We start from the raw sequence: 55,903 nt of genomic DNA on the forward strand, positions 1-55,903 counted from the left end.
AGTAATCTGATGGCTATCCTGGTAATCGCTGAGCACAACAACGGCGTCCTGGGCGCTGCCACCCTGAACACCGTCGCTGCCGCACAGAAGATCGGTGGCGATGTCGCCGTCCTGGTCGCCGGCGCGAACGTCGGCGCCGTGGCCGAAGCCGCCGCCAAGGTCGCGGGCGTTGCCAGGGTGCTGGTCGCCGACGACGACGCCTATGCCCACCAGCTGCCGGAGAACATCGCGCCGCTGGTGGTTTCCATCGCCCGGAACTTCACCCACGTGCTGGCCCCGGCCACCACCAGCGGCAAGAACTACCTGCCGCGCGTCGCCGCGCTGCTGGACGTCGACCAGGTCTCCGAGATCGTCGACGTGGTCAGCGCCGACACCTTCAAGCGCCCGATCTACGCCGGCAACGCCATCGCCACCGTGCAGTCCTCGGCGCCGATCAAGGTCATCACCGTGCGCACCACCGGCTTCGACGCCGTCGCCGCCGAAGGCGGCAATGCGGGCATCGAGGCGCTGGACGAGGTCTTCGATGCGCGCAGCTCGACCTTCGTCGGTGAAGCGCTGGCCAAGTCCGACCGTCCGGAACTGACCGCCGCCAGGATCGTGGTCTCCGGTGGCCGCGGCATGGGCAACGGCGACAACTTCAAGCTCCTCTACGCCCTGGCCGACAAGCTGGGCGCCGCCGTCGGCGCTTCCCGCGCCGCGGTCGACGCCGGCTTCGTGCCCAACGACATGCAGGTCGGCCAGACCGGCAAGATAGTCGCGCCCCAGCTCTACGTAGCGGTGGGCATCTCCGGTGCCATCCAGCACCTGGCGGGCATGAAGGACTCCAAGGTCATCGTCGCCATCAACAAGGACGAGGAGGCGCCGATCTTCCAGGTTGCCGACTACGGCCTGGTGGGCGACCTGTTCGAGCTCGTCCCGGCGCTGGAAAAGGCCGTCTGAGCCCCAGCCCACCCCTTGCCGGGCCGGACACCTCCGGCCCGGCGTTTCGCCAACACCCCTGCAGAAAGAAACAAGAACAATGACTATTCGTCGACTCCCTGTGCTGATCTCCGGACTGGCGCTGCTGCCCCCGTTCGCCCATGCCGACTTCCTGGCCGACAGCAAGGCCAGCCTCGAAATGCGCAATTTCTACTTCAACCGCGACTACCGCCAGTCCGGCGCGACGCAGTCCTACTCGGAGGAGTGGGCGCAGGGCTTCCTGCTGCGCTACGAATCCGGCTACACCGAGGGCACCGTCGGCGTGGGCGTCGACGCCCTGGGCCTGCTGGGCCTGAAGCTCGACTCCAGCCCCGACCGCTCCGGCTCCGGCCTGCTGCCGTACTCGGCCAGCGACCGCCGCGCCGCCGACGACTACAGCGACCTGGGCCTGACCGCCAAGCTGCGCCTGTCCCGCAGCACGCTGAAGGTCGGCACCCTGCTGCCCAAGCTGCCGGTGGTGCAGTACAACGACACCCGCCTGCTGCCGCAGACCTTCCAGGGCGCGCTGGTGGAGTCGAAGGAACTCGACGACCTCGACCTGCAGGCCGGCCAGCTGCGCCAGGTCAAGCAGCGCGACTCGTCCAACGCCGAGGACCTCAGTGTCACCCGCGGCAACAAGCGCAACATCAGCGCCGGCAGCCACCTCACCAGCGACCGCTTCAACCTGGCCGGCGGCACCTACCGCTGGAGCGAAAACCTCAGCACCAGCTACCACTACGCCAATCTCGAAGACCTCTACCGCCAGCACTACCTGGCTCTGCTGCACGTCCTGCCGATCGCCGCGGGCCAGTCGCTGAAGTCCGACATCCGCTGGGCGCGCTCCAGCGACGACGGCGGCAGCAACGTCGACAACCGCGCGCTCAACGCGATGTTCACCTACAGGCTGGACAACCACGCCTTCGGCCTGGGCTACCAGCGCATGTCCGGCGACACCGGCTTCGCCTACCTGGCCGGCACCGACCCGTACCTGGTCAACTACGTGCAGATCGGCGACTTCGCCAACAAGGACGAACGCTCCTGGCAACTGCGCTACGACTACAACTTCGCCGCCCTGGGCCTGCCCGGGCTGAGCCTGATGACGCGCTACCTGCGCGGCGACAACATCGACCTGCTCGATGGCCAGGGCGACGGCAAGGAGTGGGAGCGCGACACCGACGTCGGCTACGTGGTGCAAGGCGGGGCGCTGAAGAACCTCGGCTTCAAGGTGCGCAACAGCACCTTCCGCAGCAGCTTCGGCAACGACATGGACGAGACGCGGCTGATCGTCAGCTACAGCCTGCCGCTCTGGTAAGGCGAGGGCGGGCCGGAAGGGCGTCGCGTTCCGGCATCCGCCTGCGGCCCGCAGGGCTCAGGCCGCGGGATAGGCGACCGAGCCATCCGCCTGGACGACGGCGCCGGCCGTCAGCCGGGCGGGTTCCAGGCGGCTTTCGGCCATGATGTGGAAGACCGTCTCGCCCCGGGCGACGAGGTAGTCGCTGACGATGCGGCGGTGGCAGCGCCACCACAGGGCTTCCGCGCACATGATCGCGCAGCGCCGCTGGCGCCCGGCCTCCAGCAGCTGCTCCAGGCCCTGGCGGAACGGCGCCGAGAGCGCGTAGTCGGCGTAGTTGTGGAAGCTGCGGTTGGCCCAGAAGCCATTGACCTGCGCCGGCAGGCCCCGGGCCTTGCCGCGCAGCCCGCCGAGCGCGGCCAGGTGCTCGTAGCCGATGCCGCAGCCTGCCAGCGCCGCGGGAAGCGTATCGGCATTGAACTGCGGGTTGCTCGCGGAGCGCGGAACCTTGCGGATGTCCACGACCAGCCCGACGCCAGGCCCGCGCAACAGCTCGACGAACGCCTCCAGGCTGCGGTTGGAATGGCCGATGGTGAAGAACGGAAGCTTCACGCGATGCCCGCGTCACGCCAGGGTGAGGGCGCTGCCCTTGTGCGCCGCGACGTGGTCGGTCCTGTCGCTCTTGATCTCGTACTGCGGCTCGTCTTCCGAGGCGTGATGGCGGTGGCCCTTGTAGTCGAAGTCGCGGGTGTGGATGGCGATGATCGTCCCCGACACCCGGCCGGCCTCGGAATTCCAGCTCACATGGTCGCCAATCTCGAATCGCTTGGTCATCGCCCAGTCTCCTCTTCGATACGGGCGCCATCCGGGGCCGGGCAGGCCGCACCGGGAATCGACGCCGCGAAAGTGGAAGTGCTCAGCTTAGCCCAGTTGCCGATACGGGGCGGCAGGCCCTCATGGCCCTGCCGCGCAGGCTTTGCGGATTTACCTCAGGAATTCTTGATACAAATCATTCTCAATGACGTCGATTGGCGCCTAAATGCGGGCTCGTGATTCCCCATCCCCAGAGCCAAGGAGAAGACCATGCGAATCAACCGTGCCGTTCCCGTGATACTGGCGCTCGCCGCCCCGTTCGCGGTGGCCAAGGAATACCCCATCGGTGCCCCGCAGGCCTGCGGCGGGATGGAGATCGGCGCGGTGTACCTGCAGCCGATCGAGATGGACCCGCCGGGGATGATGCGCGCCGCCGCGCAGTCCGACGTGCACCTGGAGGCCGACATCGCCGCCACCGCCGACAACCCCAACGGCTTCCAGGAAGGCAGCTGGATTCCCCACCTGCGGGTGGCCTACGAACTGCGCAAGGACGGCAGCGACCAGGTCCTCAAGGGCGACTTCCACGGCATGGTGGCCAGCGACGGCCCGCACTACGGCGATAACCTCAAGCTGCTCGGGCCGGGCAAGTACCACCTGAGCTACACCATCCTGCCACCGTCGGAAGCCTCCATGTTCGGCCGCCACGTCGACAAGGAAACCGGCGTGGCGCCCTGGTTCAAGGAGTGCAAGGTGGAATACGACTTCACCTATGCCGGCATCGGCAAGAAAGGCGGCTACTGATGCGCGGGCCGCGCCCGCTGCGGGTGCGGCGTTCCCTTCCCGAGAGTCGCGAGGCCGTCATGTTGCGCTCGTTCTTCTGCCTGCTGGCATTGTCGTTCGCCGTTGCCGCGAAGGCGGCGCCGCTCCCCACCTATGAGCTGACCATCAGCGATGGCCACTTCACCCCCCGGACCCTGGAAGTGCCCGCCGGGCAGCGCTTCAAGGTCGTGGTGCGCAACGCCGGCAGCGGGCCGGCGGAGTTCGAGAGCACGCCGCTGCGGGTGGAGAAGGTGCTCTCGCCGGGCGTCACCTCCTTCGTGGTGATCCACCCCCTGCGGCCCGGCCGCTATCCCTTCTTCGACGAGTTCCACATGGACCTGCCGCAAGGCGAGATCGTGGCGCACTGACCGGGAGCCAAGCATGCTGCAATCCCTGTTCATCGTCTGGCGCGAAAGCGTCGAGGCGCTTCTGGTCGTCGGCATCCTGCATGCCTGGCTCTGCCATCGCCCGGAGCCGGCGCGCGGCCTGCGCATGCTCTGGAGCGGGGTGATGCTGGGCGTGGTGCTGGCCTGCTCGCTGGCCGCGCTCTTCATGCTGGCCGGGGAGTGGCTGGCGGGGCCGTCCGGCGAATGGTTCCAGGCCGCCATGGTGCTCTGCGCCAGCCTGCTGATCCTGCAGATGGTGGTGTGGATGCACCGCCACGGGCGCGGCATGAAGCGCCAACTGGAGCAGGATGCCGAGCGCAGCCTCGCCGAGGACGGCGGCTGGGGCGTGCTGCTGCTGGCGATGCTGGCGGTGGCCCGCGAAGGCAGCGAGACGGTGGTGTTCCTCTACGGCATCGGCGCGCAGCAGGGGGCGGACTGGACCTGGTTCGCGCTGGGCGGCGTGCTCGGCTTCCTGCTGGCGCTGGCCACCTACGCCGCGCTGCAGTGGTCCTCGCGGATACTGAGCTGGCGGCGTTTCTTCCGTGTCAGCGAAGTCCTCCTGCTACTGCTCGGCGGCGCCTTGCTGATGGCGGCGCTGGACCGGGTGGCGGGGCAGGTCATGGCGCTGGACCTGCCCGAGTGGTGCTACGGGCTGTTCGGCGACCCGCTGTGGGACACCTCCGCCTGGCTCGGCGACGGCCACGGCCTGGGGGCGGCCCTGGCCGGGTTCGCCGGTTACCGCGCCGCGCCCTCGCTGCTGGCGGTGCTGCTGCTGCCGGCCTACTGGGCGCTGGCAAGCTACCTGTGCCGGCGCGGCGAGCCTCGCGCCGAGGCCCGGCTGGCATGAGCGACGCACCTTCCCCGCTGGCCCGGCTGGGGGACGGCATGCGCCGGCATGCCGGGCTGATCCGTGCGCTGCAATGGGCCGTGGTGCTGTTCTACGCGGTGCTGCTGGTCGTCCCGGCCTGCCTGGACCTGCCCCCGCCGCAGGCGCGCATGCTGGACAACCTGGCGGTGTTCGCGCAGTTCGTGTTCTGGGGCATCTGGTGGCCCTTCGTGCTGCTGTCGATGCTGCTGTTCGGGCGGCTCTGGTGCGGGCTGTTCTGCCCCGAGGGCGCGCTCAGCGAATGGGCGAGCCGGCACGGCCGCGGGCGCGGCGTCCCGCGCTGGATGCGCTGGGGCGGCTGGCCGTTCGTGGCCTTCTGCCTGACCACCCTGTACGGGCAACTGGTCAGCGTCTACGACTACGCGCTGCCGGCGCTGCTGATCCTCGGCGGCTCGACCCTGGCGGCGATGCTGGTGGGGTTCCTGTACGGGCGTGGCAAGCGCGTCTGGTGCCGCTACCTGTGCCCGGTCAGCGGCGTGTTCAACCTGCTCGCGCGGTTGGCGCCGGTGCACTTCCGCGTCGACGAACAGCGCTGGCTGGCCAATGCCGGGCCGCACCTGCCGACGCCCAACTGCGCCCCGCTGATCGACATCCGCCGCATGACCGGCTGCGCCGACTGCCATTCCTGCGGCCGCTGCAGCGGCCAGCGCGGCGCCGTGGCCCTGAGCCCGCGCTGGCCGAATGAGGAAATCGTCGTCCACGGCCAGCGCACGGAAAGCCCGTGGCCCGTGCGCCTGCTGCTGTTCGGGGTGATCGGCCTGGCCATGGGCGCCTTCAACTGGACGCTCAGCCCCTGGTTCATCGCGCTCAAGCAGGCGGGCGCGGAATGGCTGGTGGCGCGGGGCATCGTCTGGCCGCTGGAGGCCAACGCGCCCTGGTGGGTGCTGACGCACTACCCGCAGAACAACGACGCCTTCACCTGGCTCGATGGCGGCGCGCTGGTGGTCTACGTGCTGGCCTGGGCGCTGCTCATGGGCGGCTGGCTGACAGCGGCGCTGCGCCTGGCCGGCCGGGTGGCGGGGCAGGGCCGGGCAGTGCATGCGCACCTGGCCCAGGCGCTGATCCCGCTGGGCGCCTGCGGGCTGTTCCTGGGGCTTTCGGCCACCACCGTGAAACTGCTGCGCTACGAAGGGCTGGCCCTCGGCTGGGTGCAGCCGGCGCGGGCCCTGCTGCTGGCGGGCGCCTGTATCTGGACGCTGTGGCTGGGCTGGCGGATCCTCCGCCGCCGCGGCGTCGCGCCCTTGCGTCAAACCGGTGCCCTGGCCTGCCTGGCGCTGGCCTGCGTGCCGGTGCTGGGCGGCTGGTGGTTGATGTTCTGGGGTTGGAGCTGAGGCGGCGAGGCCAATCTATTCAGTGACTCGGAAGAACTTCCATTCGACCGAAAATAGAAGGGTTCTTCACTTTTAAAATGCTAGGTATTTCCCGCTCGCCAATATAGCCGCTGCGCGTAAAAACACCCTCGCCAAATAGTATATGAATTCGCGATTCATAAGGGCTGCAAGGGCTCTTTATGTTCTGCTTGTTCATGTCCCGCCTTTGCCTGAAACCATTCTGAAATATTCAAAAAACAAGAATCTTCCCCGGTTTGGGGACAAGGACTTCGCCTGTGGCGGAGAACTTTGTGGGAAACGAATTAATTGGGTGGCAGTTGCCGCCTTTATCGGATTTCAGGAGATTCTTGATGCGTAGTATTTCTGCACTGGGCGGGATGGGGATTTGTGCCGGGGCATTGCTCGTTCTGAGTGTTCCGGCGCAGGCGGGGGTCGATGCCAGGCTGTTGGAAATGCTCAAGGCCAATGGCTCGATCAGCGCCGCCCAGTACACCGAACTCACGGCCGAGCTGGACAAGGAGAACCAGGTCGCCGCGGAGCAGGCCAAGGCGAAGAAGGAGCAGATGAGCGCCTTCGAGCAGAGCATCGCCTGGGCCGCCAGGACCCGGGTGAAGGGCGACGTCCGAGTGCGCCAGGAAACCGTGCATGCGCAGAACAGCGGCACCAAGGGGGACCAGAACCGCCAGCGCATCCGCGCCCGGGTCGGCTTCTACAGCCAGATCAACCCGCAGGTGGACACCGGCATCCGAATTGCCACCGGCAGTGGCGACGATGCCCGCTCCACCAACCAGAGCATGGACAACTACTTCGACAAGAAGCAGCTGTGGCTGGACCAGGCCTATATCGACTTCCACCCCGCCGCGGTGAAGAACCTGCACCTGATCGGCGGCAAGATGAGCCAGCCGTGGGTCAGCGAAGGCGACGTCATCTGGGACGGCGACATCAACCCCGAAGGCCTTGCCGTCACCTACAAGTATCCGCTGGGTGGCAGTGCCGAACTGTTCGGTAGCGCGGGCTACTTCGACCTGAAGGACAACGTCGATGGCGAAGGTTATGCGTTCCAGCATGACCTGCGCCTGTACAGTGGCCAGTTCGGCACGCGTTTCAGCCCCGTCGACGGCATCAAGGCGACCCTCGGGGCGAGCCTCTACGCGTACGACAACGATGCCGACAGCGCTTGCGGTTCGGCCACCATGACGCCGTGCCAGCTTTCCGCCAATGGCAATACCACCAAGGACTTCCGCCTCTACGAAGGTTTCGGCCAGTTGGACTTCGGCAACCTGCCGGTTCCGCTTTCGCTTTACGGCCAGTATGTGGTCAACCAGGCGACCGACAGTAATGCGGATACGGCCTGGCTGACCGGTGCAAAGACCAGGCTGGGTGATTTCAGCTTCGACTACAACTATCGCGACGTACAGCGCAACGCGGTGGTCGGCGCCTTTACCGATTCGGACTTCGCCAATGGCTATAGCGCATCCCGCGGCCACAAGTTCAAGGTCGCCTACGATATCGACAAGAACTTCGCCCTGGGCGCCACTTACTTCATGGCCAAGTCGGACGCCGCCAGTGGTACGCGTAACGATGCGGACATCGATACGCTGCAACTGGACCTGGAAGCCAAGTTCTAGGTTTGTTGCGGATTAACAAACCTTTTTCGAAGTATCAGTTAATACCGCGTGTTCCATATATCGAGGGTCGCCCGTTGACTTCATTCAAACCGTCTTGAGTTCGTGAATGCCGGCTTCGGCCGTCCGATTCATTCCCCTTGGCCGCCACGACGACCCCATGCGTCGTGGCGGCTTTTTCGTGGGGGATCAGAGAGCTTTGTGTAGAAGCGGGCCCTGCCCGCGATTTCGCGCTCAGGCGCGCTCCTACATGGGAATGGTGTCGGTGGGGCGGCAAGGAGCGAATCTCATCCGCGAACCGCGCCGGAACCTCCGGCTATCGCGGACAAGGTCCTACGCCCGCGCTTCCTGGAACCGTAGGAGCGGACTCTGTCCGCGATTCGGCGGATAACGCCGTAGGCGTTATGCGCCCTACGGGGAGCCCGGGAGCTTCGCGGTTTCGCATCACGCCGAACGGTCCCCTCTCCCGCTTGCGGGGGAGGGTTAGGGAGGGGGAGCGGAGCCAGGGTTCGCGAGCAAGCTCGCTCCTACGAAAAGCAAAAGCGCTTTTGCTCTGGCGTTTGGGACTTCCAGAGAAACCACCGAGCGCACCGGAACGCCCCTTCAGAAGGCCGAGCGAAACCGGCGCTCAGGAGGTCATGCGACATGGATGTCGCTAGAGCCCCGATCAGCACAGGGACGTGCTGTCGGGGCGGGCCTCCGTGGCGGGGGAGTTCGCGAGGGTAGCCCGGCTCCATCGGGCCCGTATGTCGGGGCAAGCCTTTTTGGTTCCTTTTTGCGGGGGTGGCCTTCCACCGTTTGACAAAAGGGACTCGCCCGAGGGGGCGAAACAAGAAACATCAACGCACTCGGAGCGGCGCGCTACACCAAGCCCCCAAGTTTTTGGGTTATACCCCTTCGGGCCAGCGCAAGCGCTGTTCGCGATGGAGCCGCGTCCCGCGTTCGCGGGAATGACGAGGTTAAGTGAGGTGCGCGGAACAAAGGTTCGCGAGCAAGAGCTAGGCGCCCCCCTCGATCCTACGAAGAGCATCCATGCGCGGACCGTCAGACAGTTGCTCCTACGGGGGAGAAATACCGTGTTTCCCGGCAACCTGTAGGAGCGGTCCCTGCCCGCGATTTCGCGCGCAGGGCGCGTTCCTACATGGGAATGGTGTCGGTGGGGCGGCAAGGAGCGGATCTCATCCGCGAACCGTGCCGGAACCTCCGGCTATCGCGGACAAGGTCCGCTCGACAGGCGGGACGACGGAGCCGGGGCCAACGGCGGATAACGCCCGGGGCGTTATGCGCCCTACGGTGCGATGGGGGAACGCCCGAGGGCGGGATAACCGGCCGGCGTCCTTGCCTGGCCCCCTCGGGCGCTCGGTTTCACTATGTTTCCGCCTGAGGCCCGGAGCGATTGACCGGGATCAATGCCTGCGGGCTGTTTCCGTGCGCAATGGTCGCACCGTTCAGTTGTCGTTCAGGTTTGGCGCTTCTTGCCCCGGGCCGGTGGGGCCATTCCCGCCAGGCCCTGGCAGGATCAGCTTCCTTGCACCCAGTCGCGGGGATCCTGGGAGAAGTAGTGCCTGTTCAGGTCCAGGGCGTCGTAGGCGGCGGGATCGGCGTCGCGCTTCTCCCGGGCCTTCTCCAGCTGGGCGCAGCCCGTGGAGAAGAGAATGGCGAGCAACGGAATGACGATGGAAAGGCTTTTCATGTTCGAACCTGCCAGGTCGAGTTGAACCGGAATATGGGGTTTGTGGTGCCGTCGGATGGCCCGCTAGCGTGGAGGGCCTTCCGTTGTGCAGATGCCGCTGCCCGCTGCCGGGGCGGTATGGAACCTCAGCCAGAAAGCCTCGCGGCACGTGGAGTCGAACGTCATGCGCCTGGGCTGTACCACGGCGGCCGCAGGGCCGTCGCGAACGACCTCGTAGGTGATCCAGCACTCGGCGCACAGCAGGGTTTCATCCGGCGGGTAGTCGTCCCGTTCCAGCATGCGGCGGATGATCACGCCATCGCTGAACTCGTAGGTGGAGATCGACTGCCGGACTTCGAAGCCATTCTCATGCCAGTGGGTGCTGGTGGTGCTTTCGCGGACGATCCGGGGCTGCGTCGAGGTACCCAGGATCGCCGCGGCGTAGTGGGCCAGGTGGTGCATGGGCGTGGTTCTTTCGATGTGAAGGGAAGGGCGGCCTCAGCTCGTCCGCACGTAGAGCAGCAGGCCATAGCCCAGCAGCATCAGCGGCCAGGCCACGGCCGGCCCGAACAGCAGGGCCCACAGCCGGCCGCGTGGATCGAAGCCCACCCCGTGGACGAAGCCGCCGCTCACCCCGAGCATCACCAGCATCAGCAGGCCATGGCTGTAGCCGCCGCGGGCATCGAGCATCAGCGCCGGGTGGATCAGCAGCACCAGCGCCAGCGGCGCCGCCAGGAGCAGCGAGGCGACGCGGCTCCAGCGGCGGCACAGGGCGCGTTCAGGACTGGCGGCTGTCATCGCTGTCCAGGTCCTGGGTGGTTTCCAGCCAGAGGGCGTTGATGATGCCGAAGCTGCAGGCCAGCAGCACACCGAGAATCCAGGTGAAGTACCACATGCTTGTCGCTCCTCAGTAGAGTCCGTGGGGGTTGGCATCGATGTGCCCGCGGCTCAGCCGGCCCCACATGCGCACGTAGCCCCAGAGGGTGTAGCAGAGGATCAGCGGGACGAAGATGCAGGCCACGGCGAACATGATGCCGAGGGTCTTGTGGCTGGATACCGCGTCCCACAGGGTCAGGCTGGCCGCCGGGTTCTCGCTGGAGGGGAAGACGAAGGGGAACAGCGCGAAGCCGGCGGTGCAGAGCGTGCCGACGATGGCCAGGGCGCTGCCGAGGAAGGTCAGGCCGCCCTTGCCGCCGCTGGCGCTGGCCAGGGCGATGAGCCCGCCGAGGATGCCCAGCGCCGGGGCGAGCATCGTCAGCGGCTGGCGGTGGTAGTTGGCCAGCCAGCCGGCGTTGTCCAGCGTCACTGTCTTGTGCAGCGGGTTGAGCACCGCGTTGCCGTCCACCGCCGAGACCAGGCTGAAGCCGTGCATGCCCAGGCTGACCCAGAGCCCGGCGCCGATGAAGGCCGCCAGGTACGCCAGCGCGCACAATTGCGCGGCGCGGCGCGAGCGTTCGGCCAGCTCGCCGTCGGTGCGCAGCATCAGCCAGGCGCCGCCGTGCAGGCAGAACATGCTCAGGCTGACCACCCCGGCGAGCAGGGCGAAGGGGTTGAGCAGGGCGAAGAAGCCACCGTGGTAGGCCGGCCGCATCAGCTCGTCGAGGGTGAAGGGCAGGCCCTGGAACAGGTTGCCGAAGGCCACGCCGAACACCAGCGCCGGGACGAAGCCGCCGACGAACAGCGCCCAGTCCCAGGCCTTGCGCCAGCGCGGGCTCTCCAGCTTGCTGCGGTAGTCGAAGCCCACTGGCCGGCAGAACAGCGCGAACAGCACCAGCAGCATGGCCCAGTAGAGCCCGGAGAAGGCGGTGGCGTAGACCATCGGCCAGGCGGCGAAGAGGGCGCCGCCGGCGGTGATGAACCACACCTGGTTGCCGTCCCAGTGCGGGGCGATGGTGTTGATCGCCACGCGCCGCTCGTGGTCGTCCCGGGCGACGAAGGGCAGCAGCGCCATGGCGCCCATGTCGAAGCCGTCGGTGAGGGCGAAGCCGATCAGCAGCACGCCGATCAGCACCCACCAGGTGATCTTCAGGGTTTCGTAGTCCATGGCGGGCTCCTCAGGCGGTGGCCGGGCGCTGCGCGGCGCCCTGCTCGAAGTGGTAGCGGCCGGTGTGCAGGCTCGACGGGCCGAGGCGGGCGAACCTGATCATCAGGTACATCTCCACCACCAGCAGCAGGCTGTAGAAGGCGACCAGCGCGATCAGCGAGCCCCACAGGTCGTGGGTGCCCAGGCTGGAGGCGGACAGGTGCACCGGCAGCACTTCGCCGATGGACCACGGCTGGCGGCCGTGCTCGGCGACGTACCAGCCGGTCTGCGCGGCGATCCAGGGCAGCGGCAGGCTCAGCAGCGCCCACTTCAGCAGCCAGGGCTTGCGTTCCTCGTGCTTGCGCGCCGAGGCCCAGAAGGCGCAGGCGAACAGGGCGAGCATGAGGAAGCCGCAGGCGACCATGATGCGGAAGCTGAAGAACAGCGTGAGCACGTCGGGGATGGTGTCCAGGGTGGCCAGGCGGATCTGCTCGTCGCTCGCGTCGACTACCTTGTCGGTGTATTTCTTCAGCAGCAGGCCGTAGCCCAGGTCCAGCTTGACCGCGTCGAAGGCGGCCAGGGTGGCCTTGGAAGTGTCGCCGCCGCGCAACTTCTCCAGCAGCGCATAGGCCGTCATGCCGTTGCGGATGCGCGTCTCGTGCTGCACCAGCAGGTCCTTGATGCCGGTGACCTCCTTGTCCAGCGAGCGGGTGGCGATGATGCCCAGCGCATAAGGGATCTTGATCGCGTAGTGGGTGCGCATCTGCTCCTGGTCGGGGATGCCGAACAGGGTGAAGCCGGCCGGCGCCTGCTCGGTGTTCCACTCGGCCTCGATGGCGGCCAGCTTGGTCTTCTGCACGTCGCCGATCTCGTAGCCGGATTCGTCGCCGAGGATGATCACCGAGAGGATCGAGGCCAGGCCGAAGGCCGAGGCGATGGCGAAGGAGCGGCGGGCGAAGCCCTGGTCGCGCTTCTTCAGCAGGTAGTAGCTGGAGATCGCCAGGACGAAGATGGCGCCGGTCACGTAGCCGGCGGCCACGGTGTGGACGAACTTGACCTGGGCCACCGGGTTGAACAGCAGGGCGCCGAAGTCGGTGAGTTCCATGCGCATGGTCTGGAAGTTGAATTCCGCGCCCACCGGGTTCTGCATCCAGCCGTTGGCGATCAGGATCCACAGCGCCGAGAGGTTCGAGCCCAGGGCCACCAGCCAGGTCACGCTCAGGTGCTGGACCTTCGACAGGCGATCCCAGCCGAAGAAGAACAGGCCGATGAAGGTGGACTCGAGGAAGAAGGCCATCAGCCCCTCGATGGCCAGCGGCGCGCCGAAGATGTCGCCGACGTAGTGGGAGTAGTAGGCCCAGTTGGTGCCGAACTGGAACTCCATGGTCAGCCCGGTGGTGACGCCTAGGGCGAAGTTGATGCCGAACAGCTTGCCCCAGAACTGCGTCATGTCCTTGTACACCTGCTTGCCGGTCATCACGTAGACCGACTCCATGATCGCCAGCAGGAAGGCGAGGCCCAGCGTCAATGGGACGAACAGGAAGTGGTACATCGCCGTCATGGCGAACTGCAGGCGTGACAGGTCGACTACGGCTTCGGAAATCATCACGGGGACTCCTTGGCGGGGGTGGATGTGGGCGCGGGGGTGCCCAGCAGGTGCGCGCTGACCTGCCGTTCGCCCTCGACGGGAAGGGTGGGGTGGGCGAACCAGATGGCCTTGATGGCCAGGAGCAGGGCCAGCTTGATCAGCACGATGGCCGCCAGTTCCCTGACCAGCTTCGGGTAGCGGATTGACGCACTCACTTGTGCACCTCTGGAGCGGCTGCTGTAATACCCCATAGGGTATTTAAGAAGTGCCCTTCCAATGAGATGGCAGATTGACGCAGCAGGGGGGGCGAGGTATCGCCCGAGACCTGGCCCGGCAATCCGCGCCGCTCATGTTCACCGTGCCGGATGACCCGCGCGGGAGCTGACCAAGGAGATCGTCATGAAAACGAATGTCGGGACTGTCGACCGCGCTGTGCGCATCATCGTGGGGCTGCTGCTGATCGGGCTGAGCCTCGCCGGCATGATCGGCTGGTGGGGGTGGATCGGCGTAGTGCCGCTGGCCACCGGCATCTTCCGTTTCTGCCCGGCCTACCCGCTGCTGGGCATCAGTACCTGCAAGGCCTGCAAGCGAGCCTGACGCAGGGCACGGGCCATGCCCGGCGGCTTCCCCGTCGCCGGGCTGGCTGTGCCCGGCGAACAGCGCTACCCTCACGTCCGGGCGCCGGGTTGCCAGGGATGGAGGCCGCATGGGGCCGTCACCTCGGGATGCGCGTTGGAAGGTACACGTGAGTAGAAAAACCGATATCACCCCCCAGGAAGCGATGCTCAACCGCCTGGCCCGGATCGAGGGCCAGGTGCGCGGGTTGCAGGCCATGATCCGCCGGGGCGAGGAGTGCGAGACCATCGCGCTGCAGTTCCGCGCGGCGCGCAAGGCCCTGGACAAGGCCTACCAGGAGCTGCTCGCCTGCCTGCTGGAAGAGGCCTTCGACGACCGCGAGCAGGACCCGGCGCAGACGTTGCAGCGGGTCCGGGCGATCTTCACGAAGTACACCTGAAGGCGGCGCCTGCTCGCCCTGGCGCATGCCTGGCGAATGTCCTTTCATATGACGCCCAGCGCCCCCAGGCTGCGGTAGAGCATGTACAGCGCGGTGGCGCCGATCAGGCTCGCGGACACCAGGTTCAGGGTGCCCTGGCTGCGTGACAGGCGCGTCGCCAGCCAGGCGCCGCACAGCCCGCCGGCCACCCCGCCGCTGATGAAGACCACCGCCAGCGGCCAGTCCACCAGGCCCGAGCGTGCGTAGTTGAATGCGGTGGTCAGGCCGAAGGCGGTCACCGCCACCAGCGAACTGCCCACGGCGAAGAGGATCGGCATGCGCGTGGCGGCCATCAGGCCGGGGACGATGAGGAAGCCGCCGCCGATGCCGAAGAACCCCGACAGGGCACCGGCCAGGCCGCCGAACGCCGCCAGCCGCGGGGCGTTGCCGCGGCCCAGCGCCACCGCGGCGTCCCCCTCGCTGGCGCGCCCGCGCAGCATCAGCGCCGCCACCACCAGCATCAGCAGGGCGAACAGCACCAGCAGCTTCTGGCCGTCGAAGGCCTTGCCCAGGGACGAGCCGAAGAAGGCGCCGACCATCCCGACCAGCGCGAACACCGAGGCGCAGGGCCACTTCACGTTGCCCCGGCGGGCATGGTTGAGCAGGTTGGCGGCGGCGTTGGCGGCCACCGCCAGGGCGCTGGTGCCGATGGCGACGTGGGGGTTGTCGACGCCGACCAGGTAGACCATCAGCGGCACGGCCAGGATCGAGCCGCCCCCGCCGACCAGGCCGAGGGTGAAGCCCACCAGCGATCCGGCGGCGGCGCCGAGCAGGTACTGCAACAGGCTGAGGGTCGGCATCTTGGCCTCCTCAGGCGGACTGTTCGGCGTTGCGCCGGCCGGGCGCGCAGAGCCACTCGCGGCCCTTGAGCATGGCGTTCCAGTAGATGCCCGGCAGCGCCTCGGACTTCAGGTGCCAGGCCAGGCGCGACGGCTTGCGGCCGTCGAGCAGCCAGCGCGGGAAGGTGGGCAGCAGCTTGCCGCCGTAGCCGAACTCGGCGAGCACGATCTTGCCGCGCTCCACGGTCAGCGGGCAGGAGCCGTAGCCGTCGTAGGCCGCCGTCAGGGGCTGGCCGTCGAGGCAGGCGAGGGCGTTCTGCGCCACCACCGGCGCCTGCTTGCGCGCCGCCGCGGCGGTCTTGGCGTTGGGCGCGGCGCTGGCGTCGCCGAGGGCGAAGACGTTGGCGAAGCGCGCATGGCGCAGGGTCGTCGGGTCGACGTCGATCCAGCCTGCGTCGCCGGCCAGCGGGCTGCTGCGGATGAAGTCCGGGGCGGTCTGCGGCGGGCACACGTGGAGCATGTCGAACTCGCGCACTTCCTCGTGGCGCTGGCCGTCGGCATCGGTGCGGGCGAAGGTGGCGGTGCGCGCCGGGCCGTCGACCGCCGCCAGGGTCGAGCCGAAGTTGAGCTGGGCGCGGTAGCGCTCGACGTACTCCATCAGCGTCGGCACGTAGTCCGCCACGCCGAACAGCGCGGCGCCGGCGGTGTGGAACTGGATGTCGATGCCGTCCAGGCGGCCGCCGCGCAGCCAGTGGTCGGCGGACAGGTACATGGCCTTCTGCGGCGCGCCGGCGCACTTGATCGGCATCGGCGGCTGGGTGAAGAGCGCGCGGCCGCGGTGCAGGCCACGCACCAGCTGCCAGGTGTAGGGCGCCAGGTCGAAGCGGTAGTTGGAGGTCACGCCGTTGCGCCCGAGGGTCTCGGCCAGGCCGGGGATGGCGTTCCAGTCCAGCTTCAGGCCGGGCGCCAGGACCAGCACGCGGTACCTCAGGCTGGCGCCGTTGGCCAGGATCACCCGGTCGTCCTGCGGCGCGAAGGCCGCCGCGGCGGAGCGCTCCCAGGCCACGCAGTCGGGGATCAGCGCCGCCATCGGGCGCACCGTGCGGTCGGGGGTGAAGACGCCGGCGCCGACCATGGTCCAGCCCGGCTGGTAGTAGTGCTCCGTGGCCGGCTCGACCATGCAGATGCTCAGGTTCTGGCGGCGCTTGAGCAGGCTGGCGCAGGTGGCCAGGCCGGCGGCGCCGGCGCCGATCACCACCAGGTCGTAGAGGGGCTCGCCGCGTGCCGGGCGCGGGCCTGCGGCCGCCTGCAGGCGCGGGCGCAGCTGGCCGAGATCGAAGCCGGCCCTGGCGGCGCGGGCGAGTATGTCGTCCAGGGGCCGTTGCCCCGCCTGGGACAGCGCCCAGAGCGTGGCCGAGCGGGTGCCGGTGCGGCAGTAGGCGAGCGTCGGGCCGCTCTGGCCGGCGAGGGCGGCGGAGAAGGCGCGCACGTCGGCGTCCCCGATGGCGCCGCTGATCACCGGCAGGTAGACGAAGGCGAGGCCCTGGTCGGCGGCGGCCGCGGCCATGGCCCGGCTGTCCGGCTGGCCGTCGGCCTCGCCGTCGGGGCGGTTGCAGATCAGGCCGCGGATGCCGGCGGCGGCCAGGGCGGGAAGGTCTTCGGGGTTCAGTTGCGGGGCGACGCAAAGGCCATCGTCCAGGGGCAGACGTTGCATGGCGGGTTCCTCTTCTTCTTTCGGCGGCGCAAGGCAAGGGGAGGGCGGCGGGACAGCGGCCGTCATGGCCCGCCGTCGGCGGCTCAGAGCAGGTTCAGCGGCAGCTTGAGGTAGCGCACGCCGTTGTCTTCCGGCTCCGGCAGGTGGCCGCCGCGCATGTTCACCTGCACCGAGGGCAGCATCAGGCGCGGCATCGGCAGGGTGGCGTCGCGGGCGTCGCGCATGGCGACGAACTCGGCTTCGCTCACGCCGTCGTGGACATGGACGTTGCCGGCGCGCTGCGCGCCGATGCTGGTTTCCCAGGCGTAGTGGTCGCGGCCCGGGGCCTTGTAGTCGTGGCAGAGGAATACCCGCGTGCGCCCCGGCAGGCCGAGCAGCCGGCGGATGGAGCGGAACAGCGTGGCGCTGTCGCCGCCGGGGAAGTCGCAGCGCGCCGTGCCGTAGTCGGGCATGAACAGGGTGTCGCCGGGGAATACCGCGTCGCCGATCACGTAGGCCATGCAGGCCGGGGTATGCCCGGGCACGTGCAGGGCGATGGCCTGCAGGTTGCCGATGCGGAAACTTTCGCCATCCGCGAAAAGATGATCGAACTGGCTGCCGTCGCGGGCGAAGGCGCTGCCGGCGTTGAAGATCTTGCCGAAGGTCTGCTGCACCCGGGTGATGCGTTCGCCGATGGCCAGCCGGCCACCCAGGCGCTCCTGCAGCAGCGGCGCGGCGGACAGGTGGTCGGCATGGGCGTGGGTCTCCAGCAGCCAGGCCACCCGCAGGTCGTTGGCCTGGATGAACGCCATCAGGCCCTCGGCCGATTCCTGGTGGGTGCGGCCGCTGGCCTGGTCGAAGTCGAGCACGCTGTCGATGATGGCGCAGGCGTTGCTGGCTGGGTCGCACACCACATGGCTGACGGTGAAGGTGGCTTCGTCGAAGAAGGAGGTGACCTGCGGGGCGAGGGCGCGGCCGGCGGCGGCGGCGTCGACCAGTGCGCTGGCGGCGGCCAGGGCGGCATCGGCATGGTGGGCGGACATGGGGGACGTCTCCTGCGGCATTGACCTGAATCATGCTTACACTATTTCTTTAATAGTGCAATTATGAAAACGTCGAAGTGTCGGCGTCGACGCTACCGGGCCGGGGCGGTAGCATGACGGCCTGTTCAGCCGAGGATCTGGATCACCGTGGAAGCCAATGCCTGTGCCGCTCCCTCCATGCCGCCGCTGCGCCAGAACGACCGTGCGCCGGAGTTCCGCGCCCGCACCACCCGTGGCGACGTTGCCCTGAGCGACTACCGCGGCCGCTGGTTGCTGCTGTTCTCCCACCCGGCGGACTTCACCCCGGTGTGCACCAGCGAGTTCATCGCCTTCGCCCGCGCCAAGCCGCGCTTCGACGAACTGGGCTGCGAACTGCTGGCCCTGTCGGTGGACGGCCTCTACTCGCACCTGGCGTGGATACGCGACATCCACGAGCGCTTCGGCGTGGCCATCGACTTCCCGATCATCGAGGACCCCTCCATGGCCATCGCCCGCGGCTACGGCATGGTCGCCCCCGATGCGGTGGACAGCTCGACCACCCGGGTCAGCTACGTGATCGACCCGGAGGGCATCATCCGCGCCCTGAGCTGGTACCCGATGAACGTCGGCCGCTCGGTGGAGGAACTGCTGCGCCTGGTCGCCGCGCTGCAGGCCACCGACCGGCACGCCGCCTCCACGCCGGAGGGCTGGCAGCCCGGCGGCGCGCTGCTGGAGCCGGTGGCCCTGGATGCGCACGAGGCGTTGCAGGTCGAACCCGGCCCGGACGAAACCTGGTACTACCGCTGGAAGAAACCATGAAAACCCCGGCCGACGAGGGCCTGGAAGCCCTGAAGGAGCGCGCCAACGACGCCGCCGACCTGCTGCGCCTGCTGGCCAACCCGACGCGCCTGCTGCTGCTCTGCCAGATCGCCCGGGGTGAATGTTCCGTGGCGGAACTGGAGCGCGACCTCGGCCTGCGCCAGCCCGGCCTGTCGCAGCAACTGGCGGAGTTGCGGCAGAACCAGCTGGTGAAGACCCGCCGCGAATCCCGCTCGATCTACTACAGCCTGGCCGACGCCCGCGTGCAGGTGCTGCTGGAAGCACTGCACGAGGCGCTGTGCGGCGACCCGCAGCTGCAGCAGGCGACCAGGCCCCCCGCCAGGATGGCGCCGGCGCCCGGGGAGAGCGCGCGTTTCGCCCGGATCGAGCGTTAGGTCGCAGTCCTTCTTCTTATGATGCCGACGAATTGCCGGGCCATCCGTAGCTGCATGGGCTGTGGAGCTTGGCTTCTGGCGTGCTCGAGCGGCGTTGGTCGTCCACCCGGGCCCCGGGCCCCGGGCTCGGGTGTCGGCCCGAGGGCCGGTTTCATGTTGGATGAATCCAATATTTCTTACCTTCATGTGTTGAAATCCTAACCTAACCCCGGCTTCGCCCCCTCCATTCGATCCGCCTGCACACGCGGGCTGCCGCCCGCGCTTCCCGCCTGTTCATATAACTTTTTGATTTTCCGTCTGTTTTCTCTTCTTCGCCGGCGGTGCGGCATTGCTGCGCCGGTTCGTCCCTGGGTTTTCGACCCGCCAGTCATTCCGTGAGGAAGGCGTTCGCCTGCCTGTTGACAGCTTTTGCCATCCGCTCATACTCTGGATGCATCGCTGCATACATTTAAGAGTGCAACTAAACATACAGCGATAGGTTGCTTGTCCTTCTGCCTACAAGAACAAATCAACGGAGAGGTCAAAATGGCTCGTATGTTCCCTCGCTCCATCCGCAAAGCCCTCGCCTGCGCGGCCGCCCTCGGCGCGCTGCTCACCCAGGCGCCGTCCCAGGCCGCCGATACGTCCATGTGGCAGGGCGTGCAGAAGGCCGGCGTGTTGCGCTGCGGCGCCGCGGTCGCCGCGCCCTATGTGATGCGCGACGCCGGTAGCGGCCAGTACAGCGGCTACTTCGTCGACCTGTGCCGCGACTTCGGCGAGAAGGTGCTGAAGGTCAAGGTGGAGTTCGTCGACACCAACTGGGACAACCTCGTGGCCGGCCTGCAGAGCGGCAAGTGGGACCTGGCCATGGCCCTCAACCAGACGCCCGAGCGGGCGCTGGCGGTGGCCTTCTCGGCGCCGGCCACCGACTACCAGGTGTCGCTGGTGGTGAACAAGGAGAACCCCAAGTTCAGCGGCGCCGGCAACGCCATCGCCGACTACGACAAGCCCGGCGTGACCTTCGCGGTGATGTCCGGCACCGCCCAGGACAAGGCGATTTCCTCGGTGGTCAGGCAGGGCACCGTCATGCGCCTGCCGGGCATGGACGAGACGCGCCTGGCGCTGATGTCGCGGCGCGCCGACGTGCTGGTCGACGCCAGCGACACCAACCACCTGTTCGCCATGGCCAACGACTGGGCCCGCGAAGTCCTGCCCAAGCCGGCCCTGGCCAAGCAGGGCGTGGCCTTCGGCATGCGCCGCGACATCTCCGCGGCGGACCTGCAGGTGCTCAACATCTACGTGACCCAGCGTCGCGAGACCGGCGAGATCGACCGCCTGGTCGACAAGGCCTCCGCCGAAGTCAACGCCAAGACCGCCGCCAAGTAACTCCTGCCGATACCGGGGGCCGCGCAGCGGCGGCCCCCGCGGAGAACACCGCTCATGAATACCCCCCGTTTGGTGGCTGCCCAGCCACAGGCCCCGTTCGCCCCGGATTCCGCTACCGGCGGCGACTTCATCCAGCTGCGTGGCGTATGCAAGGCCTACGGCGAACAGCTGGTGGTGATGGACAACATGGACCTGGACATGCGCGCCGACGACCGCCTGGTCATCATCGGCCCGTCCGGCAGCGGCAAGAGTTCGCTGCTGCGCGTGCTGATGGGCCTGGAGGGCATCCAGGGCGGCAGCATCGCCTTCCAGGGCAAGCCCTACATCAGCGGCGGCCAGCGCCGCGGCAAGCCCCTGGACGAAAGCCTGCGCACCCAGATCGGCATGGTGTTCCAGCACTACACGCTGTTCCCGCACCTGTCGGTGCTGGGCAACCTGATCCTCGCCCCGTGCAAGGTCCATGGCCTGTCCAGGGCCGCGGCCACCGAGAAGGCCCGCGCCTACCTCGCCCGCCTGGGCCTGGAGAGCAAGCTGCACGCCTATCCCAGCCAGCTTTCCGGCGGCCAGAAGCAGCGCGTGGCCATCGCCCGCGCGCTGATGCTCGAACCCAAGCTGATGCTGTTCGACGAAGTCACCTCGGCGCTGGACCCGGAGATGGTCATCGAGGTGCAGAACGTGATGCTGCAGCTGGCCGAGCAGAAGATGGCGATGATCATCGTCACCCACGACATGCACTTCGCCCGCCACATCGCCACCCGCGTGGTGTTCTGCGCCAACGGCCGGGTGGTCGAGCAGGGCCCGCCCGAGCAGATCTTCAGCCAACCCAGGGAAGCCCGCACCCGCGAGTTCCTGGAAAAGGTCGTGCACCTGGATTGAGGGCGGCGCCATGAACTATCAATTCGACTTCCATTTCTTGAGCGGCAGTCTGCCGGCGCTGCTCGGCGGCCTGAAGGTCACCCTGGAGCTGGCCCTGGTATCGAACCTCATCGGCCTGGTGTGCGGCTTCGGGCTGTGCCTGATGACCCTCAGCCGCTGGTTCTTCGTGCGCTGGCCGGCGCAGCTGTTCATCGAGTTCTTCCGCTGCACCCCGGCGCTGCTGCAGATCGTCTGGTTCTTCTACTGCGTGCCGATGCTCTTCAACGTGTTCATCGACCCCATCGCCATGGGCTTCCTGGCCCTGGGCCTGAACCTCACCGCGTTCAACGCCGAGGCCTACCGCGCCGGCGTGCAGGCGGTGCCGCGCGAGCACCTGGACGCCTGCGTCGCCCTGGGCCTGAAGCCCTGGCAGCGCACGCTCCACGTGGTGCTGCCGCAGGCCCTGCGCAGCGCCGTGCCGGTGCTGATGACCAACGGCATCGGCAGCCTGCAGCAGAGCGCCCTGGTGGCGATAGTCGCGGTGTCCGACCTGATGTACGTCGGCAAGAGCCTGGCCACCGAGGCCTACCGCCCCCTGGAAACCTACACCCTGATAGCCCTCGTCTACTTCGCCCTGTCGCTGCCCATCGGCCAACTGGTGCAGTACCTCGAACGGCGCCAGGACCTGGCGACGCAGCGCTGAGGAAACCGCCATGAGCCTCGATTTTTCCGTCGTCTTCTCCTACTGGCAGGTGCTGCTCAAGGGCCTGGCCCTGACCCTGGCCTTCACCCTCGGCTGCGCCGTCATCGGCAGCCTGTCCGGCTTCGTCCTGGCCCTGCTGCGCAGCGTGCGCAGCCGCCTGCTGAAGGTGCCGGTGACGCTGTTCGTGGAGTTCTTCCGCGGCACGCCGCTGCTGATCCAGCTGTTCTGGGTGTTCTTCTGCTTCCCGGTGGTGTTCGGCCTGGACATCCCGCCCTACGTCTCGGTGGTGATCTCGCTGACGCTGTACATGGCGGCCATCACCAGCGAGACCTTCCGCGGCGCGCTCAAGTCCATCGCCGGCGAGCAGCACGACGCCTGCACCGCGCTGGGCCTCACCCCGCGGGTGAAGGTGCTCTACGTGATCTTCCCGCAGGCGCTGCTGCGCGCGGTCCCGCCGCTGCTGTCGAACGTCGTCAGCCTGTTCAAGGAAAGCGCGCTGATCTCCTCCGTCGGCGTCGCCGACCTGATGTTCGTCGGCCAGAACATCTCCAACAGCACCGCGCGGCCGGTCGAGTTCCTCTCCGCCGTCGCCGTCATCTACTTCCTCGTGGCTTTCCCGCTGACCCGCCTGGTCGGCGTGATCGAAGCCCGGATGCTCAGGCGCTACGCCTACTAACCCCCCACCACCGATGCGGAGATCCACCATGCAACTCACTGGCATCCTGCCCGCCCTCGTCACGCCCTTCGACAAGTCCGGCGCGGTCGACCACGACACCCTGGCGTCGATCCTCGAATACCAGCTCAAGGCCGGCGTCAGCGGCTTTGTCCCGCTGGGCTCGACCGGCGAGTACTACGCGCTGACCAACGAGGAGCGCCGCCAGGTCCTGGCCACGGTCAAGGAAGTGGTCGGCGAGCGCGGCACCCTGATCGCCGGCGCCAACGGCTCCTGCACCCGCGAGGTGCTGGAGCAGGTCAGGCAGACCGTCGAGGCCGGATACACCAACCTGCTGATCGCCCCGCCGTACTATGCGCTGCCGTCCCAGGAAGAGCTGCTGGCGCACTACCGGACCATCCTGGAGACCTTCCCGGAAATCAACCTGGTGCTCTACAACTACCCGGTGCGCACCAACGTCGAGGTCGGCATGGGCGTGGTCCAGGCGCTGGCCGAGCACCCGCGCGTCATCGCCATCAAGGAAAGCAGCGGCAACCTGCTGCGCGCCATCGAGATCGGCACCACCTACAAGGACAAGGTGCAGCTGTCCTGCGGCTCCGACGACCAGGCCCTGGACTTCTTCCTCTGGGGCGCCAGCAGCTGGATCTGCGGCCCGGCCAACTGCTTCCCCGACCAGGTGACCGACTTCTACCGCAAGTTCGCCTCCGGCGACCTGGCCGGCGCCCAGGACGTGATGCGCAGCCTGTTCCCGGTAATGGCCAGCCTGGAAAGCGGCAAGTTCGTGCAGAAGGTGAAGTACGGCTGCGAGCTGGCCGGCTTCAGCGCCGGCAACGCGCGCGCCCCGCTGCTGCCGCTGACCGACGAAGAAAAGGCCGAATTCCGCAAGGTATTCGAGGCTTCCCAGCGCTGAGCGCATGGACGCCGCTACCCGCCCCGGCAGCGGCGTCCCCTGGAGGACGCACCCCATGAGCCGACAGAGTTTCACCTGCATCGAAGGCCATACCGAAGGCATGCCCGTGCGCATGGTCATCGATGGCGCCCCCGAGCTGCACGGCGCCAGCATGAGCGAAAGGCGCCAGCACTTTCTGGCCGAGTACGACTGGATCCGCCGGGCGCTGATGCTCGAACCGCGCGGCCACGCGCACATGTCGGGCACCCTGCTCTACCCGCCCGTGAGCGAGGACGCCGACCTCGCACTGCTGTTCATCGAAACCTCCGGCTGCCTGCCCATGTGCGGCCACGCCACCCTCGGCTCGATCACCTTCGCTCTGGAGGCCGGCCTGGTCCGGCCGAAGACGCCGGGCACGGTGATCGCCGACGTTCCCGCCGGGCGCGTCAGCGCGCAATACCGCATGCAGGACGGCAAGGTCGGCGGCGTGCGCTTCACCAACGTGCCGAGCTTCCTCCTGCACCGCGACCTGGGCATCCAGCTGCCGGCCCTCGGCGAGCTGCGCCTGGACATCGCCTACGGCGGCAACTTCTACCCGATCATCGAGCCGCAGCCGAACTACCCCGGCTGCGAGCACTTCACCCCGCAGCAATTGCTGGCCTGGGGGCGCGAGGTGCAGGCGCTGGTGAACCGCGAGTTCGCCGTGGCGCACCCCGAGGACGCCAGCATCCACGGCGTGAAGCACTGCATGTGGGCCGGCCGCCCCTTGGCAGCCGACGCCGATGGGCGCAGCGTAGTGATTGCCGGCGACAGCCTGATCGACCGTTCGCCCTGCGGCACCGGCACCTCGGCCCGGGTGGCCCAGCGCCATGCCCGCGGCCTGCTGGCGCGCGATGGCGTGTTCCGCCATGAAAGCCTGATCGGCAGCCGCTTCGACGGCCGCGTCGAGGAAGTCCTGGCCCTGGCCGACGGCACGCCGGCGGTGCGCCCGAGCATCGAGGGCCGGGCCTGCATCACCGGCCGCGCCGAGCATTACGTCGACAGGGCCCAGCCCTACTGGCAGGGTTTCAGCCTGGAAGACTTCACCGACCACCGCTGCCCAGAAGAGACCGTGAAATGAACGACCCGCAAGCCGCTTCGCAAAACGCCATCGTCGTCGGTGGCGGCATCGTCGGTGTCTGCTGCGCCCTGTACCTGCAGCGCGAAGGCTACCGCGTCACCCTGGTGGACCCGGCCGCGCCGGGCGACAGCACAGCGAAATGGAGCTGCGGGCAGATGGCGGTGAGCGAGGTCATCCCGCTGTCCAAGCCGGGCATCCTGATGAAGGTGCCCGGCTGGCTGCTCGACCAGCGGGGCCCGCTGGCCCTGCGCCCCAGCGCGTTGCCGGGCATCCTGCCGTGGTTCCTGCGCTTCGTCGCCTGCGCGCGGCATTCGAAGATCACCGAGATAGCCCGCGACATGGCGCGCCTCACCCACCACGTCTACCAGGACTACGCGCCGCTGCTCGACGCCTGCGCGGACAAGAGCCTGCTCGGCCAGCGGCCGATCATCGAGGTGTTCGACTCGCCCGCCGCCCTGGTCCACGAGCGCCCGCACCTGGAGCTGCGCAAGTCGCTGGGCTTCCAGTCCGAGGAGCTCGACGGTGCCGCCATCGGCGACCTCGAACCGGCCCTGGCCGGCAAGTTCCAGCACGGCCTGCTGTTCCCCGACTGGCGCGCGGTGAACGACACCGAAGGCTTCATCGCCGCCCTCACCGCGAGCTTCGTCGCCCAGGGCGGCATCCGCGTGCGCGAGCGGGTGAAGCACATCGACGAAAGCGCCGACCGCGCCGCCGGCGTCACCCTGGCCGACGGCAGCCGCTACCCCGCCCAGCTGGTGGTGGTGGCCGCCGGCACCGGCTCGCGGCAGTTCTTCGACCAGCTCGGGGTGAGCATCCCGCTGGCCGGCATCGCCGGCTACCAGGCGGTGCTACCCACCCCGGGCGTGGAAATCCGCCATTCGGTGATCTACGCCGACGGCGGCTTCTGCTTCGCCCCCATGACCCGCGGCCTGCAGATCGGCGGCACCATCGAGTTCGCCGGCCCCAACGCCGAACCCAACTTCCGGCGCGCCGAAATCATCCTGGAAAAGGCCCGCCGCGTGCTGCCGCAGCTCGACACCGCCAAGGTCGAGTTCGGCGTCGGCTACCGGCCCTTCCTGCCCGACACCAAGCCGGTGATCGACCGCTCGCCGCGCCTGGGCAACGTGCTCATGGCCTTCGGCCACGGCCAGCTCGGCCTAACCCTGGGTGCCACCACCGGCCGCCTGGTCGCCGACCTCGCCGCCGGCCGCCGCCCGGCCCAGGACCTCAGCCCCTTCAGCGCTCGCCGCTTCGCCTTCATCGGAGGAACCGCATGAACTACCAGCAGCTCTACATCGACGGCCAATGGCTCGCCCCCGCCAAGGGCGGCAGCTTCGACACCTTCGACCCCAGCGACGAAACCCTCCTCGCCCGGGTGGCCGCCGCCACCGCCGAAGACGTAGACGCGGCGGTCAGGGCCGCGCGCGCCGCCTTCGACGAAGGTCCCTGGCCGCACATGAGCGGGGCCGAGCGCGCCGCCGTGCTGCGGCGCATCGCCGAAGGCATCCGCGGCCGCCAGCAGGCGCTGGCCGAGCTGGAAGTGCGCGACAACGGCAAGCCGCTGCCCGAGGCGCTGTGGGACATCGGCGACACCGCCGGCTGCTTCGACTTCTACGCCGACCAGGCGGAACGGCTCGACGCCACCCGGGAGCAGGACGTGGCCCTGGCCGACGAGCGCTTCAGCTCGGTGGCGCGCAGGGAGCCGGTCGGCGTGGCCGGCGCCATCATCCCCTGGAACTTCCCCATGCTGATGGCCGCCTGGAAGGTCGCCCCGGCGCTGGCCGCCGGTTGCAGCATGGTCCTCAAGCCCTCCGAGCTGACCCCGCTGACCGCCCTGGAGCTGGCCGCCATCGCCCACGAGGCGGGCCTGCCGGCCGGGGTGCTCAACGTGGTCACCGGCCTGGGCGCCGAGGCCGGCGCGCCGCTGGCCGAGCACCCGGGCGTGGACAAGCTGGCCTTCACCGGCAGCGTGCCCACCGGCGGCCGGATCATGCAGGCCGCCGCCCGCGACATCAAGAACATCAGCCTGGAGCTGGGCGGCAAGTCGCCCTTCGTGATCTTCGCCGACAGCGACATCGAGGCCGCGGTGGAGTGGATCCTCTTCGGCATCTTCTGGAACCAGGGCCAGGTCTGCTCGGCCACCTCGCGGGTGCTGGTGCAGCGCGAACTCTACGAACCGCTGCTGGCCCGCCTGGCCGGGGAGGCGGGCAAGATCACCATCGGCAACGGCCTGGAGGCCGGCGTGCTGCTCGGCCCGCTGGTCAACCGCACGCAGTACGACAAGGTGCTGCAGGCCATCGGCCGCGGCCTGGAGGAGGGCGCCCGGCTGGTCTGCGGCGGCGAGCGCCCGGCCGGCTTGGACAAGGGCTACTACCTGCAGCCGACGGTGTTCGCCGACGTGCCGCGGGACAGCTGGGTGTGGAACGAGGAAATCTTCGGCCCGGTGGTCTGCGTGCGCCCCTTCGACAGCGAGGAGGAGGCCGTGCGCGAAGCCAACGACTCGCGCTTCGGCCTGGCCGCCGCGGTGATGTCCCGCGACCTGCCGCGCTGCGAGCGGGTGGCCCGCGCCCTGCGCGCGGGCATCGTCTGGATCAACTGCTCGCAACCGACCTTCACCGAGGCGCCCTGGGGCGGCTACAAGCACAGCGGCATCGGCCGCGAGCTGGGCGAGTGGGGCCTGAACAACTACCTGGAAACCAAGCAGATCACCCGCTATGACAGCGAGCAGCCCTGGGGCTGGTACATCAAGTGAGGTTCGACTGATGCGTTGGAAGAAAACCCTGCAACTGGCCGACGTGCACTGCGAAGGCGAGATCGGCAAGGTCATCACCGGCGGGGTGCTCGGCATCCCCGGTGCGACCATGCTGGACAAGATGAACTACATCAACGAGGTCGACGACAGCCTGCGCCGCCTGGTGGTGATGGAGCCGCGCGGCTGCCTGCAGATGTCGGTGAACCTGCTGCTGCCGCCGACCGACCCCGCGGCCGACGCCGGCTTCATCGTGCTGCAGGCGGACAAGGCCCACCCCATGTCCGGCAGCAACTGCATCTGCGTGGTCACCGCGCTGCTGGAGCTGGGCATGCTGCCCATGCGCGAACCGGAAACCACCGTGGTGCTGGACACCCCGGCCGGCCTGGTGACGGCCCGCGCGCGCTGCGCCGACGGGCGCTGCCTGGGGGTGTCGCTGGACATGGTGCCGGCGTTCGTCGAGCAGCTGGACGTGGCGATCGACGGCGGCGAGTTCGGCCCGATCCGCGCGGACATCGCCTTTGGCGGCGTGTACTACGCGCTGGTGGACGTGCAGCAGGTCGGCCTGACCATCGCCCCCGAGAACGCCCGCGAGCTGGCCGACGCCGGGGTGAAGCTCAAGGACAGGATCAACCGCCAGGTCAGCGTGCGGCACCCGCTGTACGAGCAGATCGACGAAGTGGCCTACGTGATGTTCCGCAACCGCCTGGACGCGCGCACCTACCAGACCTGCACCACGCTGCCGCCGGGGCGCGTCGACCGCTCGCCCTGCGGCACCGGCAGCTCGGCGAACCTCGCCACCCTGAGCGCCCGCGGCCTGGTGCAGCCCGGCGAGCGCCTGGTGTCGCGCTCGACCATCGGCGGCGAGTTCCAGGTGGAGCTGCTGGGCCACACCGACGTGGCCGGGCGCCCCGCGGTGCTGCCGCGGGTGGAGGGGCGCGCCTGGCTGTACGGCATCCAGCAGATCGGCGTCGATCCGGACGACCCGCTGGCCGAGGGCTTCATGCTCAGCGACACCTGGGGGCCGGGCTTCCCTCGCTGAGGGCAGCGTGCCGAAGCCGCAGGCCAAACAATAAATGAAGGGCAGCCCGGCGCTGCCCCGGAGCGAGACCGAGCCCATGGGTGTAGTGACGATGGAAGCGCAAGGCAGTCTACGGCGGCATGGAGGGCGCTACATCTATGAAGAGCTGCGCAAGCAGATACTGACCCTGCAACTGCGCCCCGGCGTGCAGCTGGACGAGGTGTCGCTGGCGGCGCAGTTCGGCGTATCGCGCTCGCCGGTGCGCGATGCGCTGGCCCGCCTGGTCAGCGAGGGGCTGGTGACCATCCTGCCCAACCGCACCACCCTGGTGACGCCTTTCGAGATCGAGGAGTTCCCCAACTACATCGCCGCGGTGGACCTGACCCAGCGCGCGGTGACGCGGCTGGCGGCCCTGCACCGCACCGAGCGGGACCTGGTGCGCATCCGCGAAGCCAACGCGGCCTACGTTCGTGCCCTGGGGCGGGGCAACTTCCAGGAGATGTCCGAGCTGAACAAGGCCTTCCACCTGGAAATCGCCCGGGCCGGGAGAAACCCCTACCTCACGAGCTACTACGAGAAGCTGCTGGGGGAGGGGCAGAGGCTGCTGCACCTGCATTTCGACTTCATCGTCAGCTCCGCCAAGTTCGGCCCCCCGGACGGCGACCACGACGAGATCATCGAAACCATCGCCCGGCAGGACGCGGATGCGGCGGAAAGGGCCTCCCACGAGCACACGATCCTGTTCCGCGACCGCTTCCTCGAATTCATGAAGCAGAACCTGACGAAGAGCATCTCGGTGCTGTAGCCGGGGCGGTTGCGCCCCACTGACCTCGGCCACTTTCCCCCATGCAGACAGGTCACTTTCCTCGACACATCGCCGTACTGGTGCTGGCCGGCCTGGCCTGTGCCTTCGCCGGCAACCATATCGCCGCGCGGATCGCCTTCGACGACGGCGCCGGGCTGCTGCTCGCGATCCTGTGCCGCTCCGGCGTCACCGCGCTGGCGCTGGCCGTCCTGGTGTGCGTGGGGCGGCAGCCCCTGCGCCTGGGCCCGGAGGCCGCGCGCTGGCAACTGCTGATGGGCTGCCTCGTCGGCATCCAAAGCTTCTGCATCTACTCCGCCGTCGCCCTGATCCCGGTCGGCCTGGCCTTGCTGGTGGTGAACCTCTCGCCGGTCGTCCTGGTGCTGTTCACCTGGCTGCTCGGCGGGCCGGCGCCATCGCGCCGGGCGCTGCTGATCATGGCCGGCATCTTCTGTGGCCTGCTGGTCGCCCTGGACGTGCCGGCTGCCCTGGCGACCCAGCGGCTGGACCTGCGCTGGACGAAGGGGGTGCTGTTCAGCCTGGCCGGGGCGATGGTGTTCGCCGGCGCTCTGTGGATCTCGGAGAACCGCCTGTCGCGCCTGCCCGGAACGCTGCGCAGCATGCTGACCATGGCCCTGGTCTTCTCCTGCGCCGCCCTGGCCGGCGCCGCGGACGTCGTGCCCGGCGGGCTGACGCTGCCGAGAAGCGCCGCGGGCTGGTCGGCGCTGGCCTTCCTGGTACTGCTCTACGGCATGGCCTTTTCCACCTTGTTCGTCTTCATGCCCAGGCTGGACATCGCACGCAACGCGCCGGTGATGAACGCGGAGCCGATCGCCGGCCTGATGCTGGGCTGGCTGGTGCTCGGCCAGCAGCTGGGCGCCCTGCAACTGCTCGGCGGGGCCATGGTGGTTGGCGGTATCGTATTGCTGGCCTACCGGCGCCAGGGCTGAGCCCGCCGGATGAACCCTTGAAGCGGGAGAGAGAAGCATGTCAGTGGAAAGCGGATTGCTCCATGGGCAGCGGGTGCTGGTCACCGGCGGCACGGGAGGCATAGGCGCGGCGATCGTCGAGCGGCTCGCCGCGGAGGGCGCATGGCCGCTGATCCATTTCGGCCGGGACAAGGCCGCGGCCGAGGCGTTGCTAGAGCGGATCGGGGGAAGGGGAAGCGTTCTGCAGGCCGACCTTTCCTGCGCCGAGGGGGCGTTCGAGCTGTGGCGCAAGGCCCAGGCGGACGGGCGCATACACGCCCTGGTGAATAACGCCGGCATACGCAGCGAGGTGTCGGTGGATGCCGAGCCCGAAGCCTGGCGAGCCGCCTGGCAGAAGGAGTTCCAGGTCAATTTCTTCGCCGCCGCCGACCTGTGCAAGCAGGCGATCCAGCACTTCAGGGCGCACGGCGGGGGCAAGATCGTCAACATGGCCAGCCGGGCAGGGCAGCGCGGGTATGCCGCCGATGCCATGCCCTATGGCGCGACCAAGGCCGCACTGGTGAACCTCACCAAGTCGATCGCCGCGAGTTTCGGCCGCGAGGGCGTCTTCGCCATCGCCATCGCCCCGGGCTGGGTGCGTACCGCCATGGCCGAGGCGTTCATCGAAAGCCATGGCAAGGCGGCCGCGGTGGCCGACATCCCGGTGGGCGAAATGGCCGAGCCGGCGGAGCTCGCGGAGCTGGTCGCCTTCGTCCTGCGCGCCTCGCAGCTGTCGCTCAATGGCGCCACGCTGGACGTCAACGGCGGGAGCTACATCCGTTAGCGGGGCCGATGGCGGCGTGCCCGGGCATTAGGCGTCCTTCATGACCTGCGTTACCCTTGGGGCCAATGGCCAGGCGCCGTCGATGCGCCTGGTGGAAAACGACCAGGGTGCCTGATGAGTAACGAAACCGTAGAAACCGAGAGCAGTGGCCGCCGGCATGGGGGGCGCTACATCTATGAAGAGCTGCGCAAGCAGATCCTCACGCTCAAGCTGAAGCCCGGGACGCCCCTGGACGAGGTTTCGCTCGCCGCCCAGTTCGGCCTCTCGCGCTCGCCGGTGCGCGATGCGCTGGCCCGGCTGATCACCGAGGGGCTGGTGACCATCCTGCCGAACCGCACCACCCTGGTGACGCCCTTCGAGATCGAGGAATTCCCCAACTACATCGCCGCGCTGGACCTGCTCCAGCGCGCCGTCACCCGGCTGGCGGCCATCCAGCGCAGCGACGAGGACCTGGAGCGCATCCGCGCGGCGGAGACCGCGTACATGACCTCGATCACCAGCGGCGACTTCCAGGCCATGACGGAGCTGAACAAGGCGCTGCACATGGAAATCGCCCGCGCCGGCAAGAACCCCTACCTCACCGGCTACTACGAGAAGCTGCTGGGGGAAGGGCAGCGGCTTTCGCACCTGCACTTCGACTTCATCATCAGCGCCGCCAGCACCGACGGCATGGGGCGCGACCATGCCGAGATCGTCGAGGCCATCGCCGCCCGCGACGCCGATGCGGCGGAGAAGGCCGCCCACGAGCACACCATGCTGTTCCAGCGACGCTTCCTGGACTTCATGCAGCAGAACCTGACTTCGCGGATGAAGATTTCATAGCGCGTCGGGGCCCGGTCTTTCCATTCACCGGCGCGTGGGCACCAGCACGAGCTGCTGGGTGGCCATGGCCTGGTAGATGCGCTCCAGCGCCTTGGCGTCGCAGCTCATGTGGCTGGCGACGTCGAGGATGCGGTAGGCCAGGTCGGCGGTGGGGGCGAGCCGGCCCAGTTCGAGCAGCAGCTCGGCGGCGGCCTCGTCGTTGAAGGAGGCGCTGCGCAGGGTGCGCAGCAGGTCGCTGGGTTCGATGTTCATGCGCGGTGTCCTCGCGAGGGGCGGCGCGGGCGCCGCCCCGGTGGGGTTCAGAACAGCTTGAGGAAGTTGAAGTACAGGCGCGGGGCCTTGCCGTTGTCGTCGTCCAGTTCCTTGGCCGAGACCTTGTGGGTCAGCGGGAAGGCCAGTTCCGGCGACACGTAGGTGTCCTTGAACACCTGCAGGTGGGCGCCGAAGCCGGCCGAGGACAGGCTCTCGCTGCTGACCCAGCTGGGGTCCTCGCTCCACACCTTGCCGAAGTCCCAGAAGGCGTAGTACTGGGTCGGCACCTGGTGGTCCCTGAAGGTGTGCAGGCGGTTGTACTGCAGCTCGGCCTTGGTGGCGAAGCCCCTGTCGCCGGTGATTTCCGACGGGTCGTAGCCGCGGCCGAACTCGCTGCCGCCCACGCCGAACTGCTCGGGGCTGAGCAGCGCCTGGCCGAAGGAGGTCTGCGCGGTCATCGCCAGGTACAGGTTCAGGCCGTCCATGATCCGCGTCAGGTCCTGCAGGCGCTGGGCATCCACCTGCAGCTTGGTGAAGTCGGTGCGGCCGCCCTCGCGGGACGGGTTGGCCCGGCTCTCGTTGCTGGCGCCGAGGATGTCCAGCCCCTTGCTCAGCTCGGCCTTGACCAGGTTCTTGCCGCCGTAGGCGTCGAAGAAGTCGTAGCTGGCGCCCAGGCGCAGGGCGCGGATGCGGTCGTCGCTGGAGGGCGGGTTGTCGGGGTCGTCGAGGTATTCCGACTTGCCGTTGAAGTAGGTCAGCGCCGCCGAGGTCTTGAAGGTCTTGTCGCGCTGGCGTATCCACGGCCGGGTGATGCGCACGGCGAAGGTGTCGCCGGAGCTGTTGGCGTTGAGGAACGAGTAGGTGTCGGCATGGCCGTCGTTGTGCTGGGCGAGGAAGCTGACCACGTCGCCCCGGCTGCCCACCGGCAGCTCGTACTGGCCTTCGAAGAAGGTCATCTTGTCGCCTTCCACCGACTTGCCGGCGCGGATGCCCAGGTGGTCGCCGTGGCCGCTGAGGTCGTTGACGCCGACCCCGCCGTACACCTGCCAGGGGCCGAAGTAGCGGCTGTCGCGGTTGTCGAAGCCGAAGAAGCCCTCGTACTTGCGCAACTGGTTCTCCACCGTCAGGTCGGTGCCGTTGGCCACGGGCGAGGCGGAGAGGGTGGCGCGGCTGTCGTTGCCGGAAACGTCGTTCATCAGCAGCAGGTTGCGCTCTATGGTCGCGCTCTTGGGCGGCACCTCCTGGCGGATGTTGTCGGCGTAGCGCTCCAGGGCCTTGTTGCTCGGGCCTTCGAAGCGCACCTCGTTGACCTTGCCTTCGAACACCTGGATCAGCAGCTGGCCGCCTTCCAGGCGCTGCTGCGGCACGTAGGCGCGGGCCAGGAGGAAGCCGGCCTTGCGGTAGCGCTGGGTGATCTCGCCGGCCACCGCGTTGACCTCGGCGAGGGTGACCTGGCGGCCTTCCAGGCGCTTGGCGAGGGCATCGAAGGTGCCGGCCGGGTAGCTGTCGGCGCCGCGGATCACCACCTTGCCCACCGCGAAGCGGCGGGTATCGCCGGGGGCGGCCTGCATCTCGGCGGGCGGCTCCTGCACCTGCGGGGTGACCACGGCGTCGGGCAGTTGCAGGGTGCCGGGCATCTGCAGGGCGGGCGTGCGGCTGCCATCGGGGTTGGGGACCTCGACGCGGCCGGGGTCGAGCTGGCCGCGGGGGCCGGCGCCGGCCGGGCCGCTGAGCAGGAGCAGGGCGGAGCACACGGCCAGCGCCAGGGTGTGGAGCTTGGACGGAAGCGTTTTCATGATCATTTCCCTCCCTTGGCGGGGGCTTTCAGGTCGTGGGGGATCACGCTGCGGTTCCAGTCCGGGACGATGAGCTTGCCGTCCTTGAACAGGCTGTTGGCGTAGGTCAGCACGTCGCTGAGTTCGGGGGTGGTGCTGACCTTGTCGCCATAGGCGCGTGGCTTGCAGATCAGCTGGACGGCGTAGGTGCGGATCACTGCGGGCGATACCGAGTAGTTGGCGGACACCGCCGAGGGCGACTCCAGCGCCGTGCAGCGCACGTTGCCGGGGGCCTGGGCGTCCATGGGGATGGCCCGGCGGGGCACCTCGGGCTCGGCCAGCGGGCCGCTGATGCTCAGGGTGCCGTCGCGGAACACCACGCTGTAGTTGGCGCCGGCGTCGAACGCCTGGCCCTGGCCGATGGCGTAGGCGCCGGGCTCCTCGCCGGGGGCGCGGGCCAGGCTGCCGCGGGCCACGTCGGCGCGGTCGCCGTTCTTCAGGCCGCTGACCGAGTAGGTCAGGCGCGGGTCGGGCTGGCCCTGGGCCTTGCTCTTGTCGTCGGCGGTCACCACCAACTGCGCCGGGGTGATCTGCAGGTTGCCGTCGCGGAACACCAGGGTGTAGTTGTGGCTGGCCAGGCCCAGGCCGCCCTGGCCGATGGCGTAGCCCTGCGGGCGCACGTTCTCGCCGGCCTGGCGCTGCAGGCTGCCGCCATTGAGCACGGCGGCGGCGCTGTCGCCATTCTTCAGGCCGCTGACCGAGTAGCTCAGGGCCGGGTCGGCGTCGCCGTAGACCTTGGTCTTGTCGTGGGCGGTGACCTCCAGCTGCGCCGGGGTGATGTGCAGCAGGTTGCCCTCGTAGCTGATGCGGTAGTTGCCCGAGAGGCTGCCGACACCGCCCTGGCCGATGGCGTAGTCGCCGACGTTCTGGCCCGGCGCGCGGTTCAGGTTGCCGCCCACCAGGGCGCCGGCCTGCTCGCCGAACTTCTGCCCGCTGACCTGGTAGGTCAGCGCCGGGTCGGCGTCGCCGTAGACCTTGGACTTCTCGTCGGCCCTCACCTTGAGTTCGGCCTGCTCGACGGTCAGGGTGCCCTTGTTGTCCTGCACCTGGTAGCGGCCCTGGGCGCGCGCGTCCTGGGTGACGTTGTTGTCGATGGCATAGCCGCCGGCCTTCACGTCGCTCTGCGCGGTGGCGTCGGTGGTCGGGGTGCCGACAACGGTGCCGTCACGGCGGAGCTGCTGGTTGACGTAGTCGTCGACGCCCTTCACCGCCTGGGCATTGGTGTCGTATTCGGTGCGGTTGGTCAGGGTGGGGTTGGCGTCGCCGTATTCGCGGGACTTGTCGTCGGCGCTGACGGTGATCTTGGCTGGAGCGGCGTTGTTGAGGATCACGCCGGGCTCGTCGGTCTTGTCCACGGTTTCGTAGAAGTGCACCCGGGCGCGCTCCAGCGCCTGTTCGCCGGGCTGCAGCGAGGGGCCGTTCGGGTCGGCCTTCTTCAGCCAGGGAGTGTCGTTGATCAGGGCGCCGATCAGGGCTTCCACGCTGTCGTACTTGCCGCCGAGGTTGACGATCAACTGCTGGCTGCTGCCGTCCTGGGCGTTGTGCTGGATTTCCTTCTGGTCGCTGGCGCCAGGGATGTACTGGTAGGGCTCCACGCCCCAGCCCGCCGCGGCGAAGGTGGAGACCACCTCCAGGCCGCCGTTGGCGCCGAAGGCGAAGCCCACCGGCAGGGAGGTTTCCACCGGGCTGCCGCCGGGGTCGGTGCGGGTCACCTTGCTCAGGCTGGGGTCGTTCGCGTCGGGCCTGATGTTCCAGAGCACGCCGGCGGCGTCGGTGAAGCTCAGGCCGTTGAGCAGGTAGTCCGAGCTGTCCAGGTAGTTGAGCAGCACTTCCGGGCTGAGTTCGCGGTAGCCGCCGTTGCCGTCCGGGGTGACGAAGCCGGTGGCCTCGAACACCAGGTAGTCGAAGGGCTTGCCGTCCCCGGCCTGCAGGGTCACCGTGCGGCTAGTGCCGCCGCTGGTGGTGCCGGGGTCGGCGACTATGTCCTGGTAGCCGCGGTATTCCAGCTGCTGGGCGGTGACGCCGGTCAGGCTCTCGGCGGAGTAGGGCGAGGCCACGGTACCGGTGGTGGTGGTGCCGCTGGCGTTGGTCTGGTTGAAGCGGAAGATGCCGTTGCTGGCCTTGCCGGCCAGGGTGCCGGCGTAGTTCAGGTTGGACTCCATGCGCACGCTGGCGCCCTCCAGGGCGACCTGGTGGCCCATCAGCGCGGTGCCCTGGTCCTGGACGATGGAGGCGACGTTGGAGGTCCTCAGCCAGGCGATGCCCTGGCCGACGTCGATGATCGCGCGCTTGGAGTAATCGTTGCCGGTGGTGTCGTTGTTGACCAGGCGGATGTCGCCGGTGGCGGCGATGAACAGGTTGCCGTCCTTGAGCAGGATGGGCGCGTTGATGTACACCGAGCCGCTGTCGCTGGACAGGTCGGTGCCGCTGTAGCCCTGGCCCTGCTGCGGGTTGCCGGCGGCGATCAGCGCCAGGGTGTTGTACTGGCCGTTGCCGTCCTGGCCGATGTTGGTGGCGATGATCGCCGAGTTGACGTTGATCCGCTGGCTGGCCGAGACCTCCACGTTGTTCGTGGCCAGGCCGTTGGCGATGGCCGTGGCGGACACGTTCCAGAGGTCACCGGTGGTGGGGCCCGCGTCGGCATCGGCGACTATGTTCACCGTCACGGGGTCGAGCAGCCACTTGCCGGCGGCCTTGCCGGAGGTATCCACCTTGGCATCGGCGGTCACCCGCAGCTGTTTGCCGGAGGTTTCGACCACGCCGCCGCGCTCGCCGCCCCTGGCGCTGGCGTTGCCGGCGAACTGCGTCTGGCCGCCGGACCAGGCCACCACCTGGCCGCCGTCGGTCCTGCCGTCGGCCTTCAGCTCGGCGCCCTTGGCCACCGTGGTGCTCCTGGCCGCCGGCTCCGGGCCCTTGCCCTGGTAGCTGCCGCCGACCAGCACCTTGCCGCCGGCGCCGTGGCTGCCGGACGCATCGATCTTCGCGCTGCCGGCGAGGCTCACTTCATCGCCCAGCACCTTCACGCTGCCGCCGGAGGTGCCCTTGGCGCTGAGGGTGCCGCTGACGTTGGTCTGCGCCGCGTTGCCCAGCACTATGCTGCCGCCCTGTTCGCTGACCGAGTCGGCGCTGACGTTGCCGCCGACGTTGATCACCGAGTCCAGGTGCCTGGCCGCGCGCTCCGCGCTCATGGCCACCACGCCGTTGCCGACGTCGACCTGCCCGCTGTTGTGCACGCCGCCCTTGACGTCGGCGTTGACGCTGTCGCGCTCGCCGGGCTCGCCGCCGACGGCGATGTTCAGCAGGCCGTCGCCGTGGAAGTCGAGGGTCGCCCGCGGGCCGGTGGCCAGCTTGGCCGTGCCCTTGCGCGCCTGGATCACCCCGTGGTTCTCCACCTGGGCGCCGAGCAGGGCGACCATGCCGTTGTCGTGCACGGTGATGTGGCCTTCGTTGCGCACCAGGCCCTTGAGCTGGATGTCCAGCTTGCCGCTGGCGGCGAACTCGCGGGCCTGTTCGTCGGTGACGAAGCCGGCGCTGGCCACCAGGGCGCTGGCGGCAATGCGCGAGTTGGGGCCGAGCCAGACGCCGTTGGGGTTGACCAGGATCAGCTGGCCGTTGGAGGTGATGGCGCCGTAGATCTTCGACGGGTCGCTGCCGATCACCCGGTTGAGAGTCACCGAGCGGCCGTCGGGTTGCTTGAAGGTGATGCTGTTGTCGGGGCCGACGTTGAAGCGCTGCCAGTCGATGGCGGTGCGTGGCCCGGCGGTGGTGACCTCCATGTTCGCGCCGTTCTGGCTGATGCTGGCCTGGCCGCCGACCACCTGGCCGCCCTGGGGAAGGGCATCGGCGAAGAGGCCGCTGCTGCCGGTGGAGGCCAGTACAACGGCGATGTAGAGGCAACTCAGCCGCAATCCATGGGCAGTAGTGGGACGATGTTTCATCGCATTTCTCCTAGGAAATTTACTAGGAGAAATCATTCGCCCCGGTCTACCCCCGGGGTAAGCATGCGATCCTGAAGCGCCTGTAGTGCGTGCCTGAATCTAGTAGGGGGAGCTGGCCCTGGGCATGCGCAGCATTACCTCGATCTCCAGGGCCTGGTCGGTTCCCCGGGCCAGGTCGAGCCGGCCGTCGAGCAAGGTCGCCAGTTGCTCGGCCAACAGCCAGCGCACGCTGGACAAGGGCGCCGCCGGCGCGCCCAGGCGGCCGAGCAGGCGCAGCCGCCAGCTGACGTGGTCGATGTCCGTCTCCCGGGAGTCGGCATGGATGTCCAGCTGGGCGGCACCCAGGCTCATGGCGTGCAGCAGCAGTGTGCGCACCAGTTGCGCATAGCGCTCGGCATCCACCCAGCCCCAGCGCCTGTGCGTATCGGGGTAGAAGTTCCAGGCCGGCAGCAGCCCGTCCGGCGCCTGCTCCAGCACCTGCTGCGTCAGCTGGTTGAGGTCGGCGACATAGGGCGTGGCGGACACCAGGCCCTGTTCGAGTTGCACCAGTTCGTTCAGCAGCCCGGTGTTCTGCTGCAGGCGTTCCAGCAGCATGTCCGCCTGCGCGCCCTGGCCTTGCAGCAGGGCGCGCAGGCTGGCCAGGTCGCCGGCCATGGCCTGCCCATGCTCGATCAGGTACTGGCCGCGGCGCTTGCGTATGGCGTGGGCGTAGGCCAGCTGCTCGCGCAGGGCTTCCAGTTCCCGCTGCTGTTCGCCGATGTCCAGCGTGGTGCAGAGCATGCCCAGGAAGGCGCCGTCGTCGTCCGTCACCGGTACGCCGCTGTGCTTGACCACGCGCCGCTCGCCCTTCACCCGGATGGCGATCACCATCATGTAGGGGATGCGCTTTTCCACGGCGGCCTCGAAGGTCTTGCGCGCGTAGTCGAGGTGCTCCAGCTCCACCAGGCCGACCTCCGCCGGCCGGCTCCCCAGCAGGTCGGCGGTATCGATGCCGAGGAAATCGAACATTGCCCGGTTCGCCGCCAGGATGCGCATGTCGGCGTCGCGCAGGCAGATCGGGTAGGGAATCCGGTCGAAGAGCGCATTGAATCGCGCCTCGCCGCCTGCCGCTTCCGGCTGCCGGGCGGCGCCCTGGGCGGAGGTCGCCACCAGGCCGCGCTGGGCGGCCACCCGCAGCAGCTCCACCAGCGAGCGGGTATTGGTCTTCTCCAGCAGCCGCGCCTTGTAGGTGCTGACGGTGCGGTCGCTGATGGCCATCTCCCCGGCGATCTCCTTGACCCGCAAGCCGTCCGCCAGGTAGTGCAGCACGGTGATTTCCCGGGCGGTCAGGCGCTCGCCCGGGCCATCCTCCGCTTCGCCGGCCGGCGGTTGCGCATGCACGGCGCTGGCGTTGAAGTAGGTCTTGCCGGCCAGCAACTGGTCCACCGCGTCGCCGAACACCTCCAGCGCCTCGTGCTTGTCGACGAAGCCACGGGCGCCGGCCGCCACGCACAGGTGCTCGTAGACCTCGGCCGGGAAGGCGGTGAACACCAGGATGCGCAGGCCGCGCTGCTGGCTGAGCAGGCGGCGGATGACGTCCAGGCCGCCCAGGCGGGGGATGTCCAGGTCCAGCACCACCAGGTCGGGACGCGCCCGGCGCACCGCGTCCAGGCCGTCCACGCCATTGCCGGCCGTGCCGACCACCGCGTGCCCGGCCCGCTCGAGTTCGGCGGCGATGCCCCGCTGGCTGCCCGGTTGCGGGTCGATGATGACGATGCGGCTCATGGTGGGTCCGTCCTTGCGGGAGCGTCGCCGGAAAGGATAGTCCGGCCGCGCGGGGCCGGCGCTATCAGGCTTCGACTACGGCGGTTTCGTGCGTGCACGACAGCGCGGCGGGGCCAGTGGGCGGAGCATGGCGGGCATTTCCCGATCCCCTGGAGTGCTCGTCATGAACCGTATCTTTCGCGTTGTCTGGAACCGGGCCCGGCGTGGCTGGGTGGTCGCCAGCGAATGGGCCCGCCCGCGGGCCGGCAAGGCCGGCCGTGCCCGGGCGGTCGGCGGCTCGGTGGTCATCGGCCTTGCGGTGCTGAGCGACCCGGCCGCCACCGCCGCCCTGGCCGAGGAGGCAGAAGAGCGCGAAGGCCTCTCGACGCCTTCGGCGGCGATGCTGGTCCTGCCTGGCGAAGAAGTGCCGGCCAGCCGGCTGGGCGCCATGCTGGCGGCCCAGCCGCAGGCCAGCGGCACCGATTCGCTAGCCCTGGGCAACGATGCCAAGGCCACGGCCCTGGAGAGCATCGCCATCGGCAAGGGCGCGGATGCCAGCGGGGCGAGAAGCACCGTGGTGGGGGCGCGCTCCTGGGCCCAGCCGGGCGCCGAGAACGCGGTGGTCGTGGGCAACGATTCCCTGGCCGGTGCGGCCGACACCCTGGTGTTGGGCAGCAAGGCCAAGGCCACGGCCAGGAACAGCGTGGCGCTGGGGCAGGGCGCCGTGGCCGATCGGGAAAGCGCGGTGTCCATCGGCAAGAGCGGCGCCGAGCGCTACATCACCCACGTCAAGGCGGGCGAGCAGGGCACCGACGCGGTCAACAAGACCCAGTTGGATGCGCTGGCGACGACGGTGACGGGCAACAAGGGGCTGTTCGACACCCTGGCGACGTCCGTGCAGGAGGTCGTCGAGCGCGGCACCCGCTACTTCCGCAGCAACTCGCAAGGTGCCGCGGCCAGCGCGACGGGCATCGACGCGCTGGCCGCCGGGCCCGGCGCCTCGGCGGCGGCGAGGGACAGCGTCGCCATCGGCAACGGCGCCGGCACCGCCGTGGACGAGGGCAGCCGCGAGCGCCTGGGGCGCAGCGTGGCGCTGGGCTACCAGGCCGGCGCCGAGCGGGAATACGCCATCGCCCTGGGCGCCAGGGCCAGGGCCCAGGGCGACTCGAGCATCGCCCTGGGCGCGCAGAGCCAGGCGCGCGGGTACGACAGCATCGCCCTGGGCACCAGCACCACCACGGCCAATGACTGGAGCACCGCGCTTGGCGGCTACTCCTCCACCCGGGGCGTGGCCGCCACGGCGGTGGGCTACAAGGCCGGCGCCAGCGGCAAGAGCAGCGTCGCCGTCGGCGAGGCCGCCTCTGCCGGCGCCGACTACACGACCGTCACCGGGGCGCAAGCCGGCGCCGCCGGCAAGCGTGGCACGGCCCTGGGCTTCCAGGCCAACGCCACGGGCGCGCAGAGCACGGTGGTGGGCACCCTGGCGCGCGCCAACGCGGCAGCCGAGGATGGGGTGGCGCTGGGCTTCAATGCCTCGGTGACCCACAAGGGCAGCATGGCCCTGGGCGCCAACGCCACCACGAAGAGCGCCAACAGCGTGGCCCTGGGCAGCGGCTCGGTGGCCGACCGCGCGGACAGCGTTTCCCTCGGCAAGGCCGGCGCCGAGCGGCAGATCATCCATGTCGCGGCGGGCAGCGCCGCCACCGATGCGGTGAACAAGGCGCAACTCGATGGCGTGGCGGGCGAGGTCAGCACCAACCGCGGGCTGTTCGACGGCCTGGCCACCCAGGTGGGCGAACTCTTCGAGCGCGGCAGCAAGTACTTCCGCAGCAATTCCGATGGCGCGGCGGCGAATGCGCTCGGCCAGCACGCCATCGCCGCGGGCGCCGAATCGACGGCGCAGGGCGTTGCCAGCGTCGCGGCGGGCTACCAGGCCATGGCGCAAGGCGACAACGCCACGGCCATCGGGCGTGGCGCCAAGGCCGGCGGCGAGGCGAGCGTGGCGCTGGGCTTCGGCGCCAACGCCACCAAACTCAACAGCACCGCCCTGGGCAGCGGCGCCAAGGCCAGTGCCGATGCCGCCACCACGCTGGGCGCCTACGCCAGCGCCACCCATGGCGCCGCCACCGCCGTCGGGACCGGCAGCAAGGCCCGCGGCCAGATGTCCGCTGCCCTGGGCGCCTACGCCGAGGCGAATGCGGCTGGCAGCGTGGCCCTGGGCAGCCATTCGGTGGCCGACCGGGAGCGCAGCGTATCGGTCGGCAGCGCCGGCAAGGAGCGCTACATCACCCACGTCAAGGCCGGGGAGCAGGGCACCGACGCGGTCAACCTCGACCAGCTCAATGCCCTGGCCGGCGAGGTGGGGCAACTGGACAGCGGTGGCACCAGGTATTTCCGCGTCAACTCGGCGCGCGACGGCGCCATCGCTACCGGCATCGACTCGCTGGCGGCCGGGCCACAGGCCTCGGCGGCGGCGCAGGATGGCATCGCCCTCGGCCGCCAGGCCCAGGCCCAGGGGCTGGCCGGCCTGGCGCTGGGCGCCGGGGCCCAGGCCCGGGGCGGCAACAGCGTGGCGCTGGGCGCCGATTCGGTCGCCGCGGGCGATGACGAGGTGTCGGTGGGCAACGCGATGCTCAAGCGTCGCCTGACCAACGTGGCCGATGGCGTGGAGAGTTCCGATGCCGCCACCATGGGGCAGCTCGATGCCCTGTCGAGCAGCATCGGCGACATGAACAACAGCGGCACCCGCTACTTCCAGGCCAAGGCCGGCCCCAGCCTGCGGGCGGCGGACGATGCGGCCGTGGCAAGCGGCGACAACGCCATGGCCGCGGGGACCCGCGCGCTCGCCGCGGGCGCCTCGTCCGCGGCGGTCGGCAACGCGGCCCAGGCCCTGGCGGACAATGCCACCGCCGTCGGCACCGGCGCTACGGCCAGCGGGGCGGGGGCCAGCGCCCTGGGCGAGAACGCCAGCGCCGGCGGCACCGCTTCGACAGCGCTGGGCAGTAACGCCCGCGCCACGGCGAGCAACAGCGCCGCCATCGGCAACGGTGCCAGCGCCAGCGCGGAGAACGCGGTGGCGCTGGGCGCCGGCTCGACGGCCGACCGGGCCGACAGCGTCTCGGTCGGCAGCCAGGGCAGCGAACGGCAGATCACCAACGTCGCCCAGGGCACCCAGGGCACCGATGCCGTCAACCTCGACCAGTTGCGCAACGCCGTCGACGGCTCGGCGAGCGCCACCAACCAGAACATCGCCCAGGTGGACAGTCGCCTCGGCGAGGTGGCCGGCACTGTCGGCAAGCTGCAGCAGGGCACCGATGGGATGTTCCAGGTCGACAACCACTCGAAGCTGGCGAAACCCGCGGCCAGCGGCCGCGACAGCGTGGCCGGCGGCAGTGGTGCGGTGGCCTCCGGCGACAACGCCACCGCCCTTGGCAGCCGCGCCCGGGCCGAGGCGCGGAATGCCCTGGCCATTGGCGACAATGCCCAGGCCAAGGCCAGCAACTCGGTGGCGCTGGGCGCCAACTCGGTGGCCGAGCGCAGCGACAGCGTGTCGGTCGGCAGCGCCGGCGCGGCGCGGCAGATCACCAACCTGGCCGCCGGCACCCAGGCCACCGACGCGGTCAACCTGGGCCAGCTCAACAGTGGCCTGGGCAATGCCAAGGCCTACACCGACGCGGCCTACCGCAGCCTGCGCAAGGACCTGAACCAGCTCGACGACGACCTCAGCGCCGGCATCGCCGGGGCCATGGCCGCGCTGCCGCAGCCCCACACGCCGGGCGCCAGCATGACATCCGTGGGCATGGGCAGCTTCCGTGGCGAGTCCTCGCTGGCGGTCGGCGTGTCGCACATCTCCAGGGACGGCAAATGGGTCAGCAAGCTGCAGGGCAGCACCGACAGCGACGGCGACGTCGGTGTCTCGGTCGGTGTGGGGTACCAGTGGGACTGAGCCGGGCGAAAAGGCGATGAGCCGACCGGCGCTGTCAGCCCCCGGCCATGTCCAGCGCCGCCGCCTGCTCCCGCACCAGCTGGCGGAACAGCTCCAGCGAGCGCGAGCGCGAGTCGTTGCGCCAGACCAGCCAGGTGTTCAGCCGGGCGAAGTCGCCGGCCATGGGCCAGGCGCTGACCGAGGCGCTGCCCGGCATGTTCGCCAGCATGCTGCGCGGCATCACCGCCAGGCCGCCGCCTGCGCTCACGCAGGCCAGCATGCTGTGGTAGGACTCCAGTTCGCGGATGGCGCCGGGCGCGGCGCCGTCGGCGGCGAACCAGCGTTCGAAGTGGTGGCGGTAGGAGCAGTTGTCGCGGAACACGTAGATCATCTCGCCGTGGGCGTCCTGGCCACGGCGGATCGGCGCGTGGTGCGAGGGGGCGACCACCAGCATCTGTTCGTCGAACACCGGCATGCCTTCCAGCGCCGGGTGTTTGATCGGGCCGTCGACGAAGGCGGCGATTAGCTTCCCGGCGATCACTCCGTCGATCATCGCCCCGGAAGGCCCGGTGGACAGGTCCAGCTCCACCTTCGGGTACTGCTGGTGGTAGCGCGCCAGCAGCCTGGGGATGCGCACCGCCGCCGTGCTTTCCAGCGAGCCGAGGGGGAAGCGCCCGCTGGGCTCCTTGCCGGACACCGCCACCCGCGCTTCTTCCACCAGGCCGAGGATGCGCGTGGCGTAGGCGAGGAAATCGTGCCCGGCCACGGAGAGCCGCAGGCGGTTCTTCTCGCGGATGAACAGCTCGGCATCGAGGTCCGCCTCCAGCTGCCTGATCCGCGTGGTGAGGTTGGAGGGCACGCGGTGCATGGCCTGCGCGGCGGCGGCGATGCTCTTGTGGGTGACCACCGCGCAGAAGATCTCCAGCTGGACCAGGTCCATTTCATTCTCCAAACGAGAGTGTAATGCTCTTTATTATTCAGTTTTCATAAGTATCACTCAACGCGAAACTGGCGCTACCCCAATCCGCCCCCAGGAGCGCGCCATGAGCATCACGCCCCAGACCCACGCGATTTCCCGCAACCCCGCCACCGGCGAGGTGATCGACAGCTACGCCTTCGAGTCCGCCGAGGCCCTGGAACAGGCCCTGGCCCGCGCGGCCCAGGGCTATGCCGGCTGGCGGCGCACCCCGCTGGCGCAGCGCGCCACCGCGCTGGTCCGCCTCGGCCAGGCCCTGCGCGCCAACGCCGATGCCTTGGCCGAGCGCATCACCGCCGAGATGGGCAAGCCGATCACCCAGGCGCGCGGCGAGGTGGAGAAGTGCGCCGGGCTCTGCGACTGGTACGCGGCCAACGGCCCACGGATGCTCGCCCCCGAGCCGACCAGCGTGGAACACGAGCGCGCCTGGATCGAATACCGCCCGCTGGGCCCGATCCTCGCGGTGATGCCGTGGAACTTCCCCATCTGGCAGGTGCTGCGCGGGGCCGTGCCGGCACTGCTGGCGGGCAATACCTATGTGCTCAAGCACGCGCCCAACGTCATGGGCTGCGCCTACCTGCTGCTCCAGGCGTTCCGCCAGGCGCAGTTCCCGGCGGGCGTGTTCGAGGTGATCAACGTCGGCAACGACCTGGTGTCCCAGGCCATCCGCGACGCGCGCATCGCCGCCGTCACCGTGACCGGCAGCGTGCGCGCCGGCTCGGCCATCGGCGCCCAGGCGGGCGCGGCGCTGAAGAAGTGCGTGCTGGAGCTGGGCGGCTCGGACGCCTTCATCGTGCTGGCCGACGCGGACCTGGACCTGGCGGTGAAGGCGGCGGTCGCCGGGCGCTTCCAGAATTCCGGCCAGGTCTGCGCCGCGGCCAAGCGCTTCATCGTCGAGGACGGCATCGCCGATGCCTTCACCGAGCGCTTCGTCGCCGCCGTCCGCGAGTTGGCGATGGGCGACCCGACCCAGGCGCGGACCTACGTCGGCCCCATGGCGCGCTTCGACCTGCGCGACGAACTGCACGACCAGGTGCAGCGCACCCTCGCCGAGGGCGCCAGCCTGCTGCTGGGCGGCGACAAGGCGCAGGGCCCGGGCAACTTCTACCAGCCCACCGTGCTGGCCGAGGTCACCCCGCGGATGACCTCGTTCCGCGAGGAGCTGTTCGGCCCGGTGGCCTCGATCATCCGCGCCAGGGACGCCCGTCACGCCCTGGCGCTGGCCAACGACAGCGACTTCGGCCTGACCGCCACGGTGTTCAGCGCCGACCAGGCCCGCGCGCGGCAGATGGCCGACGAGCTGGAGGTGGGCGGCGTGTTCATCAACGGCTACAGCGCCAGCGACGCCCGCGTCGGCTTCGGCGGCGTGAAGAAGAGCGGCTTCGGCCGCGAGCTGTCGCACTTCGGGGTGCGCGAGTTCTGCAATGCGCAGACCGTCTGGGTGGATCGCCGCTGAGCTGAGCTGGGCGGTAGCGGCCGGCGCCAGGCGGCGCCGGCTCTCCCGCGGGCCGGCTAGACGCCCGCCTGCCGGCTGATGTCCGCCTTGCAGACCGCCAGGGCCTCGCGGAACTCGGCTTCGCGCGCCTGGAAGCGCGCGGTGGGCGCCACCACCGACACCGCGTGCGGCCCCATGAAGGTGGGGATCAGGATGCTGATGGCGCTGATGCCCGGCGTGTGTTCCTCGTTGTCCCGGGCCATGCCGCTGTCGCGGATGCCGCGCATTTCCGCGAGCAGCGCCGGCAGGTCGCGGGTGTTGGCGGTCAGCCGGGCCGGGGAGGGGCCCAGCCACTCGGCGATGCCCGCGTCGTCCAGGGTGGACAGCAGCACCTTGCCGTCGGCGGTGGAATGCATGGGCAGCGAGTGGCCCATGGGGATCACCACGCGCAGCTCGGTCTCGGCCACCACGCGGTCGATCACGTGGGTCTGGCGGGCGCGGATGCAGGACAGCGACACGGTTTCCTGCAGGGCGTCGCAGAGCTGCTCCAGGGCGTGCCGGGCCAGCGAGATGATGTCGCTGTGGGCCTGGTGGATCAGCTGCCCCAGCGCCGGGCCCAGGCGGTAGCCGCTGCCGGGGCGGATGGCCTCCACCAGCGCCTCGGCCTCCAGCGCGCCGATGATGCGCTGCACCGTCGAGCGCGGCAGCCCGACGGCCTGGGCGATGGCCGCCAGGCTCAGGCCCTGGGGCTGCGCGCCCAGCGCCCGCATGATGGCGCTGGCCCGGGCGATCACCTGGATGCCGCCGCTGCGCGCCTCTTCCGGCATGTCTTTCTCTTCGCTCATCTCGTTCCTCGAAGCTCTGCATCGCCGCGTGCGCCTTGGCGACCGGCGGAGTGTACAGGCTTGCCGCGCGCTCGGCAGGCGTCGTGAATTCGGTTGTACCATATTGCGATACAAATAACCGTATTGTGATACACTGCCGCCTCGCCCGATCCCGGCCTCGTCTCCGGAGGAAGTCCTCCGCGCGGCCGTCCGGGCAGTGGCGGCATGTCCAAGGAGAAACGATGAAAGTCAGAGCTTTGCGGAGCCTCGGGGCCCTGTTGTCGACGGCGCTGGTGCTGGCGGCCTGTGGCAAGACCGAGCAGAAGATGGCGGAGCCGGCCCCCGAGGTGGGGGTGGTGGAACTCAAGGCGCAGGACGTCCTGCTCAGCAGCGACCTGCCCGGGCGCACCGCGCCCTACCGCGTCGCCGAAGTGCGCCCGCAGGTCGGCGGGATCATCCAGAAGCGCCTGTTCAGCGAAGGCAGCGTGGTGAAGAAGGGCCAGCAGCTCTACCAGATCGACCCGGCGCTGTACCAGGCCGCGCTGGACAAGGCCCAGGCCACCCGCGACAGCGCGCGCAACCTGGCCGAGCGCTACCAGCGCCTGCTGCAGACGCGCGCCATCAGCCGCCAGCAGTACGACGACGCCCAGGCGGCCTGGAAGCAGGCCGAGGCCGAGCTGAAGACCGCCCGCATCAACCTGGAGTACACCCGCGTGCTGGCGCCCATCGACGGCCGCATCAGCCGCTCCAACGTCACCGAGGGCGCGCTGGTGAACGCCGGCCAGGCCCGGGAACTGGCCTCCATCAACCAGCTCGACCCCATCTACGTCGACGTCAACCAGGCCTCCACCGATATGCTGCGGCTGCGCCGCGAGCTGGATTCCGGGCAGTTGGGCATGGCCGGCCCGGGCCAGGTACAGGTGCGGCTGACCCTGGAGGACGGCTCGCGCTACCCGCTGCCCGGGGTGCTGAAGTTTTCCGAGGTGACCGTGGAGCCGAGCACCGGCGCGGTGACCCTGCGCGCGGTCTTTCCCAACCCGGACGGCATCCTGCTGCCGGGCATGTTCGTCCACGGCTCCCTGGCCGAGGGCATGCGCCGCCAGGCGCTGCTGGTGCCGCAGCAGGGTATCGGCCGCGACCTCAAGGGCGAGGCCACCGCCTGGGTGGTGGGCGAGGGCGACAAGGCCGAGCTGCGCCACGTGCAGGTGTCGCGCACCCTCGGCAACCAGTGGCTGGTGGAGTCGGGCCTGGCCGCCGGCGAGCGCGTGGTCACCGAGGGCGTGCAGCGCGTGCGCCCCGGCGCCGTGCTCAGGCCGGTGGCGGCGAACAACGTCGCGCCCGTCCAGACCCTCGCCAGCTCCCGCCCGTAGAGCTGCCCCGGCCTAGCCGCAATCTTCCGGTAATTCCCAATGGCATCCTTCTTCATCAACCGGCCGATCTTCGCCTGGGTGATCGCGATCGTGATCATGCTGGCGGGCGGGCTTTCCATCCTCAAGCTGCCGGTCAACCAGTACCCGAACATCGCCGCGCCGGCGATCATCACCACCGTCACCTATCCCGGCGCCTCGGCGCAGACGGTGCAGGACACCGTGGTGCAACCCATCGAGCAGCAGCTGAACAACCTCGACGGGCTGCGCTACATCTCCTCGGAGAGCAACGCCGACGGTAGCACCAGCATCATCGTCACCTTCGACCAGGGCACCGACCCGGACATCGCCCAGGTGCAGGTGCAGAACAAGCTGCAGCTGGCCACCCCGCTGCTGCCCGAAGAGGTGCAGAAGCAGGGGCTGCGGGTGGCCAAGTACCAGATCAACTTCATGCTCATCGTCGGCCTGTATTCCGAGGACGGCAGCATGGACGACTTCGACATCGGCAACTACATCGCCTCCAACCTCAAGGACCCGATCACCCGCACCCGGGGTGTCGGCGACTTCCTGCTGCTGGGCGCGCAGTACGCCATGCGTATCTGGATCGACCCGCAGAAGCTGCTCAGCTACCAACTGACCCCGCAGGATGTGATCGATGCCGTGCGCGCGGAAAACGTGCAGGTGTCCTCCGGCGCCCTCGGCGGCCTGCCGACCCACCAGGGCGTGCAGCTCAACGCCACGGTGCTGGGCATGTCGCGGATGACCACCGCCGCGCAGTTCCGCGAAATCCTCCTGAAGGTCGAGCCGGACGGCTCGCAGGTGCGCCTGAAGGACGTGGCCGAGGTCGGCCTGGGTTCGGAGAACTTCTCCATCTCCGGCACCTACAACGGCAAGCCGGCGGCGGCCATCGCCCTGCGCCTGGCCACCGGGGCCAACCTGCTGGACACCGTCAAGCGCGTGCACGAGACCGTGGCAGAGCTCGAGCCCTATTTCCCCAAGGGCCTGAAGGTGGTCTACCCGTACGACACCTCGCCGGTGGTCGGCGCCTCCATCCACGAGGTGGTCAAGACGCTGTTCGAAGGCATCCTGCTGGTGTTCCTGGTGATGTACCTGTTCATGCAGAACCTGCGCGCCACGCTGATCCCCACCCTGGCGGTGCCGGTGGTGCTGCTGGGCACCTTCGGCGTGCTGGCGGCCTGCGGCTTCACCATCAACACCCTGACCATGTTCGGCATGGTCCTGGCCATCGGCCTGCTGGTGGACGACGCCATCGTGGTGGTGGAGAACGTCGAGCGGGTGATGGTGGAGGAGGGACTCCCGCCCCGGGAGGCCACGCGCAAGTCCATGGGGCAGATCCAGGGCGCGCTGGTGGGCATCGCCATGGTGCTGTCCGCGGTGTTCGTGCCCATGGCCTTCTTCGGCGGCGCCACCGGCATCATCTACCGGCAGTTCTCCATCACCATCGTCTCGGCCATGGCCCTGTCGGTGCTGGTGGCGATGATCTTCACCCCGGCGCTGTGCGCCACCCTGCTCAAGCCGGCGGGCCCGGGGCACCATGAAAAGAGGGGCTTCTTCGGCTGGTTCAACCGCAGCTTCGACCGCGGCGCCGAGCGCTACAAGACCGGCGTGGCCGCCATCGTCCGGCGCAAGGGGCTGTTCCTGGGCATCTACGGGCTGATCGTGGTCGCGCTGGCGTGGCTGTTCCCGCAGATTCCCACCGCCTTCCTGCCCGACGAGGACCAGGGCAACATGGTGGTGCAGGTGCAGATGCCGAGCAACGCCAGCGCCGCCCGCACCCAGGTGGTACTGGACGAGATCCGCGACTACCTGCTGCAGGACGAGGCCGGGCTGATCGACTCCGCCTACACGGTGAACGGCTTCAACTTCGCCGGCCGCGGGCAGAACTCCGGGATGCTCTTCGTCGGCCTGAAGCCGTGGGAAGCGCGCAGCGGCCGCGACGACACCAGCATCTTCGCCCTGTCCCAGCGCCTGCAGGCACGGATCGCGCAGATCAAGGACGGCACGGCCATCGCCATCGTGCCGCCGGCGATCCTGGAGATGGGCAACGCCACCGGCTTCGACCTGTTCCTCCAGGACCGCGTCGGCCTGGGCCACGAGAAGCTCATGCAGGCCCGCGACCGCTTCCTCGAACTGGCCGCCGCCGACCCGGTGCTGAAGAACGTGCGGCCCAACGGCATGAACGACGAGCCGCAGTACCAGGTGGTCATCGACAAGGAGAAGGCCCGCGCGCTGCAGGTCAGCATCAGCGACATCAACGCCACCATGAGCACCGCCTGGGGCTCGGCCTACGTCAACGACTTCGTCGACCGCGGGCGGGTGAAGAAGGTCTACGTGCAGGGCGCCATCGACTCGCGCATCTCGCCCGAGGACTTCGCCAGGTGGTACGTGCGCAACGCCCGCGGCGAGATGGTCAAGTTCTCCGCCTTCGCTTCCGGCTACTGGACCTACGGCTCGCCCAAGCTGGAGCGCTACAACGGCGTGCCGGCGGTGGAGATCCAGGGCGAGCCGGCCGCCGGCTACAGCTCGGGCGACGCCATGCAGGCGGTGGCGCGCATCGTCGCCCAGCTGCCCGACGGCATCGGCCTGCAGTTCACCGGCATCTCCTACGAGGAGCGCCTGTCCGGCTCCCAGGCGCCGGCGCTGTACGCCATCTCGGTGCTGATCGTGTTCCTCTGCCTGGCGGCCCTCTACGAAAGCTGGACGGTACCCCTGGCGGTGATCATGGTGGTGCCGCTGGGCGTCATCGGCGCGGTGCTGGCCACCCTCGGCCGGGGCCTGGCCAACGACGTGTTCTTCCAGGTCGGCCTGCTCACCACCGTGGGGCTGTCGGCGAAGAACGCCATCCTCATCGTCGAGTTCGCCAAGGCGCTGCACGAGCAGGGCATGCCGTTGCTGAAGGCGGCGGCGGAAGCAGCGCGCCTGCGCCTGCGGCCGATCGTCATGACTTCGCTGGCCTTCGTCCTGGGCGTGCTGCCGCTGGCCATCTCGAACGGGCCGGGCTCCGGCAGCCAGCACTCCATCGGCACCGGGGTGGTGGGCGGCATGCTCACGGCGACCTTCCTCGCGGTGTTCTTCGTGCCGATGTTCTACGTGCTGATCACCCGCCTGTTCAGCCGCCAGGCCAAGCGCGGCACCGCCCCCGACCAAGGAGAACACGCATGAGACACGACGGACTGCGGGCGGCGCTGGGCGCCGCCCTGGCCCTGGGCGCGCTGGCCGGCTGTTCGCTGGCGCCGCACTACGAGCGCCCGCCGAGCCCGGTGGCCGAGGACTGGGCCACGCCTCAGGCCGGCGAGGCGCAGCGGCCGCTGCCCTGGCGGGAGTTCTTCGCCGACCCGGCGCTGGCGGGCCTGATCGCCGATGCCCTGGAGAACAACCGCGACCTGCGCGTGGCCGTGCTGAACATCGAGAAGGCGCGGGCGCAGTACCGCATCAGCCGCGCCGACCTGCTGCCCTCGGTGGACGCCGGCGTCTCCGGCAACGGCCAGCGCACGCCGGCGGACCTGTCCAGCAGCGGCCGCACGGCGACCACCCATCGCTACGACGCCGGGGTGGGCTTCGCCTCCTACGAGGTGGACTTCTTCGGCCGCGTGCGCAGCCTCAACGAGCAGGCGCTGGAGGCCTACCTGCAGACGGTGGAGGCGCAGCGCGCCGCGCGCATCGCCCTGGTCGCCGAGGTGGCCACGGCCTGGTACCAGCTGCAGGCGGACCTGCAGGCCCTGGCCATCGCCCGGCAGACCCTGGAAAGCCAGCGGCAGAGCTACGCCACCATCCGCAGCAGCTACGAGGCGGAAGTCGCCACCGAGCTGGACCTGAGCCAGGCGGAAAGCACGGTGCGGGCCGCCGAGGCCAGCCAGGCGCAGTACCGGCGCCTGGTGGAGCAGGACGGCAACGCGCTGGTGCTGCTGGTGGGCAAGCCGCTGGAGCCGCAACGGCTGCGCCAGGCGGCCCCGCAGGCGCTGGCGCTGGACGCGCCGCTGCCGGCGGGCTTGCCCTCGGCGGCGCTGACGCGGCGCCCGGACATCCTCGCCGCCGAGCACGCGCTCAAGGCCGCCAACGCCAACATAGGCGCAGCGCGCGCGGCCTTCTTCCCGCGCATCGGCCTGACCGCCTCGGCCGGCTCGGCCAGCGCCGAGCTGGGCCAGCTGTTCGCCGGCGGGCAGGGGGCCTGGAGCTTCGTGCCGTCGATCAGCCTGCCGATCTTCGACTGGGGCCGCAACCAGGCCAACCTCGACGTGGCCAGGGTGCAGACCTCCATCGAGGTGGCCAACTACCAGAAGGCCATCCAGGTGGCCTTCCGCGAGGTGGCCGATGGCCTGGCCGCACGCGGCACCCTGCAGGAGCAGGTGCGCGCCCAGGCGCTGCTGGTGAAGGCCAACGCCCATTCCTACGACCTGGCCCGGGCCCGCTACGAACAGGGCGTGGACACCTACCTCAACGCCCTGGACGCCCAGCGCGCCCTGTTCGCCGCGCAGCAGGAGCTGGTGGCCACCGAACTGGCCCGCGAGCAGAACCGGGTCGCGCTGTACAAGGCCCTGGGCGGGGGTGACAGGTGACGGGCGCGGCCCGCGGCGGGGCAGGGCGCCTCATCCCCGGCCCGCCCGGGCCGAAGGCCGCCGGATAGGAGACGGGCCATGGACCTCTTGCAAGGCATGCAGGCCTTCGTGCGAGTGGTGGAAAGCGGCAGCTTCAGCCAGGCCGCCCGCGCCCTGGACATGTCGCCCTCGAAGGTCTCGCGGCTGGTCGCCGCGCTGGAGGAGCGGCTCGGCGCGCGCCTGCTGCAGCGCACCACCCGCAGCGTGGCGGTGACCGAGAGCGGCCGGCGCTACTTCAAGCGCTGCAAGGGCATCCTCGGCGAGATCGACGCCGCCGCCGCCGAGGCCGCCGGCTCCCGCTCGCGGGCCTGCGGGCGGCTGCGCCTGCACGCGGCCACCGAGTTCGGGCTGGAACACCTGACGCCGCTGATCGTCGAATACTGCGAGCGCTACCCCGAGGTGTCCATCGACCTGTCGCTGACCCAGGGCACCCCGGCCTTGCTGGAGGAGGGGCTGGACGTGCTGGTCACCCTGGCCCGCGGGCTGCCCGACTCGGCCTTCGTCGCCCAGCGCCTGGGCGGGGTGTTCGGCGTGGTCTGCGCCGCGCCGGCGTACCTGGCCCGGCACGGCGTGCCGCGCAGCCCGGAGGCGCTGCGGGAGCACCGCTGCCTGATGCTGGCCGACCCGCTGTTCCCCGACGGCTGGCACTTCGCCGAGGGCGACGGCGAGGCGCCCTTCGCCTTCGAGGACGTGCTCAAGGTCAACCTGCCCGAGGCGGCCAGCCAGGCGGCGGCGTCCGGCATGGGCGTGTGCCTGCTGCCCAGCTTCGTCGCCGCCAGGGCATTGCGCGAGGGGCGCCTGCTGCGGGTGCTGCCCGAGTGGCGCCTGCACACCCGCGAGGTGTTCGCGCTCTATTCCTCGCGGCGCTTCCTCGACGCCAAGATCCGCACCTGGGTCGACTTCCTCAAGCAGCGCCTGCCCCAGGCCTTCGCCCGCGACCAGGCGGTGCTCGACGACCCGCGCTACTGGGCGCGCCCCGGCGCCACCGGCCGAGCGAACCGGGCTCAGGCGCCCGAGGGCGCTTCCCGGCGGTAGGCGAGGAAGGCGCGGCCCTCCCGCGAGTTGAGGTTCAGCGCCCACACCGGGCGCGGCAGGTCCAGCTCGCCCGAGCCCCAGGCCTGCAGGTAGCCCAGCGAGAAGCCCACGCCGCGCCGGCAGGCGGCCGCGTCGTAGCCGACGCTGGCCATGGCCATGTGCACGCAGGCGTCCATGTACTCGTTGACCTTCTCCACCCCCTGCAGGATGGTCTGGATGCACAGGGCCGAGGCGCCCATGAGGAAGTCGGTGGCGGCGTCGCTGCGCTCGAAGTCCAACTCGCCGGCGGCGCGGCCGCTCTCCAGGTCGCGCGCCATGTATTCGGCCACCAGCGCATGGTGCGGCCAGACGTCGACGCGGGTGACGAAGCCGGCCCACTTGCGGTCCAGCAGGGCGCGCACCAGGAACACCCGGAAACCCACCGAGATGCGCTTCCACGGTTCCTGGAGGATGTCGTAGAGCGGCAGGATGTCGGTGGTCATCTGGTTGCTCAGGTCCTGGCCGAGGGCGACCAGCACCTGGTCCAGCGAATCGAAGTAGCGGTAGAAGGTGCCGCGCGAGACCTTGGCCTCGCGGATCACGTCGTCGATCACCGGCGGCGTGGTGCCGGGCTCGGCGAATACCCGCATGGCCGCGTCGAGCAGGCGCGTGCGCATCAGCAGGCGTTTCTTCTCCGCCATCTTCGGGCGGTGGTCGGCGCTGGCCCGCCCGCGGGGGGCGGCCTGTTCACTGTCGGACACGGACTTCATCTCCTGGAGTGACAAAATGTCATTGTTAAAACCTATGCCGATTGTCGGCCGGATAAATTTATTTTATCGAGGCCCTTGAACGGCGCGGGCGTCTGTCCTACATTGCTGCTCAATGTCGGAATGACAAGTATGTTCGATCTTTAGCTTCTTCGTCAGTCCGGCGGTTTCGTCATAAAAACAACAGGAGACGAAAAATGATCCGCAATGCCTTGCCGCCCCGCCTGTCCCGCCCGCTTCCTCCGCCGCCGCGCCGCAAGCGCCCGCGCGCCTGATATTTCCCCGCATCCCTAGACAACCCGGGTAGTCGCATGCCTTCGGGGCCGCCAAGGTCCTGAGCGACGGCGCACGCCCGTACGCGACCCCTTGCCGACCGTTGCGCCTGGTGGCCGCGGCCCGGGGGATTCGTTCGCCCAGAACAAATGAATGACACTTTAGTCATTGTGACATAGAAGGTCGACGCCATGAAAGAAGCGATGAAAGTATCCGACGTCAGCGTGCTGCCGGTGGCCGAGCAGGGCCCCTCCCTGCAGGAACTGGTCAAGCGCGCCGAAGCGCTGCAGCCGCTGCTGCGCAAGAACGCCGCGGAATCGGAAAGGAATCGCCGCGCCAGCGAGGAGAACATCCAGGCCATCCAGGAGGCAGGCCTGTTCCGCCTGATGGTGCCCAGGCGCTTCGGCGGCCACGAAGGCACCCTGCGTTCCCACCTGGAAGTCTCCGCGGCGCTGGCCGAAGGCTGCGGCGGCACCGCCTGGGTGGCCGCGCTGACCAACGTCTGCGCCTGGTTCACCTGCCTGTTCAGCGAGCGCGCGCAGAACGAAGTGTTCGGCGCCAACCCCGACGCCCGCGTGGCCGGGGTGTTCAACGCATCCCCCAGCACCCGCCGCGTCGAGGGCGGCCTGGTGGTCTCCGGCAAGTGGTACTTCTCCTCCGGCAGCCTGCACGCCGACTGGGCCGCCGTGGGCGCCGAGGAACGCGACGCCAACGGCGCGCTGGTGGCCCAGTACCTGGCGCTGATCCCGCGCGAGCAGTTCTGCATCGAGGACACCTGGTTCACCACCGGCATGCGCGCCTCGGGCAGCAACTGCATCGTCGCCGAGGAGGTGTTCGTGCCCGACCACCGCCTGCTGAACATGGGCGCGGCCATCGAGGGCGAGTACCCCACCCCGTTCAAGGACGAGGCCAGCTACCGCCCGCTGTTCGTGCCCTTCGCCGCGCTGATCCTCAACGGCGCGCAGCTGGGCCTGGGCCGAGCCGCGCTGAAGTACGTGATCGACAACGCCCCGCGCCGCGCCATTGCCTACACC

At 69.2% G+C, this 55,903-nt stretch carries 50 protein-coding genes (1 of these 50 cut by a window edge); 31 read left to right on the forward strand and 19 right to left on the reverse strand.

All coding sequences use genetic code 11. The features are described 5' to 3' along the window. Positions 1–9: 9 nt before the first annotated feature. Together CHC02_RS14690 and CHC02_RS14695 are read left to right on the forward strand one after the other, a co-directional pair. Positions 10–939 (forward strand): electron transfer flavoprotein subunit alpha/FixB family protein, encoded by a 930-nt coding sequence (locus CHC02_RS14690; RefSeq protein WP_089392198.1) that lies wholly within the window; start codon positions 10–12, stop codon positions 937–939. A 79-nt stretch (positions 940–1,018) separates the two neighbouring features. After that, positions 1,019–2,269 carry an OprD family porin gene (locus CHC02_RS14695; RefSeq protein WP_089392199.1) on the forward strand — a complete coding sequence of 417 codons (1,251 nt, stop codon included), beginning with the start codon at positions 1,019–1,021 and terminating at the stop codon, positions 2,267–2,269. A 57-nt stretch (positions 2,270–2,326) separates the two neighbouring features. Here the strand turns inward: CHC02_RS14695 and CHC02_RS14700 are convergent, their stop codons facing one another. Next, complete coding sequence (locus CHC02_RS14700) at positions 2,327–2,860, reverse strand: DUF488 domain-containing protein (RefSeq protein WP_089392200.1); 534 nt, start codon at positions 2,858–2,860, stop codon at positions 2,327–2,329. A gap of 12 nt (positions 2,861–2,872) precedes the next feature. Beyond that, positions 2,873–3,082 carry a hypervirulence associated TUDOR domain-containing protein gene (locus tag CHC02_RS14705; RefSeq protein WP_089392201.1) on the reverse strand — a complete coding sequence of 70 codons (210 nt, stop codon included), beginning with the start codon at positions 3,080–3,082 and terminating at the stop codon, positions 2,873–2,875. A gap of 249 nt (positions 3,083–3,331) precedes the next feature. On the opposite strand from CHC02_RS14705, the gene CHC02_RS14710 reads away from it, so the two are divergent. The 5 genes from CHC02_RS14710 to CHC02_RS14730 all read left to right on the forward strand — a co-directional run bounded on the left by CHC02_RS14710 (position 3,332) and on the right by CHC02_RS14730 (position 8,111). Then, positions 3,332–3,862 carry an iron transporter gene (locus tag CHC02_RS14710; protein ID WP_089392202.1) on the forward strand — a complete coding sequence of 177 codons (531 nt, stop codon included), beginning with the start codon at positions 3,332–3,334 and terminating at the stop codon, positions 3,860–3,862. 59 nt (positions 3,863–3,921) lie between these two features. Continuing rightward, positions 3,922–4,248: a cupredoxin domain-containing protein gene (locus CHC02_RS14715; RefSeq protein WP_089392323.1), complete on the forward strand. Its 327-nt coding sequence runs from the start codon at positions 3,922–3,924 to the stop codon at positions 4,246–4,248. Positions 4,249–4,261: 13 nt separating this feature from the next. Further along, positions 4,262–5,113 (forward strand): FTR1 family iron permease, encoded by an 852-nt coding sequence (locus CHC02_RS14720; RefSeq protein WP_089392203.1) that lies wholly within the window; start codon positions 4,262–4,264, stop codon positions 5,111–5,113. After that, positions 5,110–6,483: a 4Fe-4S binding protein gene (locus CHC02_RS14725; protein ID WP_089392204.1), complete on the forward strand. Its 1,374-nt coding sequence runs from the start codon at positions 5,110–5,112 to the stop codon at positions 6,481–6,483. Before CHC02_RS14720 ends, CHC02_RS14725 begins: the two co-directional genes overlap by 4 nt. A gap of 350 nt (positions 6,484–6,833) precedes the next feature. Beyond that, positions 6,834–8,111, forward strand: coding sequence for a putative porin (locus CHC02_RS14730; RefSeq protein WP_089392205.1), 1,278 nt, complete (start codon positions 6,834–6,836; stop codon positions 8,109–8,111). Between the two features lie 1,516 nt (positions 8,112–9,627). On the opposite strand, the gene CHC02_RS30215 is transcribed toward CHC02_RS14730, so the two are convergent. From CHC02_RS30215 to cydP, 7 genes are all read right to left on the reverse strand, one after another. Continuing rightward, a complete protein-coding gene (locus CHC02_RS30215; RefSeq protein ID WP_158546448.1) occupies positions 9,628–9,801 on the reverse strand; it encodes a hypothetical protein in 174 nt (57 codons plus the stop codon). A gap of 63 nt (positions 9,802–9,864) precedes the next feature. Next, positions 9,865–10,242, reverse strand: a complete 378-nt coding sequence (locus tag CHC02_RS14735; RefSeq protein ID WP_089392206.1) for a hypothetical protein — start codon at positions 10,240–10,242, stop codon at positions 9,865–9,867. Positions 10,243–10,278: 36 nt separating this feature from the next. Next, on the reverse strand, positions 10,279–10,578 hold the full coding sequence (locus CHC02_RS14740; protein WP_089392207.1) for a cyd operon YbgE family protein: 300 nt from the start codon (positions 10,576–10,578) through the stop codon (positions 10,279–10,281). After that, positions 10,559–10,675 (reverse strand): cytochrome bd-I oxidase subunit CydX, encoded by a 117-nt coding sequence (cydX, locus tag CHC02_RS14745; protein ID WP_089392208.1) that lies wholly within the window; start codon positions 10,673–10,675, stop codon positions 10,559–10,561. The genes CHC02_RS14740 and cydX overlap by 20 nt, the downstream gene beginning before the upstream one ends. A gap of 12 nt (positions 10,676–10,687) precedes the next feature. After that, entirely contained in the window at positions 10,688–11,824 is a 1,137-nt protein-coding gene (gene cydB, locus CHC02_RS14750; protein WP_089392209.1) for a cytochrome d ubiquinol oxidase subunit II, read from the reverse strand. A gap of 10 nt (positions 11,825–11,834) precedes the next feature. After that, the gene (locus tag CHC02_RS14755; protein WP_089392210.1) at positions 11,835–13,409 is read right to left on the reverse strand and encodes a cytochrome ubiquinol oxidase subunit I; all 1,575 of its coding nucleotides are present in this window, start codon (positions 13,407–13,409) and stop codon (positions 11,835–11,837) included. Beyond that, positions 13,409–13,606 (reverse strand): cytochrome oxidase putative small subunit CydP, encoded by a 198-nt coding sequence (gene cydP / locus CHC02_RS14760; protein ID WP_244160937.1) that lies wholly within the window; start codon positions 13,604–13,606, stop codon positions 13,409–13,411. Before cydP ends, CHC02_RS14755 begins: the two co-directional genes overlap by 1 nt. Before the next feature lie 184 nt (positions 13,607–13,790). On the opposite strand from cydP, the gene CHC02_RS14765 reads away from it, so the two are divergent. Together CHC02_RS14765 and CHC02_RS14770 are read left to right on the forward strand one after the other, a co-directional pair. Next, positions 13,791–13,988 carry a YgaP family membrane protein gene (locus CHC02_RS14765; protein WP_089392212.1) on the forward strand — a complete coding sequence of 66 codons (198 nt, stop codon included), beginning with the start codon at positions 13,791–13,793 and terminating at the stop codon, positions 13,986–13,988. A 184-nt stretch (positions 13,989–14,172) separates the two neighbouring features. Next, positions 14,173–14,406: a metal-sensing transcriptional repressor gene (locus CHC02_RS14770; RefSeq protein ID WP_089392213.1), complete on the forward strand. Its 234-nt coding sequence runs from the start codon at positions 14,173–14,175 to the stop codon at positions 14,404–14,406. Positions 14,407–14,450: 44 nt separating this feature from the next. Here CHC02_RS14770 and CHC02_RS14775 read toward each other — a convergent pair whose 3' ends face one another. The 3 genes from CHC02_RS14775 to CHC02_RS14785 form a co-directional block, all read right to left on the reverse strand. Then, positions 14,451–15,245: a sulfite exporter TauE/SafE family protein gene (locus CHC02_RS14775; protein WP_089392214.1), complete on the reverse strand. Its 795-nt coding sequence runs from the start codon at positions 15,243–15,245 to the stop codon at positions 14,451–14,453. A 10-nt stretch (positions 15,246–15,255) separates the two neighbouring features. Then, the gene (locus CHC02_RS14780; RefSeq protein WP_089392215.1) at positions 15,256–16,938 is read right to left on the reverse strand and encodes a bifunctional protein tyrosine phosphatase family protein/NAD(P)/FAD-dependent oxidoreductase; all 1,683 of its coding nucleotides are present in this window, start codon (positions 16,936–16,938) and stop codon (positions 15,256–15,258) included. Between the two features lie 83 nt (positions 16,939–17,021). After that, positions 17,022–17,960, reverse strand: a complete 939-nt coding sequence (locus CHC02_RS14785) for an MBL fold metallo-hydrolase (protein WP_089392216.1) — start codon at positions 17,958–17,960, stop codon at positions 17,022–17,024. A gap of 147 nt (positions 17,961–18,107) precedes the next feature. Here CHC02_RS14785 and CHC02_RS14790 point away from each other — a divergent pair, with 147 nt between their 5' ends. The 15 genes from CHC02_RS14790 (at position 18,108) to CHC02_RS14860 (ending at position 31,904) form a co-directional block, all read left to right on the forward strand. Further along, positions 18,108–18,758, forward strand: coding sequence for a peroxiredoxin (locus CHC02_RS14790; RefSeq protein WP_244160936.1), 651 nt, complete (start codon positions 18,108–18,110; stop codon positions 18,756–18,758). After that, positions 18,755–19,153, forward strand: coding sequence for an ArsR/SmtB family transcription factor (locus CHC02_RS14795; RefSeq protein WP_089392218.1), 399 nt, complete (start codon positions 18,755–18,757; stop codon positions 19,151–19,153). The genes CHC02_RS14790 and CHC02_RS14795 overlap by 4 nt, the downstream gene beginning before the upstream one ends. 525 nt (positions 19,154–19,678) lie before the next feature. Next, positions 19,679–20,518 carry a substrate-binding periplasmic protein gene (locus CHC02_RS14800; RefSeq protein ID WP_089392219.1) on the forward strand — a complete coding sequence of 280 codons (840 nt, stop codon included), beginning with the start codon at positions 19,679–19,681 and terminating at the stop codon, positions 20,516–20,518. 54 nt (positions 20,519–20,572) lie between these two features. Then, positions 20,573–21,394, forward strand: coding sequence for an amino acid ABC transporter ATP-binding protein (locus CHC02_RS14805; RefSeq protein ID WP_089392220.1), 822 nt, complete (start codon positions 20,573–20,575; stop codon positions 21,392–21,394). Positions 21,395–21,404: 10 nt separating this feature from the next. Further along, complete coding sequence (locus tag CHC02_RS14810) at positions 21,405–22,076, forward strand: amino acid ABC transporter permease (RefSeq protein WP_089392221.1); 672 nt, start codon at positions 21,405–21,407, stop codon at positions 22,074–22,076. Positions 22,077–22,086: 10 nt separating this feature from the next. Beyond that, positions 22,087–22,752, forward strand: a complete 666-nt coding sequence (locus CHC02_RS14815) for an amino acid ABC transporter permease (RefSeq protein WP_089392222.1) — start codon at positions 22,087–22,089, stop codon at positions 22,750–22,752. A gap of 28 nt (positions 22,753–22,780) precedes the next feature. Next, a complete protein-coding gene (gene dapA, locus CHC02_RS14820; RefSeq protein ID WP_089392223.1) occupies positions 22,781–23,659 on the forward strand; it encodes a 4-hydroxy-tetrahydrodipicolinate synthase in 879 nt (292 codons plus the stop codon). 55 nt (positions 23,660–23,714) lie between these two features. Beyond that, positions 23,715–24,758, forward strand: a complete 1,044-nt coding sequence (locus CHC02_RS14825) for a 4-hydroxyproline epimerase (protein ID WP_089392224.1) — start codon at positions 23,715–23,717, stop codon at positions 24,756–24,758. Continuing rightward, the gene (locus CHC02_RS14830; RefSeq protein ID WP_089392225.1) at positions 24,755–26,035 is read left to right on the forward strand and encodes an NAD(P)/FAD-dependent oxidoreductase; all 1,281 of its coding nucleotides are present in this window, start codon (positions 24,755–24,757) and stop codon (positions 26,033–26,035) included. Before CHC02_RS14825 ends, CHC02_RS14830 begins: the two co-directional genes overlap by 4 nt. After that, positions 26,032–27,510 (forward strand): aldehyde dehydrogenase family protein, encoded by a 1,479-nt coding sequence (locus tag CHC02_RS14835; protein WP_089392226.1) that lies wholly within the window; start codon positions 26,032–26,034, stop codon positions 27,508–27,510. The genes CHC02_RS14830 and CHC02_RS14835 overlap by 4 nt, the downstream gene beginning before the upstream one ends. 10 nt (positions 27,511–27,520) lie before the next feature. Next, the gene (locus tag CHC02_RS14840; protein WP_089392227.1) at positions 27,521–28,549 is read left to right on the forward strand and encodes a proline racemase family protein; all 1,029 of its coding nucleotides are present in this window, start codon (positions 27,521–27,523) and stop codon (positions 28,547–28,549) included. Positions 28,550–28,625: 76 nt separating this feature from the next. Then, positions 28,626–29,333 (forward strand): GntR family transcriptional regulator, encoded by a 708-nt coding sequence (locus tag CHC02_RS14845; RefSeq protein ID WP_089392324.1) that lies wholly within the window; start codon positions 28,626–28,628, stop codon positions 29,331–29,333. A gap of 41 nt (positions 29,334–29,374) precedes the next feature. Then, positions 29,375–30,280: an EamA family transporter gene (locus CHC02_RS14850; protein ID WP_089392228.1), complete on the forward strand. Its 906-nt coding sequence runs from the start codon at positions 29,375–29,377 to the stop codon at positions 30,278–30,280. A gap of 37 nt (positions 30,281–30,317) precedes the next feature. Then, entirely contained in the window at positions 30,318–31,082 is a 765-nt protein-coding gene (locus tag CHC02_RS14855; RefSeq protein WP_089392229.1) for an SDR family NAD(P)-dependent oxidoreductase, read from the forward strand. A gap of 114 nt (positions 31,083–31,196) precedes the next feature. Next, on the forward strand, positions 31,197–31,904 hold the full coding sequence (locus CHC02_RS14860; protein ID WP_089392230.1) for a GntR family transcriptional regulator: 708 nt from the start codon (positions 31,197–31,199) through the stop codon (positions 31,902–31,904). A gap of 24 nt (positions 31,905–31,928) precedes the next feature. Here CHC02_RS14860 and CHC02_RS14865 read toward each other — a convergent pair whose 3' ends face one another. The 4 genes from CHC02_RS14865 to CHC02_RS14880 form a co-directional block, all read right to left on the reverse strand. Beyond that, positions 31,929–32,156, reverse strand: coding sequence for a hypothetical protein (locus CHC02_RS14865; RefSeq protein ID WP_089392231.1), 228 nt, complete (start codon positions 32,154–32,156; stop codon positions 31,929–31,931). Positions 32,157–32,203: 47 nt separating this feature from the next. Beyond that, on the reverse strand, positions 32,204–33,952 hold the full coding sequence (locus CHC02_RS14870) for a ShlB/FhaC/HecB family hemolysin secretion/activation protein (protein WP_089392232.1): 1,749 nt from the start codon (positions 33,950–33,952) through the stop codon (positions 32,204–32,206). 2 nt (positions 33,953–33,954) lie between these two features. Then, positions 33,955–37,929, reverse strand: coding sequence for an MBG domain-containing protein (locus CHC02_RS14875; protein ID WP_089392233.1), 3,975 nt, complete (start codon positions 37,927–37,929; stop codon positions 33,955–33,957). Positions 37,930–38,028: 99 nt separating this feature from the next. Continuing rightward, on the reverse strand, positions 38,029–39,693 hold the full coding sequence (locus CHC02_RS14880) for a response regulator (RefSeq protein ID WP_089392234.1): 1,665 nt from the start codon (positions 39,691–39,693) through the stop codon (positions 38,029–38,031). 163 nt (positions 39,694–39,856) lie between these two features. Here CHC02_RS14880 and CHC02_RS14885 point away from each other — a divergent pair, with 163 nt between their 5' ends. After that, on the forward strand, positions 39,857–43,618 hold the full coding sequence (locus tag CHC02_RS14885; protein WP_167364805.1) for a YadA-like family protein: 3,762 nt from the start codon (positions 39,857–39,859) through the stop codon (positions 43,616–43,618). Positions 43,619–43,652: 34 nt separating this feature from the next. On the opposite strand, the gene ptrR is transcribed toward CHC02_RS14885, so the two are convergent. Beyond that, entirely contained in the window at positions 43,653–44,537 is an 885-nt protein-coding gene (gene ptrR, locus CHC02_RS14890) for a putrescine utilization regulator PtrR (protein ID WP_089392236.1), read from the reverse strand. 103 nt (positions 44,538–44,640) lie between these two features. On the opposite strand from ptrR, the gene CHC02_RS14895 reads away from it, so the two are divergent. Continuing rightward, complete coding sequence (locus tag CHC02_RS14895) at positions 44,641–46,029, forward strand: aldehyde dehydrogenase family protein (RefSeq protein ID WP_089392237.1); 1,389 nt, start codon at positions 44,641–44,643, stop codon at positions 46,027–46,029. Positions 46,030–46,085: 56 nt separating this feature from the next. On the opposite strand, the gene CHC02_RS14900 is transcribed toward CHC02_RS14895, so the two are convergent. Further along, positions 46,086–46,853: an IclR family transcriptional regulator gene (locus tag CHC02_RS14900; RefSeq protein ID WP_089392238.1), complete on the reverse strand. Its 768-nt coding sequence runs from the start codon at positions 46,851–46,853 to the stop codon at positions 46,086–46,088. Between the two features lie 221 nt (positions 46,854–47,074). Between CHC02_RS14900 and CHC02_RS14905 the strand changes: the two genes are divergently transcribed. From CHC02_RS14905 to CHC02_RS14920, 4 genes are all read left to right on the forward strand, one after another. Beyond that, on the forward strand, positions 47,075–48,202 hold the full coding sequence (locus tag CHC02_RS14905) for an efflux RND transporter periplasmic adaptor subunit (protein WP_089392239.1): 1,128 nt from the start codon (positions 47,075–47,077) through the stop codon (positions 48,200–48,202). Positions 48,203–48,241: 39 nt separating this feature from the next. After that, complete coding sequence (locus tag CHC02_RS14910; protein ID WP_089392240.1) at positions 48,242–51,382, forward strand: efflux RND transporter permease subunit; 3,141 nt, start codon at positions 48,242–48,244, stop codon at positions 51,380–51,382. Then, positions 51,379–52,776, forward strand: a complete 1,398-nt coding sequence (locus tag CHC02_RS14915; RefSeq protein ID WP_089392241.1) for an efflux transporter outer membrane subunit — start codon at positions 51,379–51,381, stop codon at positions 52,774–52,776. Before CHC02_RS14910 ends, CHC02_RS14915 begins: the two co-directional genes overlap by 4 nt. 78 nt (positions 52,777–52,854) lie before the next feature. Continuing rightward, the gene (locus tag CHC02_RS14920) at positions 52,855–53,850 is read left to right on the forward strand and encodes a LysR family transcriptional regulator (protein ID WP_089392242.1); all 996 of its coding nucleotides are present in this window, start codon (positions 52,855–52,857) and stop codon (positions 53,848–53,850) included. Here CHC02_RS14920 and CHC02_RS14925 read toward each other — a convergent pair. After that, the gene (locus CHC02_RS14925; RefSeq protein ID WP_089392325.1) at positions 53,820–54,590 is read right to left on the reverse strand and encodes a TetR/AcrR family transcriptional regulator; all 771 of its coding nucleotides are present in this window, start codon (positions 54,588–54,590) and stop codon (positions 53,820–53,822) included. The genes CHC02_RS14920 and CHC02_RS14925 overlap by 31 nt on opposite strands. 482 nt (positions 54,591–55,072) lie before the next feature. Between CHC02_RS14925 and CHC02_RS14930 the strand changes: the two genes are divergently transcribed. Continuing rightward, a protein-coding gene (locus tag CHC02_RS14930; RefSeq protein ID WP_244160935.1) for an acyl-CoA dehydrogenase family protein crosses the window boundary here: on the forward strand, positions 55,073–55,903 show its 5' portion. 384 nt of this gene lie beyond the right edge of the window; only the first 831 of its 1,215 coding nucleotides appear in the window; its start codon is at positions 55,073–55,075; its stop codon lies off the right edge, out of view.

The sequence above is a fragment of the Pseudomonas delhiensis genome (assembly GCF_900187975.1).
Lineage (GTDB): Bacteria > Pseudomonadota > Gammaproteobacteria > Pseudomonadales > Pseudomonadaceae > Pseudomonas > Pseudomonas delhiensis.

Coding starts and splice junctions, on each gene's coding strand:
- CHC02_RS14690 (WP_089392198.1), top strand. CDS start 10: ATGGCTATCCTGGTAATCGCTGAGCACAACAACGGCGTCCTGGGCGCT.
- CHC02_RS14695 (WP_089392199.1), top strand. CDS start 1,019: ATGACTATTCGTCGACTCCCTGTGCTGATCTCCGGACTGGCGCTGCTG.
- CHC02_RS14705 (WP_089392201.1), bottom strand. CDS start 3,082: ATGACCAAGCGATTCGAGATTGGCGACCATGTGAGCTGGAATTCCGAG.
- CHC02_RS14710 (WP_089392202.1), top strand. CDS start 3,332: ATGCGAATCAACCGTGCCGTTCCCGTGATACTGGCGCTCGCCGCCCCG.
- CHC02_RS14715 (WP_089392323.1), top strand. CDS start 3,922: ATGTTGCGCTCGTTCTTCTGCCTGCTGGCATTGTCGTTCGCCGTTGCC.
- CHC02_RS14720 (WP_089392203.1), top strand. CDS start 4,262: ATGCTGCAATCCCTGTTCATCGTCTGGCGCGAAAGCGTCGAGGCGCTT.
- CHC02_RS14725 (WP_089392204.1), top strand. CDS start 5,110: ATGAGCGACGCACCTTCCCCGCTGGCCCGGCTGGGGGACGGCATGCGC.
- CHC02_RS14730 (WP_089392205.1), top strand. CDS start 6,834: ATGCGTAGTATTTCTGCACTGGGCGGGATGGGGATTTGTGCCGGGGCA.
- CHC02_RS30215 (WP_158546448.1), bottom strand. CDS start 9,801: ATGAAAAGCCTTTCCATCGTCATTCCGTTGCTCGCCATTCTCTTCTCC.
- CHC02_RS14735 (WP_089392206.1), bottom strand. CDS start 10,242: ATGCACCACCTGGCCCACTACGCCGCGGCGATCCTGGGTACCTCGACG.
- CHC02_RS14740 (WP_089392207.1), bottom strand. CDS start 10,578: ATGACAGCCGCCAGTCCTGAACGCGCCCTGTGCCGCCGCTGGAGCCGC.
- cydX (WP_089392208.1), bottom strand. CDS start 10,675: ATGTGGTACTTCACCTGGATTCTCGGTGTGCTGCTGGCCTGCAGCTTC.
- cydB (WP_089392209.1), bottom strand. CDS start 11,824: ATGGACTACGAAACCCTGAAGATCACCTGGTGGGTGCTGATCGGCGTG.
- CHC02_RS14755 (WP_089392210.1), bottom strand. CDS start 13,409: ATGATTTCCGAAGCCGTAGTCGACCTGTCACGCCTGCAGTTCGCCATG.
- CHC02_RS14765 (WP_089392212.1), top strand. CDS start 13,791: ATGAAAACGAATGTCGGGACTGTCGACCGCGCTGTGCGCATCATCGTG.
- CHC02_RS14770 (WP_089392213.1), top strand. CDS start 14,173: ATGCTCAACCGCCTGGCCCGGATCGAGGGCCAGGTGCGCGGGTTGCAG.
- CHC02_RS14775 (WP_089392214.1), bottom strand. CDS start 15,245: ATGCCGACCCTCAGCCTGTTGCAGTACCTGCTCGGCGCCGCCGCCGGA.
- CHC02_RS14780 (WP_089392215.1), bottom strand. CDS start 16,938: ATGCAACGTCTGCCCCTGGACGATGGCCTTTGCGTCGCCCCGCAACTG.
- CHC02_RS14785 (WP_089392216.1), bottom strand. CDS start 17,960: ATGTCCGCCCACCATGCCGATGCCGCCCTGGCCGCCGCCAGCGCACTG.
- CHC02_RS14795 (WP_089392218.1), top strand. CDS start 18,755: ATGAAAACCCCGGCCGACGAGGGCCTGGAAGCCCTGAAGGAGCGCGCC.
- CHC02_RS14800 (WP_089392219.1), top strand. CDS start 19,679: ATGGCTCGTATGTTCCCTCGCTCCATCCGCAAAGCCCTCGCCTGCGCG.
- CHC02_RS14805 (WP_089392220.1), top strand. CDS start 20,573: ATGAATACCCCCCGTTTGGTGGCTGCCCAGCCACAGGCCCCGTTCGCC.
- CHC02_RS14810 (WP_089392221.1), top strand. CDS start 21,405: ATGAACTATCAATTCGACTTCCATTTCTTGAGCGGCAGTCTGCCGGCG.
- CHC02_RS14815 (WP_089392222.1), top strand. CDS start 22,087: ATGAGCCTCGATTTTTCCGTCGTCTTCTCCTACTGGCAGGTGCTGCTC.
- dapA (WP_089392223.1), top strand. CDS start 22,781: ATGCAACTCACTGGCATCCTGCCCGCCCTCGTCACGCCCTTCGACAAG.
- CHC02_RS14825 (WP_089392224.1), top strand. CDS start 23,715: ATGAGCCGACAGAGTTTCACCTGCATCGAAGGCCATACCGAAGGCATG.
- CHC02_RS14830 (WP_089392225.1), top strand. CDS start 24,755: ATGAACGACCCGCAAGCCGCTTCGCAAAACGCCATCGTCGTCGGTGGC.
- CHC02_RS14835 (WP_089392226.1), top strand. CDS start 26,032: ATGAACTACCAGCAGCTCTACATCGACGGCCAATGGCTCGCCCCCGCC.
- CHC02_RS14840 (WP_089392227.1), top strand. CDS start 27,521: ATGCGTTGGAAGAAAACCCTGCAACTGGCCGACGTGCACTGCGAAGGC.
- CHC02_RS14845 (WP_089392324.1), top strand. CDS start 28,626: ATGGGTGTAGTGACGATGGAAGCGCAAGGCAGTCTACGGCGGCATGGA.
- CHC02_RS14850 (WP_089392228.1), top strand. CDS start 29,375: ATGCAGACAGGTCACTTTCCTCGACACATCGCCGTACTGGTGCTGGCC.
- CHC02_RS14855 (WP_089392229.1), top strand. CDS start 30,318: ATGTCAGTGGAAAGCGGATTGCTCCATGGGCAGCGGGTGCTGGTCACC.
- CHC02_RS14860 (WP_089392230.1), top strand. CDS start 31,197: ATGAGTAACGAAACCGTAGAAACCGAGAGCAGTGGCCGCCGGCATGGG.
- CHC02_RS14865 (WP_089392231.1), bottom strand. CDS start 32,156: ATGAACATCGAACCCAGCGACCTGCTGCGCACCCTGCGCAGCGCCTCC.
- CHC02_RS14870 (WP_089392232.1), bottom strand. CDS start 33,952: ATGAAAACGCTTCCGTCCAAGCTCCACACCCTGGCGCTGGCCGTGTGC.
- CHC02_RS14875 (WP_089392233.1), bottom strand. CDS start 37,929: ATGAAACATCGTCCCACTACTGCCCATGGATTGCGGCTGAGTTGCCTC.
- CHC02_RS14880 (WP_089392234.1), bottom strand. CDS start 39,693: ATGAGCCGCATCGTCATCATCGACCCGCAACCGGGCAGCCAGCGGGGC.
- CHC02_RS14885 (WP_167364805.1), top strand. CDS start 39,857: ATGAACCGTATCTTTCGCGTTGTCTGGAACCGGGCCCGGCGTGGCTGG.
- ptrR (WP_089392236.1), bottom strand. CDS start 44,537: ATGGACCTGGTCCAGCTGGAGATCTTCTGCGCGGTGGTCACCCACAAG.
- CHC02_RS14895 (WP_089392237.1), top strand. CDS start 44,641: ATGAGCATCACGCCCCAGACCCACGCGATTTCCCGCAACCCCGCCACC.
- CHC02_RS14900 (WP_089392238.1), bottom strand. CDS start 46,853: ATGAGCGAAGAGAAAGACATGCCGGAAGAGGCGCGCAGCGGCGGCATC.
- CHC02_RS14905 (WP_089392239.1), top strand. CDS start 47,075: ATGAAAGTCAGAGCTTTGCGGAGCCTCGGGGCCCTGTTGTCGACGGCG.
- CHC02_RS14910 (WP_089392240.1), top strand. CDS start 48,242: ATGGCATCCTTCTTCATCAACCGGCCGATCTTCGCCTGGGTGATCGCG.
- CHC02_RS14915 (WP_089392241.1), top strand. CDS start 51,379: ATGAGACACGACGGACTGCGGGCGGCGCTGGGCGCCGCCCTGGCCCTG.
- CHC02_RS14920 (WP_089392242.1), top strand. CDS start 52,855: ATGGACCTCTTGCAAGGCATGCAGGCCTTCGTGCGAGTGGTGGAAAGC.